The sequence below is a fragment of the Chryseobacterium sp. WG23 genome (genome assembly GCF_024586575.1).
Taxonomy (GTDB): Bacteria; Bacteroidota; Bacteroidia; order Flavobacteriales; family Weeksellaceae; genus Chryseobacterium.
In genome coordinates, this window is the sequence record NZ_JALCZE010000017.1 from 57672 (window position 1) to 115342 (window position 57671).

The window sequence follows — 57671 nt, forward strand, 5'->3', positions numbered from 1 at the left end:
ATTTCGTTTTTTCCGTCTTTGATCTTGATGTCTACATCTTTGTTCAGTTTTTTGATGTCGGACGTTACAGAATCAATTACTTTTTCAGCCTGGTAGTTTGGAACTTTTTTACCATTAATGATTACACTGTCTTTATCATTAGGATCATAGTTTATTGTAGAACCGTTTACTGTAATCTTATTTTTTTCGATTCTTATACCATGCTGGTTCTCATCTCTGTCCTGATCATCATCATTGATGCCGTCACCATCCAGATCCCCATCGAAGTTGATGCTGTCTTTTTTTAATGGAATAACAATTGCTTTTTGAGGAACTACCAGTTCATAATTTACTCTGTAGTCTCTGAATCTGTGTTCATATGGATACTTAACGTAGTTTGGAAGTATCACTTTGTTATCAACAACCTCTACCGGTACCGTTAACTGAATAGGGAAGTTATAGCCGTTTCCTTCTTTTTTAATGATCAGATAAGGGGTTTTGATATCCGGTTTTCTCGTTACGTCTACAGAAATATAATCTTCTTCATAAACGAATCTCTTATCAGAATAAATATCATCATCATAAGCTTTGAAGTTTTGTGGGATGCTTACCTGTTTTACATCTAGATAAACGGTGTCAGAATTGGTATTGATAGCTACATTTTCTGTGTCTTCTTTGCTGCCTCTGTAGATCAGGTTTTTCTTTGCCATACTTAATCCAAAGTAAGTTCCTAATCCGATTAACAGAAGAAATAGTCCACCTATTACCCATCCGATATTTCTCAGCTTAGTTTTTGGAGAGAATATTTTAATGCTTAATAAGCTAAAGATAATAGCCGGGATTAAGCTTCCGATAACCATTATAGCTGCCAATACCTTATCAAGGCCGTTATCATCCATATAGAATCTGATCTGATTGGCACCAGGGAAATCTGTATCCATTCCAAAAAGGCCAAAGACTACAAATACTCCAATAATACTTCCTACAGCCATCAGCACAAAGATTCCGCCCACTATATATTTAAAAATATTCCAGACTCCGCTTCCTGCGTTGTTGATATAAGGTTTGTTTTCGTTATATATTTCTCCGACTCTCTGAGTAGATTCATTAGCAAACTGTACTAATTTATTAGACTCATTCTTAAGATTGTCGAAGTTCATAGGCTTTCCCTGCATTTTCAGGAAATCTGCTGCTGTTTCAGCTTTTGGAAGAACGATCCAAAGGATAACATATAAAAGTCCGATCAATGAGGAAGAAATAGCTGCGGTAAAAATTCCTAAGACGAAAATTCCTAACCAGATGGCTCTCATAGCCGTAATATCCATCCCTACATATTGTGCTAAACCTGCACAAACTCCTGCAACCTTTTGCTTCTCAGGATCACGGAACAATTGCTTTTTATCCGTATAATTGGAACCTGAGTAGTTATTTTTATTTGTTGTTTTTTCAGAAAAATAAGCCTCTTCCTGTTCTTCTATTTTTTCCGGAGTTCCGATCTGTGCGATTACTTTTTCTACATCAATATCATTAATCACTTCACGTTTTCCCAGAGAATCTCTGAAGATCTCTACCATTCTTATTTCTATGTCGTGCATTACCTCATCTACTTCAGAAGCATCCAGTGAGCTTCTAAGAGCGTTCAGGTAATCGCTGAGCTTTATATATGCGTGTTCTTCTATGGTAAAAGAAAAACCTGCGAGTCCTATTGAGAGTGTCTTGTTCATAGCTTTGTTTTTAATGTTGTTGAGTGATTTGGCTTACTGACGCTGTCAGTTCATTCCAGGTGTTTTGAAGTTCATTCAGGAAAAGCTTTCCTTTTTCAGTGATCTGATAATATTTTCTGGGTGGCCCTCCTGTAGATTCTTCCCATCTGTAAGAGAGAAACTCTCCATTTTTAAGCCTTGTCAGAAGTGGGTAGAGGGTTCCTTCCACAACATCCAGTTTTCCTTTTTTCAGTTCATCTATCAGATCAGAAACATACATTTCGCGATGATTGATGAGACTTAGAATACAGAATTCCAGAATTCCTTTTCGCATTTGCGCTTTGGTATTTTCGGTATTCATCTTTGATAAGTTTTTGTTAATTGGTTATATTTTAGAATATTGCTCCTAGCTAGATGAGCTTATTCCGATTTTACATTACAAAGATATGTAATTAAAATGGTAATATGCAATACAAAGTAGTGGAATTTTTAAAATAATACAGTTAAATAATTGATAATCAGAATTATAATTTTTGTTTATCGATTTGTTAAAAAAGGAATGAGACCAGAATAGTCCCGAAAATGGTAAATAATGAAGATAGGCTGAAAAGAAATGGAGGTGTTCTATAGCAAATCTTGAATAAAATTCATTCTTTATCTACGGCCAAGAGATTTTGAAATCGGCGTTATGATTTGTATTTTTGTTGTAATAATTTATAAAAAAACACCTAAATCTATTTGCTATTACTATGAAAATTTTGAATTATTACAGAAGTTTATCTGCATGTATTCTGCTAGGCCCTTTATGTTTTGGACAATATCAGTTTGAAGTTAAAGAAGCATCCAAGAACTATAATAATGCTATTATTACTATTGAAAATTGCTTTGATGAGCAGTGTAAAGACAGGGGAACAATAGAACTCTATGATAATAAGAACACCAAAGTTCAGACTTTTACTTCCGAAGATCTGGTATTTTATTTAAACAAAGGTCAAAAATTGGTACCCGGAAAAATGATTCAGCTGACCCATGAGGAAAGTCCTTTTATTATTGATGATTTTAACTTTGACGGAACGGAAGATATAGCTATTAGAAACGGAAATAAAGGAAATTACAGCAGTGCATCCTATGATGTCTATGTATTTAACAGTACCAGAATGGCATTTGTGAAAAGTGAGGAGCTTACGGAAATTGGCTCCAATTATTTTGGATTATTCGGTGTAGATGCCAAGCGTAAGCGCCTTGTTGCCACAGGAAAATCCGGATGTTGCATGATTTTTACTACAGAATATCAAGTAATTCCTAACAAAGGATTAGAAAAGGTATTGGAGAGGGAAGAAGATATGACCAATGAAGACCGTGTAAAAGTGATTACCAGGGAAAAAATAAATAACAAATGGGTTACCAGAACCAAGGTATATCCGGCAGGGCAATATAATAGATAAATAATACAATGAAAATTCAGAAAGAAATCGATTTTATCCTGGCAGTAGATGCTTTGAAAAACGTACAAAGAAGAAATTATAATGCAGATGATTCAAGAAGGGAAAATACTGCAGAACACTCGTGGCAGATTGTTATTCTTGCACAGATTTTATATCCTTATGCAAAAAACCGTGCTGACATTGACCTCCTGAGAGTTATCAGAATGCTTTCCATTCACGACTTGGTTGAAATTGAGGCTGGCGATACTTTTCTTTTTGATGAAAAAGCGATGGTTGGCAAGTTTGAAAGGGAAAAAGTTTCTGCTCAAAAGATCTTTGGAATTTTAGACGAGCCGTTACGTTCGGAGTTTTTCAATTTATGGCTGGAATTTGAAGAAGAAATAACGCCAGATGCTATTTTTGCGTGTGCTATTGACAGAATTATTCCTTTTATCCTCAATTCACATACCTCAGGAAAAAGCTGGACAGAAGCCGGAGTTACGGAAAAACAAATTAGAAGCATGCTTGAAAATGCCATCTGCAGAGCTTCTGATGAGATGGGGGAAGCTTTTGAATTATTGCTGACCAGAAGTCTGGAAACCGGAAAAGTGATCAAATAAAAGCTTAGTTTTTACTATAAATAGTTTCGGGCGGCCTTTGGCCGCCCGAAACTTTATAATTATAGGATTTGGATTGGCTTTTTGAATTCATCAATGGCTACAAAAGTAAAGTCGCCAATGATTGCTTTTTCTCTTTCGTAAGAATACATCTGTTCCGTGTAGATCTCTACATTGACCTTCATACTGGTTTTTCCAACGTAGGAAACTTTCCCAATCAGTTCAACAATAGTTCCTGCGGGGATAGGTTTTTTAAAATCAATTTTATCACTGCTTACGGTTACCACTCTTTTTCTTGCAAATCGGGTAGCAGTAATGAAGGCTACTTCATCCATCAGCTGCATAGCCGTACCTCCAAAAAGTGTATCATAATGATTCGTTGTATTAGGGAAAACCGCTTTAAATATTCTGGTTTCAGATGCTTCAATTCTTTCTTCTGTAGTCATATTTCATTATTAATTAAAACGAAATGAAATACTATTAAAACAACAGAATAATAACAGGAATCCAAGAAATCCCTGAAAAAATCCATCAGATCAATAAACTTCATATCGCGAAAGTTTTTTGTTTAAGAAAAAGGCAGGTCTCCTGACTTGTAACATCTTTTATCCCCTTCCCATGCCCCGCACAGTGGATCTTAATAAAAGACTTCAGTTACTTACAGTTGCGCGACAGTTCGTGATTTTCACACGATTCCCTTTTTAATCTGCTGTTAGGCAGAACCTATTTCCATGATGAATAAGCGTTAAACTTTTTCGGGGCAAAAATAATGAATTTATTCCGGATTATGGTAAATAATCTGACTGATCACTCTTCCTTTTTTAATGGTCCAAAGACTTGTATATCTGTATTCTCCTGAACCATTGATCATATAAAGAAAGATATTGTCGTTATCTAAAGAGGTTACCGCCACATTATTGAAATCCATGGTGGGCTGAAACATGTTTTTGATAGCTTCCCTTACAAAAACAGAACCTCTTCCAGGCTGCTGAACCCTGATTGATTTAATTTCGGTCATGCCTTCAGGGAGATCATTGCCTATTCCCCATGGCTTTACTTTATCGATAGTAAGGAGTTTTCCATCAGCATCTTTCTCCTTTTTACGGTATCCGGCATTGGATGGGTAAATATCAATAACTACTTTACTCCTTTGAGCTGTGGGGATTTTAGGGTCAGAATTATCGGTGAAAATAAGCGACTTTCCATTCTTGGATTTGGAAGGTGTATACTGGGGAAGCTGGTCAATATAAGCAATACGATCTTTATTTACCATTCCTTCCTTATCAAGAGTTTCATACCTTACAAAAGGCTTTTCCTCGTCCTGTTTTTCAGGATATTTGATCCAGATCCATTCCGTTTCTCCCGGCGCCGGCTTTACATAAACAAAAACATCCCCTTTACGCATACGGATCTTATCTACAATCTTCCTGTAATTATCCTTATGTACGCGTACATTGGCATATCCTTCTTCAGCTTTTACCACTCCAAAAGGAACCTTATTCTGGCCTTTAACCAATGCTAAAGAGAAAATACTAAATGCAGATAGATAGAATGCTTTGTTTACTGAAATCATTATAACAAATTTTTGATCCCCAAATATATAAATTAAATGCTTTTCGGAAGATAATTATACTGTTGCAGTTCTTTTAAATCTTGTATTTTCTTTAAATGAGAGTCTGAAAGAAGATATACATTATCTGAAATATCTAATACATCCACATAATGATGATCTGAAATAATGAAACCTTTATTCTCAGATTGGATCTGGAGAATCATTTTAAGCTTATCAATAGCTTTTGGAGAAAGATTGTGAAACGGTTCATCCAGCAGTACAAAGTCTGCTTTAGAATGGATAATCAATAAAGCTTCAATAAGCCTCAGTTCTCCTCCTGAAAGATTTTTAGGTTTTTCATTGAGAAAGGGACTGATCAATTCTGAAGTAAGAAGATGATCGGTATCTTTCTTGTCACAGAAAAGAGGAATCAAATGTTTAATCTTGTTATTTTTAGGTAAAAATGAATGTTGAGGAAGATAAGAGATTATACTTTTCCTGTCTGACAGTTTTTTTAAAACTTTACCTTGACATCGTATAAACTGGGAGTCGCTGCTGATCACTCCAAAGATGATTTTTAATAACGTTGATTTTCCAGATCCGTTTCTCCCCAAAAGTCCTATAATCTGGCCCTTCTCACATCCAAGATAAATATCCTGTAGGATTTTCTTGTCTTTAAAAGATTTTGTGACACTGTCAATATGAAGCTTATTCATAAGAACTGAGTGATGAATTTTATAATTAAACTTATTAAAACTGTTGTGATCCAAAGAAATGACCTTGAAAACCCAAAATTAGCATAAAAGTAATATTCATTCTTAAACCTTAGTTCATAAATAAAATAATGAAGAACAGGTAAAATTAAAAGAAAACTGAGCCCGAATGCTTTAGAACTGAATGGTAATAGTAAAGACAAGACTAAAGAAAATAATATGGTAGCGGGTATTATTTTTTTGTAAAAAATCCAGAGAACAGATAAACTTTTAGTCATATCTCAAATATATCATTTCTGGTTAAAAAGAAGAAGGAGAAAATTGATAATTATAAATGAACTTTCATTACCCTTCAAAAAGAATTTAAAGATAAAAAGAGTATTTTTAATAACACCCTTTTTATCAGATATGTAATTTAAGAGCTGGAATTATTTTTAGCGGCCCATAAATAGTCTCCGGATTATTTTTCAGGAAAATAAGAAATAAAGTACAAAAAGAAAGAGAGCATCTCATGATGCTCTCCATTAGTTATTTTAGATTAATTTTCAAATTCTCAAATTAACGCATTCTCCAATTGATTAAATTCTTTCAAGTTCCTCCGCATCAATAGTCGTTTTGAAAGTTCCGTAATTGACAATTACTTTGTTTCGGGATATTTTCTCAATCGTCCCTACACTGGTACTTCCTGTGATGCGGACACGTTGTCCTACTTTCATCCAAACAGCACGGTCACTTTTACGTTTTTCCTCCAGTTTTTCATTGGTTTCAGCAATTTTTTCAATCACATCTTCCTTTTTAAGCTGTTGGGTAATCTTCCTCTTAACCACCTGAAGACGTTTTGATTCATCTTTATCAGCGCCTATTTTTCTGAACTTTTCCTGTTCCAGAAGCTTTACAAAATCCTTTACAACATCTTTCCTTGATTTTCCTTTTGTATAGCTGTCTATGAACGCCTCAATTTTGTTTCCAAACTGAAGTTTACGGTGTTCCTCTTCATAGAGTTTCTGGAAATTAAAGAGCTTTTGCTGAAGCTGTTCATTCAGTTTCTGAAGATTATCACGCTTATCTTCTACAGATTCTTTTCTTTCAGCAAGGTCAGATTTCAGCTTTTCAACCTCAAACTTTTCCTGCTGCAGCTTCACAATGGTCTTATCAAGATTCACAATATCATGTTCCACTTTTTTCTTTGCAGAATGAATAATGAATCTTGGAATTCTATTCTTCTCAGCAACTTCGAATGTGAATGAACTTCCCGCTTGTCCCACTTCCAATTTATACATGGGTTCAAGGGTTTCTTCATTAAACAGCATAGCTGCATTTTCAGCATTGGGAAGTTGTTCTATCACCAGCTTAATGTTGGTATAGTGTGTGGTAATGATTGCAAAACTTTTCTTGTCGTAGAAATACTCCATAAAACTTTCTGCCAAAGCACCTCCCAGTTCCGGATCAGAACCTGTTCCGAACTCATCAATCAGTAAAAGAGTATTCGCATCAGCCTCACGGATGATCCCGGACATTTTCTTAAGTCTTGATGAATAGGTGGACAGATGGTTTTCAATAGATTGGTTATCACCGATATCAGTCATCATTTTCTCAAAGAAAAACATTTCAGACTTCGGATGAACAGGAACCAGAATACCACTCTGAATCATCAGCTGTAATAATCCAACTGTTTTTAACGTAATTGATTTTCCACCGGCATTCGGGCCGGAAATACAGATAATTCTGTTGTGTTCCGTTAAAGCCAAGGTTTGAGGATAGATTGTTTTGTTTTCTACCTTATTTCTTAACCATAATAACGGATGGAAGGCATCCCTCAGCTTTAAGGTTTTATGGCGGTTTATTTTCGGTAATACCCCGTTAATTAAATCTGCAAACTTAGCTTTAGCTCTTGTAAGGTCAAGATCAAAAATATAGATCTGATATCTCCACAGCTGAGGCTGAAACTCTGCCAGCTCACCAGTAAGTTTTCTCAGAACCCTGTCTATTTCTTTTTTCTCTTCCTCTTCACTTTCACGAAGCTTGAAGTAATGCTTTACAACACTGTCCGGCTGGATATAAGTAATGGAACCTGTTTTTGAAATCCCTAATGTTCTGCCCGGAATTCTTTTTTTGAAACCCGATTTTACGGCAAGAACCCTTTGGTCATCAATAATAGTCTCCCGGATATCATCCAAAAAATCACTTTGTCCATAGGTGGTAAGCGCACGGTTGAAATTTTCCTGAATGGCTTTCTTAGCATGCTGGATCTCTGTTCTCAACTCTTTTAAAGCGGCAGAAGCCTCACTTTTTACTTCACCAAAACGGTTGAAAACTTTATCTACCTTCTCAATAATCTCTTTCTTAAACTCCAGTACAGAAACATCTTCTATAAGGGTAGGGAAGGTTTCCGGCATGGTAGGGAAGAACTTCTGAAGCCTTCCTATTTGTTCTGTGATGGTTTTGATTTTAATGAAAGCACTGTTTTCAAGACGGTAATTTTCAATCAGCATTAATTTCAGCTCATTTTCAATATCTTCATACTCATCAAACGGAATTGCATTTGAACTTTCAAAACTCGACAGATACTCTGACGTTTTTTTCAATGAAAGCTCTGCCTCGTCTATTTCCATCGGACGAAGTTGAAGAATTTTCTCTCGTGTTTTCGGAGAATACGCAAGGGGGGAAATTTCCGCGAGTAATTGCGGAAACTCTAATTCGTCTAAATCTTCTTTATCTATATACACACTGCAAATTTAGTGAGAAAATGTGAATGTAATACGGTGGTAATTTGAAAATGAGCTAATTTGAGAGATTGACAATAAAGAATGAGAAAGGTTTTTCTGATAAAAGTTTTTAATTGATGATGAGTTTAATACATTTGAAGGATGAAACTGGAAACCGAACGATTCATTTTAAAGGAAATCAATGAAAACCATGTAGAAGATATTTTACGGATCCGGAGCAATGAGCTGATTAATCAATATGTTAGAAGAAACTCACCCAAGACCAACTATGACGCTTTAGAATTTATTTTAAGCATCAGGAAAAGAACTCAGAATAAAGAGATCATTTTCTGGGGAATTTCTTATAAAAACCAAAAGAACCTTATTGGAACTATCTGCCTGTGGAAATTCTCAGAAGACCGGAAAACTGCGGAAGTAGGATATGAGCTGCTTCCCGATTATCATAAAAAAGGAATTATGAGTGAAGCATTGAAATCCGTTTTAAATTTTGGATTTAATGACTTAAATTTACAGGAAATTTTAGCTTTCACCAGTAACCAGAATGAAAATTCCAAGGGATTACTTTTAAAGCATAATTTTGTTTTAAAAGAAAACAAAACAGACGAAAAGAATCCTGAAAATGTTATTTTTAGTCTGAAAAAAGCCCTTTAGTTTACCAAAAGACAGTGTTTTTTGATAAAGCAAGAATAGTAAATAATCAAATGAACTCATTATCAAATTGAATTATGACCTGGACAGAAATTTTAGCCCCGATAAAGAATACAGAATACTTTAAAACCCTATGGGAAAAAGTGAAAAATGAATATGCAACTACTAAAGTTTTCCCTCATAAAGATCAGATTTTCAGAGCGTTAGAATTAACACCGTTTGAAGATATTGAAGTGGTGATCATTGGGCAGGATCCTTATCATAATGACCATCAGGCTAATGGACTGTGTTTTTCTGTTTCCGAACAGGTAACTGCTCCGCCTTCCCTTAAAAATATTTTTATCGAATTAAAAGATGATCTTGGAGTGGTAAGAACTTCTAAAGAATTGGATGACTGGGCAAAACAGGGGGTACTGCTGCTGAATGCAACATTGACCGTTCGTGCCCATACTCCCAATTCTCATAAAGATCTCGGTTGGGAAAAGTTCACTAATTTTATCATAAAAGAAATTTCAGATAAAAAAGAGAATGTAGTTTTTGTACTGTGGGGTGCTTTTGCACAGAAAAAAGCCGAACTTATAGATCCGGCTAAACATTTTATTCTGAAATCGGCACACCCATCACCATTTTCTGTATACAGAGGTTTTTTTGGAAGCAAGCCTTTCTCAAAAATTAATGAATATCTTGTTTCCAAAGGCAAAAAGCCTATTTCGTGGTAGTCCCTGATGGGCTTTCAGTCGTTTTTATGGTAATCCCGATTTTGTATTTTCCAATCGAAGCTTTTAATCCATCACTTGCCGCTTTAGGATAGGGGGTAACTTCCTGTAATGTAATAGTATATCCGTTAAAATCTGCCGATTGATGATAGTTTCTTGCAGGATGATCCATACTGGCAAGGTTTAACAATACAGGCCTTGTTGTGGTACCCATTACTTCTACCTGGGCAAGAGCGACCCCGGCCCAGATGCAGTTCACGCCTTCAGGACAGCGGCTGTCTTCTGAAATACCTTTAAAGGTCACATTCATCTCATATTCTTTAAGGAATTTATTTTCCCCTTCATTGAAGTAGATAATATCTCCTTTTTGATCTGAAGTTTTGGTGCTGGAACTCATTTCAGAAGCTTTTGTTTCTGTTTTTGTTTTCTTTTGGGCATCGCATCCTGTTAATGCGAGTATTCCAAGACTGAAGATAAGGACTTTATGGAACATAGTTTCTTTTTTTATTTAAATAATAGTAAGCATATTGAGTAATACCACCAAAAACATTGCCACACCTACTACAAAACTGAAACCCGTTCCGTAAATGAACCCGATAAAGGCTCCTTTGGTGGATTGCATGGCTTTGTTCATGTCTTTACTGTCATGAAGTAATTCTCCAATAAATACTCCGGCAAACATCCCGATCAGAAAGCCTAACGGAATAGGGATGAAGATTCCTACAATGGTCCCGATGACAGAACCAATGCTTCCCCAGCGTGTTCCTCCGTATTTTCTGTTGGTTTTTGCAGGAATTACATAGCTCAATACCACTGATGCGGCAGTAAGAATTCCAAATGCCCAGATATAAATCATCGAAAGATCTGCATCAGTCCCGAATTTATAAATCAAAAGTCCGCAGATACTTAATAGCAGCCCTGGAAGAACCGGAAGAAAAGTTCCTAGAATTCCGACAAACAGCAAAACAAGGCAGAGAATATTAATAATTGTGGTATCCATTCTTAAAAAAATATAGATGCAAGATAAAAAAAGTGGCCTTATAAAAAGCCACCTTTATATTTTAATTGAAAATTTTATTACAGTGTCCCGTCCTAAAATAAGATGACATATTCCAGGATAAGACCTGCTTTCCCCATACTTCCTGTTGTATTTATTTTGATGAGCTTAGTTTTACCAATTGTGATAAATAATTGATAGTAAAACATTAAAAGTGTAATTGTTCTTAGTATTGTCATTTAAATAATATTATGTATAGTCTATTTTCCTTTTATCATTAAGGATTCTGTAGAGTTATTATTGATGGAGCTTTTTTACCGGATATTTGCTGAAGAATATTTTTTGGGATGAAAATTGATGATGAATAGTAAAAATCGTCATTCTTATTTTATAAATTTGCTGTCAATGAAAGATGACCTACAAGAAACCAAAAACTATTTGCAGGAATTAAGCGAACAGTTGTATAATTATATCACCCAGATTTCTCCCACCGGGTTGGACTGGATTGTTCATATCATCGTAAAACTGGCATTGCTTTGTGCTGTATTTTTGATTGTAGACTTTGTTTTTAAATTTGTCATCAATTTTATCTTCCGTTTATTTCATGACCAGGTAAAATTTCCGATTCTAAAATCTATATATCAGTCTAAAATTACCAATTCAGTAGCTCACTTTGCTGCACTGATTATCGTAGGAGCATTGCAGGGCTCTATATTTCCTGAAGGTGTTCTTCCAAAAACAACAATTTTTATTATAAGAAGTGTTAATTTGGGGCTGGTAATGATACTTGCCGGAATGCTTTACAGATCGCTCACTGCATTCCGGAATTATTTTGCAATCAAGCAGGATTTTTATAAAATAATGGCCTTGAATGCCCTTTCTGAAACCGTGAAGATCCTTGGGATTTTTATATTTACAGTAGTAGGGATCTGTGTGGTTTTTGGAATAAAAGGAACTACCATTGTTGGAAGTTTGGGGGCAATTACAGCTGTTTTGGTACTTGTTTTCAGAGATACCATTCTGGGATTTGTAACGGGACTTCACGTAGCGACTTCCAAAAATTTAAAAGTGGGTGACTGGGTAAGTATCCCAAAATACAATATGGAAGGAAATATTACTGAAATAAGCCTTTTAACAACAAAAATCACCAATTTTGATAAAACGGTTTCTACCATTCCTACCTATGATCTGTTGACCACAGAAATCAAGAACCTTCAGGTAATGTCTGAGTCCAATACAAGAAGAATAAAGAAATCCATTTACTTTAATATCAATTCTTTTAAGTTTCTGACAGAGGAGGATATTGAAAGACTGAAAGAAGTGAACCTTATTTCAGGGTATCTTAAAGAAAAAAGTGCTGAGATCAAAAAGGAAAATTCAAGCCTTGAACATCAGGATAAAGTAGTGAACGGAAGACAGCTTACCAATATCGGGGTTTTCAGATATTATGCCCAAAAATATATAGAAAACGAACCTGATGTGGATAAAGACGGAACGAGAATGGTTCGTCAGCTGGATATAACTCCACAGGGGCTTCCTCTTGAGGTTTATTGCTTTGCCAACGATTCCAAATGGGAACGTTTTGAACAGATTCAGGCTGATATTTTTGACCACTTGCTGGTTGCTTCAAAAGAATTTGACCTCGAGGTAATGCAGGTAAGTAAAGTATAACAATGAGAAACTGGAAAGTAGAGACCAATTAGTCTTTAGAATCTTAATAAAAAATAACATTAAGAGCTAGAATCAGAGGTTAATAGTACAATAATATTAGTCTGACATCTGAAGTCTAGCGTCTAACATCTTACATAAAAATGACAAAATTAAGCGTAAACATTAATAAAATTGCGACGTTAAGAAATGCAAGGGGTGGTGAAACACCTAGTGTTACTGAAGCTGCTGTAAAAATTCAGGAGTTTGGGGGACAGGGTATTACAATCCATCCAAGACCGGATGAAAGGCATATTACAAGAAAAGATGTCTATGATTTGAAACCACTGGTTACCACCGAGTTTAATATTGAAGGAAACCCACATCAGGATTTCATTGATATGGTATTGAAAGTAAAACCGGAACAGGTAACATTGGTTCCCGATGCTGATGATGCTATTACTTCTAATGCAGGATGGGATACAAAAAAACACCTCGATTTTCTTACAGAGATCATTGCAGAATTTAAAAATGCAGGAATCCGTACCTCTGTTTTTCTGGATCCATTACCTGAATTGGTAGAATATGCCGCAAAAACAGGAGCAGACAGAATTGAATTGTATACTGAAGCTTACGCTAAAAATTATGTAACCAATAAAGAGCAGGCCATCAAACCTTATTATGATACAGCGGTTGCAGCTACAGAATTTGGACTGGGAATTAATGCAGGACATGACCTAAGCCTGGATAATCTGAAATATTTTGCAGATCATATCCCGAACCTGCTGGAAGTTTCCATCGGGCATGCTTTAGTTTCTGAAGCACTTTATATGGGATTGGAAAATACAGTTCAGGCTTATTTAAAGAGGCTGGCTAAGTGGTAAAAATAGATACAAGATGCTAGATGTGAGATTTTAGACCAAAGTATTGTGTCTGAGCTGCTCATCTGGAATCTGATATCTGAAATCTATTATCTTAATAAATATGGAAATCTTAAACTCAAAAATATTCGGCGAAAGCTTAACAACTACGCCGCTCCTGGTATTTCACGGATTGTTTGGAATGCTTGACAACTGGGGAAGCTTTGGAAAAGACCTTGGTGAATATCTTCCGGTACATCTGATTGATCTTAGAAATCATGGCAGAAGCTTTCATTCGGAAAGTATGTCCCATGATGATCTGGCAGACGATATTGCCCGTTATATGGATCATTATGGAATTCAGAAAGCGCATGTCTTAGGACATTCTTTAGGGGGGAAAGCTGTAATGCAGTTTGCTTTAAAATATCCTGAAAGAGTAGAAAAACTCATTGTAGTGGATATTTCTCCCAAAGCTTATCCTCCGCACCATCAGGGAATTATAAAAGCACTGGAAACGGTAGATTTCGATACGGTAGGTTCAAGAAATGATGTTGAAGCAGTTCTAAGCCAATATATCCCGGAAAAGTCGACCATTCAGTTTTTAACAAAAAATCTGTATTGGGATGATAATAAGAAGCTAAACTGGAGATTCAACCTGAAGACCTTATCTGAAAAATATAACGAATTTGTCTCTAATGCAGTTAAATTTGGAGTTTTTGAAGGCGATACTTTATTTATTGCCGGTGATAAATCCAATTATATTCTGCCACAGGATGAATATGGTATTAAGCAGCAGTTTCCTAAGGCGACTGTGGTTACGGTAAAAAATGCAGGACATTGGGTGCAAGCAGAAAATCCTGTGGATTTTGCAAAAGTTGTCAAACAATTTCTTGGATTGAATTAAAACTATTCATCGTTTTTGTTATATATGTTAAAATTTTATTAAAATAATTAATTATTTCTCCATGAGTTGAATTTTTTTGTACTTTGGTTTATCAAAAAAATAAAATTTTTAACTTATGGAAAACAAAAATTCAAAGAAGAAGCCATTTTTCGCATCTTTCTTAGAAAAACAGCTTAAAGATCCTGAAACAGTGAAAGGAGGGGCTATTACTTCAGTAAGTCTGGATAATGTTACTTCGGTTATCAAGGATTCTATTACTTCAGCACTTGAAGATAATGTATCTCTTCCGGGGCATGATAACGTAACAATGAAATATCCATCCGACAGCGATGAGTCAGGAGATGAATTATAATTCGGATCCAAACTATCATTATATCAATTCCCAAAAATAAAATTATAACTTATGGAAAACAAAAATTCAAAAAAGAAACCGTTTTTCGCTTCATTTCTAGAAAAACAACTTAAAGATCCTGAAACAGTGAAAGGAGGATTAGAAATCACAATTCCTGAAAGAGATGTGATTACAAAACCGGTTATCGACACTGTAACATCCGCACTGAAGGACATGGAACACACTATGAAATACCCTTCTGATGGTGATGATGATTCTTTAGAAGTATAAGTAATAGAACAGAACAAAACTATAGTAAGGGGAAACTTAAAACATTAAGTTTCCCTTTTTAATAAAAACCGGCTCATGATTCTCTGTATTACCCACTCACAGGATTTCTATAATATCGATCTCTTTTTTGAATATCTTAATTCCAAACATATTCCATATTTCAGGCTGAATTCTGACAAAATGAACCATTTTCAGAAAATCAGTATCAATGAAAATTCATTCGAACTGACGGATGAATTGGGAAATACTCTTCACTCAGATGATGTTAAAGGGGTGTGGCATAGGAAAGCCTGGAAAATAAGCGTTCCGGAAGAGTTGGATGAAGATTATGAAAAAATCTTCCTGAAAGAATACGGAAGCCTCCGATTTAATCTGATGACAATTTTAGAAAATATTCCTTGGATCAACCCTTCTGAAAAGGAAAGGAAAATTGACGGAAATAAAATGTTTCAGCTTAAAATTGCTCAAAAAAATAAGCTGATCATCCCCAAAACGATATTTTCCAACGATGAAGAGAAGATTACTGCTTTTTTTTATGAGCACTGTAACGGAAAAGCGATTGCCAAACTTCACAATGTGGCCGTGAAAGCAATGGGTGGTGAAAGCCAGATTTCTACGACAATCATTGAAGAAGATACCCTTGTCAATATTTCGGATATTGCGTACTGTCCCATGATTTTTCAGCCTTATATCGATAAAGAATATGAGCTGAGAATAGCATATGTGGACGGCGAGTTTTTTACAGGCAAAATTAACAACAGTGAGAATGTCGATTGGCGTGTTGCTCACGAAAGCTATTTTTGGTCCGCCTATGAATTGCCGGAAAATATCAAAAAAAATATAAGTTCGATGATGCAAGAAATGGGACTTTATATGGGAGCTATTGACATGATTAAAGGAAGAGATGGTAGCTACTACTTTCTGGAAGTGAATCCACAGGGAGAATGGGGAATGTTACAGAAAGAACTGAACTTTCCTATAGCACAGAGAATTGCCGACAATCTTATAAAAAGAATCAGTTTCCATGGATAAAATTTTAATTATAACACATACTGCAGATAACTTTTCAATTGAAAAAGTAACAGAATATATCGGGAAAAATGGCTGTGAGGTCATTCGTTTTGATGTAGACTTATATCCTTTACAAAATAAACTGTCCACTGTTTTTCAGGATGGAGAATGGGTAAGTATTCTTGAGACCCAGGAAGTGAAATACCGCTTAGATGATATTTCTGCTATCTGGTACAGAAGAGCTTACAATATAGGAAAAGGCTTGAGAGACGAGCTGGAAGCTAAATTTTACGGAGCTGCAATGGGAGAGATCCGCAATACCATTTTTGGTTTTATTGAATCCGTAGATGTCTATTCATTGGGAAAACCAAGTGTTTACCGAAGACTCGACAGTAAAGAAGAACAGTTGAAAGTGGCAGATAAAATAGGGCTGAAAATTCCTGAAACCTGTCTTACCAATAACCCTGAAGAAGCCAGAAAGTTTATTCTTAAACATCAGAATGTAGTGGCCAAAATGCAGACCGGATTTGCTATTTATGAAGATGGTGTGGAGAATGTGGTTTTTACAAATGTTGTCAGTGAAGACAGGCTGGAAGAGCTGGATTCACTTTTGTATTGTCCAATGCAGTTTCAGAAGATGATTGAGAAGAAAAAAGAACTTAGGGTTACCATCGTAGGAAGAGATGTATATGCTTTTGAGGTAGATTCCCAACAGTTTGAAGATTCCAAAGTAGACTGGAGGAAAGATGGCGTGAATCTGATCGATAAATGGGTAAGAACGGAGCTTCCGGGAGAGGTGGAAGAAAAATTATTAGAACTCCTGGATGTATACAACGTTGATTATGGAGCAATAGATATTATTGTTTCCCCTGAAGACGAATACTTCTTTATTGAAATCAATGCAGCAGGAGAGTTTTTCTGGCTGGATAATCTTACAGAAGAAAATCTTATCTCTAAAAGTATTGCAGATGTCCTCTGCGACAAAGCGCCAAGAAGAAATAATATGGTTACAGCGTAAAAAATAAAAAAAATCTTCAATAACTGTCATTCCTTAGGTATCCAGGCTATCCAATTTTAAAATAGCATATCCGGATTTCTAAGGAATGACAATTTATTTCCGGGGCTTTTACCTCTCTTGTATTTGGAGAATAATTCAGCAGTATTTGCTCATTTTATGATTTACGGAATGATAATATTGGTTAAATTAAGTTGAATTATGCTTTAAAAATCGCAAATTTGCAGAAGCAGTTTTTCAAAATATTTTTGCAGAAGAATGAAGAATTGCCGGATAGAAAATATTGTCATATTTTAGTCAGCAATCAAGTAACATAATTAATGGTTTTTGTAACGGGTGCTACCGGAATTCTGGGAAGAGTACTTGTGTTGGAGCTTCTTAAAAGAGGTAAAAACGTAAGGGCTTCCAAAAGGCCGGGCAGCAATTTAAACGAAGTAAGGCATTCATATCGCTTTTATACTGAAAATCCTGATGATTTTTTTAATAAGATCGAATGGGTAGATGTAGATTTTAATGATCTCTATACTCTTCAGACCGCTTTAAAAGGAGTAGAAGAAGTGTATCACTGTGCCGCAAAAGTAAGCTTTCATCCCAAAGATGAAAAAGAAATGTACCATACCAATATCAAAGGAACAGAAAACCTGTTGTTTGCCTGCGAAGGATCTGATGTGAAAAAATTTCTGCACGTAAGCTCTGTTGCTGTTTTGGATAATTTTAATGAAGACGGGGAGCTGGATGAAGATTCTGATTTTAATCCCAAACTTGAACATTCTTCCTATGCTATTTCCAAACATCTATCAGAAATGGAAGTTTGGAGGGCTTCTGCAGAAGGACTCAATGTAGCCATTCTCAATCCGGGAATGATTGTAGGAAGCGGAAACTGGAACCAAAGCAGTGGTGAGCTTTTCTCTACTTTTGCGGATAATGGTTTTACCTTTGCCGGTGGTTCGGCCTATGTAGATGTAAGAGATGTTGCAAAAATTGCTATAGAACTTCTGGAGCATAACATTTTTGGAGAACGGTTTATTATTGTCTCCGAAAATAAAAGATTTACAGATCTAGCCAAACAAATCCGAACAAGACTGGGACTTAAAGATGCTAAAGTACTTCCCGAATCACTACTGAATCTGGGAAGAGTAGCCAATATGCTTCTCGGATGGCTGATTCCAAAGCTGAAAATGGTGACCAAATCAAATATTGAAGCGATCTCTTCTTTCAACACCATTTCCAACCAAAAAATAAAGGAAAAACTGAAATATCAGTTTATTCCTGTACAAGAAAGTATAGACTTTCACCTGAATAATTATATTAACGACAAAAAGCTGAAGAAATGAATCTGGCAGAGGCAATTATCCTTAAAAATGTAGAAAAACATCCTGTAAAAGCTGCAATAGGCTTTAAAAAGAAAGATGAAGCCTGGAAAGAGCTGAGCTGGCAGAAATTCAGTGAAATTATTTTTAAAACAGCGAATGCCTTGAAAGAGGCAGGAGTTCAGGAAGACGATAAAGTAGCTGTTTATTCAGACAATTCTTCTGAATGGATGATCTGCGATTTGGCAGCAATGTCTATTGGAGCGATTACCGTTCCTGTTTATTCCACAAATAATGCCGAACAGGCTGAATATATCATCAATGATTCCGGTGCTAAGGTTGTCTTAGTTGGAGATCAGGCTCAGTATGATGCTTGTCTGGAGATTTTACATAAAGAAGAAAATAACCTTGGTACCATTATTATTTCTAAGAAATCTGTATGGATCAAGAAAGAATTTAACAGCTTCTACCTTGAGGATTTTATAGCAAAAGCTTCTTCAACACTGGAAATCTGTAAAAGAGAATATGAAGATACAGCAACGCTGATCTATACTTCCGGAACAACCGGAACACCAAAAGGAGTAATGCTTACCCACGGAAATTTTATTAAAGCCTTTGACTCGCACTTTGAGTTTTTTAAGTTTAAAAACTTTGAAGAAGAACTTTCATTGGCATTTTTACCTTTAAGTCATGTTTTTGAAAGAAGCTGGAGCTTACTTTGCCTCTATGGAGGAGCAAGGGTCTACTTCCTTGAAGATCCGAAAAACGTAGCAAAAGCACTGGAAGAGGTAAAGCCTACCACCATGTGTGCGGTGCCGAGATTTTTCCAGAAAGTATATGCCGGAGTATTGGAAAAAGCCGAGGAAGGTTCATCATTTAAGAAAAAAATCTTTGACTGGGCTTTAAAAACAGGGTGGGAAACTGCAGAGTTTAGAAGAAATGAAAAGCCTGTTCCTTTTGGATTGAAATGTAAAGAATTTGTTGCAGATATGCTGGTCTTCAGTAAAATAAAGGAGAAAATGGGAGGCCGGTTATGGTTCCTGCCTTGTGGAGGTGCTTCTTTATCCCCTGAAGTAACCAAATTCTTTGAATCTGTAGGAATCCATGTGACAGTAGGGTATGGGTTGACAGAAACTACAGCTACTTTAACACTTTTCCCTTTGACTCATTTCGAGCATGGTACCAGTGGAAAGCCGCTACCGGGAGTAGAACTTAGGATTGGAGAAAGTGATGAGATCCAGGCTAAAGGAAACGGAATTATGAAAGGATATTACAACAGACCTGAAGAAACTCAGAAAGTTTTTACCAGTGATGGATGGTTCAAAACGGGTGATGCAGGGAAAATTGATGAAAAAGGAAACCTGATCATTACAGACCGAATCAAAGATCTGATGAAAACATCCAACGGAAAATATATTGCTCCACAACAAATTGAAAACCTTCTGACCAATAATAACTTTATACAGCAGATCATGCTGGTTGCAGAGGGAAGACAATTTGTTTCTGCATTAATTGTTCCGAATTTTGAATTCCTGCAGGACTTTATCAAGAATAATAATATTCCGTTTACAAGCTGGGAAGATATAGTAACCAACGAAAAGGTGATCAACTTTTATAAAGATAAAGTGAAAGAATTGCAAAGCCATCTTGCCGATTATGAGAAAGTGAAAAAATTTACCTTAATGCCGGCAGAATTTGACATCAATACTGGAGAAATTACTCCTACACTGAAAGTCAAAAGAAATGTAGTCCTTAAAAAATATGCGGATATTATTGAGAAAATGTACTAATTGTAAAATTTTATAAACATATTATTTTTCAAAAATCCCTGGTTTTTACGAATATCTTGATTGATATAAGAATTCTCCTCTTTCGGAGGAGTAGCAAATCAAAGATTAGTCGGGGTGATTAAAAAAAGTCTTATCATTTAAAATAAACGATGACAACACAAGAATTTATAGGAAATCCAAACTTTACGATTCATACACAGACCGTTTCAGAACGCTGTCCGTCTAATATTGCCCTGATTAAATATTGGGGGAAATATGAGAATCAGATTCCTGCTAATCCGAGTATCAGTTATACTTTAAATCACTGTAAAACTAATACTTCAATGGAATTTGTGGCTGATGAGCCTTTTTCTGTTCATACTTTTCTGGCAGGAAATGAGGAAGTACAATTTGCCGAAAAAATTGAAAAATATTTCAAAAATATTGAACAGTATCTTCCCTGGATTTTAAAAGGAAAATATATCATCAGAACTGAAAATACATTTCCACACAGTTCCGGGATTGCTAGTTCTGCTTCAGGGTTTGGTGCTATCGCCAAATGTCTGATGAGTTTGGACGAAATGTTCACCGGTGCATCTTCAGCCGAAGAATCTTTGAAAAAAGCTTCATTCTTAGCAAGGTTAGGAAGTGGAAGTGCTTGCAGAAGCTTATACAACGGACTTGTGGTGTGGGGGAAAACAGATGAGATTGAGAATAGTTCTGATCTATTTGCTGTCCCTTACCCGGATCATGAAATTCATGAAACTTTCAGAAGCTTTAACGACTGGGTTTTATTAATTCATGAAGGACAGAAAAGTGTTTCTTCAACGGTAGGACATGGTTTGATGAAGACCAATCCATATGCAGCAAGAAGATTTCAGGAAGCAAGGGAGAATTTTGTTCCGATGAAAGAGATCCTGAAAAGTGGAAATATGGAGCAATTTATTAAATTGGTTGAACATGAAGCGCTTACTCTTCATGCAATGATGATGATGAGTGATCCTGCTTTTATTCTGATGAGAACAGGAACGCTGGAAGTGATCAATAAGATCTGGGATTTTAGAAAAGAAACCGGTTTATCTTTATTCTTTACACTGGATGCCGGAGCTAATGTCCACCTTTTATTCCCAAATAACGGAACTGAAGAAAAAATAAAAACATTCATTGAAGAAGAACTGCTGCAGCATACCCAGAAGAATGGAGTAGTGAAGGATGTGATGAGGTTTTAGAAAACAGATAATATTCAATAAAAGTGGGCTTTAGCTCACTTTTTTTATTGCCCAAACTTATTGATATTCCTACCAGTGCTCTGTCATTCCTTAGGAATCTAAACAATGTAATAAACATCGCCGTCAATACGATACTCTTTTTATACTCTAAAATTAAGAGACTGGGATTCCTGCGGAATGACAAACTGAATGCTTTATTTTATGTAAATGATTAAAAAATAAGTTTCAATCAGATTGTAATTATATATTTATCAGTGCTTTTGTTCATTCCGCAGGAATCTAAACAATCTAAATAAACATCGCCGTCAATATGATACTTTTTTATACTTTAAAATTAAGAAGCTGGGATTCCTGCGGAATGACAAACTGAATGCTTTATTTTTATGTAATGATGAAAAAAATAAGTTTCAATCAGATTGTAATTATATATTTATCAGTGCTTTTGTCATTCCTTAGGATTCTAAACAATATAAATAAACATCGCAGTCAATACGATACTCTTTTTATACTTTAAGATTAAGAAGCTGGGGATTCCTGCAGAATGACAAACTGAATGCTTTATTTTTATGTAATGATGAAAAAAAATAAGTTTCAATCAGATTGTAATTATATATTTATCAGTGCTTTTGTCATTCCTTAGGAATCTAAACAATATAAATAAACATCGCAGTCAATACGATACTCTTTTTATACTTTAACATTAAGAGACCAGGATTCCTGCGGAATGACAAAGATTATGTTTAAATTTCTATAACCTGAATTCATCACTTGAAAACATAGCTTAAAACCAATGTTCAAACAGGTAATTCAAAAACTCTAAATTCGGGTTTACTTCTCTTATTAATTCCAGTTTTTTTATTCTTGACCAACTTTTAATCTCCTTTTCTCGTTCAATTGCATGGTGAATCCAGTCGTATTTTTCATAATAAATCAAAAACTCAACATTATATCTTGCTGTAAAACTGCTTGGGCTTTTCTTTATTTTATGTTGATATAATCTTTTATGAAGGTTACCTGTAACTCCTGTATAGAGAACAGATCTGTTTTTATTGGTGAGAATATAGATGTAAAATGTATATATTCCTTCTGAAAATCCTATCATTTGTGTATTTGTTTTGTTGTTGTAATATGATTCTATAGGATCATCTTACAACGGTTTATAAATATAATAAACAATACTGTATTCTTTTATACTTTAACATTAAGAAGCTGGGATTCCTGCGGAATGACAAACTGAATGCTTTATTTTTATGTAATGATGAAAAAAATAAGTTTCAATCAGATTGTAATTATATATTTATCAGTGCTTTTGTTCATTCCGCAGGAATCTAAACAATATAAATAAACATCGCAGTTAATACGATACTCTTTTTATACTTTAAAATTAAGAAGCTGGGATTCCTGCGGAATGACAAACTGAATGCTTTATTTTTATGTAATGATGAAAAAATAAGTTTCAATCAGATTATAATTATATATTTATCAGTGCTTTTGTTCATTCCGTAGGAATCTAAACAATGTAATAAACATCGCAGTTAATACGATACTCTTTTTATACTTTAACATTAAGAAGCTGGGATTCCTGTGGAATGACAAACTGAGTGCTTTATTTTTATGTAATGATGAAAAAATAAGTTTTTGTCAGATTATAATTATAGATATTTTTATCAGTCTCTTCCGTAGGGATCTAAACAATGGAAATAAAGGCAGCGAACAATTTATATTCTTGGATTTTTCTTACTTTTATTCATCCAATTAAATCCATTATCATATGAATAAAATAGTCTTAATTCTTTTGGTATTCAGTACTTTTTGTTTTGGTCAGCAAAATCAGGACATTGAAAAACCTATCCGGAATTTGTTTCTTGCTATGAAGAATGCTGATCCGGAGCTGCTGAAATCTGTGTTTACTGAAAATGCCGTTCTTCAGACTATAACAAAAGACGGAAGTGTAAAAAATGATAGTATTCAGGATTTCATAGCCTCTGTTTCTAAATTTTCAAAAGGGGACTTGGAAGAAAGGATTGTAGTAGATGCCGTGCATACGGATGGGAATCTGGCAAGCGTATTCACTCCTTATTCCTTCTATCTGAAGGGCAAATTCTCTCATTGCGGAGCCAATAGTTTTCAGTTGATAAAGCAAAATAATGACTGGAAAATCCAGTATATTATCGATACAAGAAGAAAAGACAATTGCAGGGAAATAAAATAGTAAAGCCTGGTATACAACGATTAAAAAAATATAAATGAAGATGAAGATCCATCATATTGCCATTATCTGTTCAGATTATGTGGTATCAAAGAAGTTTTATACGGAAATTTTAAACTTACATATAATCAGGGAGGTCTATCGTGAAGAAAGGCAGTCTTACAAACTTGATCTGGCGATTGGAGATCATTACGTTATTGAGCTGTTTTCTTTTCCTGACCCGCCTAAGCGACCTTCACGACCTGAAGCTTGTGGCCTGAGGCATCTTGCTTTCTCTGTTGAAAATGTTGCAGAAAAACGAAATGAATTAGTACATAAAGGTTTGAATTGTGAAGAGATCAGGATTGATGAATTCACAGGAAAAGAATTTTTCTTTACCCAGGATCCCGACCAGCTGCCACTGGAGTTTTATGAAATGTAAAAATGTTAGTGTGCGTACCCCGCGAAAAAGCTTACAGCCATTATGGCCAAAACAATAGAGGAAATGACTACATATACGTAGTCTTTTTCTTTTAAGTAGCCTATTAAAGCGAAGACAATCCTCATTAAGGGAGTGAAGATCAGCAGAAGAATTCCCAGCTGAATAATAGCCATTCCTTCACCTTTACATAGAGAATTCCAGAAATGACTCCACACTTTTTCTGAAGAGTTGCCAATATCCAGTGAGGTGTATTTTTTGGGCATTTCAAAACCTTCGGTAAAAAGCTTGATGAAACCTATCATTGAGGTTATCACAGATAGAATAACGCCTAATCTCAGAAGATTTCCTACGGAACGGTTCAGGTCTATATCTGTAAAATTCTTTTTCATTATCTGAAGCTTTTATTGATACCGTTATACATCATATAAATGGAAAGGATCGTGATTACAATGGCAAAAAAGACTTTTAGTTTTTTAGTTTTTGAGACCATCAGTGTTTTTGAACCTATAAAACTTCCTATAACCACACCTATCAATACGGGTGCTACAATAACAGGGATGATTTCTCCTCTTTGAAAATAAATCAGGGCACTGGCTACTGCCGTTACTCCAATCATAAAATTACTGGTGGTTGTAGAAACCTTGAAAGGCAGTTTCATCATATTGTCCATGGCCAATACTTTCAACGCTCCGGAACCTATTCCTAAAAGCCCGGACATTGCTCCTGCAAACATCATCATCAAAAATCCCGGAACTGTATTTCTTGCAGAATAGCTTTTTAATATTCCTTTATCAGGAAAAGTCCCGTAAAGTTTCAGCTTGTCTTCGAGGCTTCCTTTTACGAGTGGTTCCTGGTGGTCAGGTTTTCCTTTAAGATTTAAAACAACCGTCAGAAGTAGAATACTGGCGAAAATAATTCCGATGGTATTGGGATTAAGCATGCCCGAAACTAAGGCTCCGATAATAGCGCCTGCTGTAGTGGCAATTTCGAGGAACATTCCGATTCTCATGTTGGTAAAACCTTCTTTTACAAAGGCTACTGCTGCACCGGAAGAAGTCCCGATCACCGAAATGAGGGAAGCGCCGATGGCATAATGCATTGGAACGCCAAAACCTAGCGTTAATAAAGGAATGATGATAACTCCCCCTCCTAAACCCGTAAGTGAACCTAAAAGACCAGCGGAAATTGCGCCAAGGAAGAGTATGATGATTTCTGACATACTACAATTAATGTTACAAATATAAAATTATTGTAGTAGTCTGCCAAACATTTGAAAAAGATAAATTTAACGTATTTTTGTATGCATGAAAAATGAAATGAAATTATTTTATGTCATCCTTGGGGCTACTCCTAAAGGAAGGAATATTGAACAGCACGATGTATTTTTCGGGATTGCCGAAAGCCTTAAAGATTTGGTTCCGGATATGAAAGACTTCTGGAAGGAAGCTGAAGGTAAGATACATATTGATTGTTATCAGGAGGTTAAATTTGCGGATGGATATGAAGTGGAGATTGTAGAGAAGGGAGAAAAGATATCTGAAGAACAGCTGTATTTTCTTAATTTGGGAGGATATAAGAGAGGTTTCTTTGAAGAATTTCATGAACAGCATCTTATGGTTGGCCAGTCTATGGGAGAGATTATAAAGAGAGCAAAAGCTACTGAATTTTATCAGACAATGGGATTTGAAGGAGCTGTAAGCCATGTAGATGATAAACACGGGGTAGATATCGATGATATTTTCACTGTGAATGATATTCTTCCTGTAAAAATGAAAGAAAAATATTCTATAGTCCTTAAAAAAACTGAAGCAGAGAATCAGGAAAATCCAATGGAACTTGGGTACTTAAAAATTGATAAACTTCAATAAGAATAAATCTAATAAAAATAAAAAATGAAAATAGGAATTCTGGGAGGCGGACAGCTGGGAAGAATGTTGATACAGAGCGCATTGAAATATGACGATGAGTTTTATACATTGGATCCTGCGTCCGATGCACCTTGTCATAATATCTCATATTTTACACAGGGAAACTTTAATGATTATGAAACAGTTCTGAACTTCGGAAAAGATAAAGATGTTGTTACTATTGAAATAGAACATGTAAATGCTGATGCGTTGGCAGAACTTGAAAATCAGGGAATAAGAGTAGTTCCTAATGCTAATATTATTAAAACCATCCAGCAAAAAATCCTTCAGAAAGAATTTTATAAAGCTCACGATATTCCAAGTCCTGAATTTCAGATTGTCTGGAACGGTGATGAAAAAATCATGATGCCGTTACCGTTTGTTCAGAAAATGAATACGGGAGGCTATGATGGAAAAGGGGTACAGGTGATTAAAACGGAAGATGATTACCAACATCTATGGAAGGATGCCTCTGTGATCGAAAGCCTTGTGGATATTGATAAAGAATTATCTGTAATTGTAGCCAGAAATGAAAAAGGGGAAACCAATATTTTTCCTGTAACGGAAATGGTTGCCGATCCGAAGTTGAATCTGTTAGACTTTAATGTATGCCCGGTTCTTCTTACTGAAGATGTTCAGTCTCAGATTGATTCTATTACTGAGAAGTTTTTAAATGCTGTTAATTCTCCGGGATTGTTTGCTATTGAATTATTCTTGGATAAAGAAGGGAAAATATGGGTTAATGAAACCGCTCCAAGATTACACAACTCAGGACACCAGAGTCAGGAAGGAAATACCAATTCACAGTTTGAGCAAATGTACCGTGTGGTAAAGAACTTACCATTAGCGGATACGGATGCCATTACCTATAGCGGTATGCTGAATTTGGTGGGAGCAGAGGGATATGCCGGAAAAGTAATCTATGAAGGAATGGAAGACGTGCTTCAACTGCCTGAAACTTATATTCATTTATATGGAAAAACAGAAACCAAACCGGGAAGGAAAATGGGTCATATCAATGTGTTGGCAGATTCCAGAGAAGAGCTGATGGAAAAGCTTGTCATGGTGAAGGGAATGGTGAGAGTGATTGCAGAATAATTAAGCCATCAAAAATATAAAAAGGAAGCTGTTTCTGTCTTGAAATAGCTTCCTTTTTTAGTGCTTTATATTTTTCTTGTACAACCTGAGAAATTATCATGTTTTTGCTTGATACATTCAATAGGAGTGGGTTTTAGCAAGGCGGCTGTTAAAAGGAATATTTTTTTGTTTTCAATGTTGTTTTAAAGGTTAAAATTTTGGCTGAAATAACCTGTATTACTTAAAAATATTCTGAATCACATTTCCGATTTCCACAAAGTCACCATGGTTTCCTACGGAGCGTATTTCAGGGCTGTTTTTATCATATTCGGAGAATGGGAAAATCAAAAGATAATTATTGTCACTCAGATTCCTGTTTAAAAGTTCAGGGATTAATCTCATTCTTGGAATATAGGACTTCATGCCCCGTTTTGCCATCAAAATAATCAAAGCTTCATCATCTTTCAGCTGAGCAGCTGTTTTTTCGCCGTCCTGCCATGTACTCATAATAATAAATTCTGCTTCTATGCTGGCTTTCTTCATGATTTTCTGAAGGATATCAATGATATTTTCAGGCGCATAAAAAGCCATTGTTGCCCCGGAATTTCTGGCAATATTCCAGACTCTTAAAAGGGCATGGAAAAATCCTGCATCTTTATGGGCATTTTCAGGAATCATTACAGCGTACCTTTTGATTGTAGAAAGAGGCTGTGCCGCATGGTATACCAATACATTCACATCATCATTCTGAAGGTAACCATTGTATAGATTATAAACAAAAGACGGAGAGAATCCCTTCTCATCCTCCAATCCGATAATAAGATCGGTAATTTTCTGTTCTTTAATGACGTTGTTGACCCCATTGATAACATCATTGTCGTATCTTTTCAAAGCCTGTAATTTTACATCTGCTGCGGCAGCTGCATCGGTAGCCTGATGAAGAAGTTTTTCTGCATTTTTTACAGAAGATTCATTCTTATCTTCATTAATTACATTTAAAGCAAACAGGTCTTCCGTATTGGAGTGGGCTTTTATGAGGATTCCAAGATTAACCATCCTTTCAACAGTTTCTTCATGGTTGATGGCTAATAGTATATTTTCATCTTCATGGCTGTTCCCCGAAACGGTATCCTCATTATCAGATTCTGCAATTTTCTGGGCACTTGCCATAGAAATAAAAGAGGAAATGGTACAGGAAATAAGAATCAGTAAAATACTTCCGTTCAGTACATGTTCATTCAGTAATCTTACAGGTTCTCCTGTTTCGGTTTCAGAGAGGATAATGTTATAACCTACCATCACTGATGCCAGTGTGGCGGCCGCTGAAGCAGAACTTAGTCCGAAGATCAGTTTTCCTTCTTCTTTTGTCAGTCTGAAAGTTTTTTGAGTGGCTACGGCAGAAAGGTATTTTCCTCCAATGGAAGCTGCAAGCATAATTCCGGCTACCTCCAGTGTTTCCCAGCTTTTAAAGAAAACCTTAAAGTCGATCAGCATACCAACACTGATCAGGAAGAACGGAATGAAGATCGCATTTCCTACAAATTCCACTCTGTTCATTAAAGAAGATGTATGGGGAATAAGTCTGTTTAACGCCAATCCGGCAAAAAATGCACCGATAATAGCTTCTACACCGGCCAGCTCAGCAAGCATCGCAGCCAGGTAAATCATGACCAGTACAAAAATATACTGCGAGATTTTATCATCCACTCTTTTGAAAAACCACCGTCCGATAATAGGGAATACAATTAATACGATAAGGGCAAAAACTACAAAAGAAACCGATAGTTTTACCCAAAATTCAGTCCCTACATCTCCCTGAGACATTCCAACGATTACCGCAAGAACCAATAAAGCCAGAATATCGGTGATCATTGTTCCTCCAACTGTAATATTGACGGCCTTATTTTTTGCAATTCCCAGTTTACTTACCAATGGGTAGGCGATAAGGGTATGAGAGGAAAAAAGGCTGGCAAATAATATAGAAGTCAGCATCGAGAAATGAAGGAGGTAATATCCGCCTAAATATCCCAGGACAAAAGGAACAGTAAAGGTATAGATCCCAAAAGTGAGGCTTTTCCACTTATTCTTTTTAAAATCACCCATATCGATCTCCAGCCCGGCCAGAAACATAATATAGAGGAGGCCGGTGGTTCCCGTAACGACAATGCTGCTGTCTCTGGACAGTACATTGAAACCATTAGGTCCTATGATGGCCCCGGCAATGATAAGCCCCAACAGATGTGGAACTTTAATTTTATTCAATAATAATGGGGCTGCAAGAATAATGACCAGCACCAACAGGAACTTTAATACCGGATCTTCTATGGGAAGACTCAGGTTATGTATACTCAGTAACATCATAGGTGTTTATTTTGTGGAACGTACTAACTCAACAGAGAACTTGGCACTGCAGCCATCAGATGTAATGGTTCTGGTTCCCTTGATTTTGTTATCAGAAATATCGTTAAGAAGGACACTCATTTCCACATTCTTTTTGGCCGTAGAATCTGTTTTAAAAGACAATTTAATCTCGTTATTTTCAAACTTACCGGAATAAAGCCTTACCAGGTTATTATTGTTGATGATTTTGGTGATCGGCTGGGTAGAATCATTATCAAATTCCCAGATATCTGTACGCTGATCGCCTACTGCATATTCGCTGCAGCTGGATTCTGTGCATATTACTTTTCCGTTCCATGCTCCCGAAATTTCTGCCGGCCATACTGCTATTTTTACTGAATCTTTTTTTGCAAAAACACTGTCTCTCATTTTAAGAAGTGACTGATATTCGGATTCTTTTGTGGCAAATATTTTCTCTTTTTCGAGTAATTGTTTTTCTCTGTCTGTCAGGTTTTTTTCTTTTTCTTTAAAGTCACAGCTTATTAAAAGTAAAGAGGCTGCCAGAAGGACAAAAAATGTGTTTTTTAGCATATTGTGTAGGTTGAGTATAACAATATAAGGAAAAAATGAAAAAGAGGCAAATTATCAACAGGTAACCTTTTGTTCTGGTGTTGAGTGGCCAGAGATAATCCTGTACCAAATCAAAGATGTTCAAAAACTTAAGTATATTTGAGGAATTAAAAATAACTTTATAAAATCTAACGCTTTTGTGGTAAAATTAAGCCTGTTTTTCCATGATCTCAGACTTTTTCCTTTTAAACATTTCAGGTCTGTAATTGATAATAAAAACACCACAAATAATCAAGGCTGTTGCAATAATAAATTTAAAAGAGATCTTTTCATCCATAATCAGCCATCCTAAGAAAATAGCAATAATTGTATTGATATAGGCAATAATGGAAACCTGTACCGGGGAGATCTTTGTTAATGCATAATGGAATGCAAAAAAGGCAGCTACAGAGCCAAAAATAGAAAGGTATAACATCGCGGAGATACTCTTTAAGGTCCAGTTTTCAAAGTTGTAGTTTTCTGAAAAAATGAAGGCGAAGATGATCTGAACAACGCCAGCGAACAGAAACTGATAAAATAGGTTCAGGGTTATATTTCCGCTTTGGATATTCATTTTTTTAGTAAATATTGTTCCCGAAGCCCATCCTGAAATAGCACAGAAAAGGAAAATCATTCCTGTTCGGTATTGGGGGTCGGCAAGATCCTTAAGCCCATCCCAAAACACAAAAAGGATACCGCTGAAACATATCAAAACACCAGTCATAGCCCGAAAGCTGAACTTTTGCAGGCCAATGGCGAGACTTCCCAGAAATACCAGAATAGGAGCACAGGCACTGATCAGAGAAGCCAGACTGCTTGTTACGCTTTCTTCAGCTACTGTAACCATTCCATTGGCTATAATCAGCATTAGGGAAGCAAAAATAATCTGATAACCCAGGTTTTTCCAGCCAATCCACTTAAATTCTTTTCTTGAAAGGAGGATGACAAGCATAATAATAGAAGCAAAAAGCTGACGGATTCCTGCAACAAACCATGCGGGAATAGTTTCTACTGCAACACGAATGGCTAAAAATGTGGTTCCCCAAACAATAGCAACAGTAAAAATGGCAAAAATGAGTTTATAATCTTTCAAGGTAAATGAAGTGTAATCGGCAAATTTACCGGTTTTCAAATAAACGGCATGGACTCAGTTAATGTAATTTTTACTGATACAGATCTGTGTTTAATGAATTTTTGCCTTTATTTTAAATGTTAAATATGGTGATTAGGGAGTGATTAATTCTTTTTGGTTTACATTTTTTTAGTTTTAAGCTTTTTGACTTAAATTTTAACATGAGGTTTTAATTTTTTATCTTTGAGCCTCTAATAAAATTGAAGATGGTAGGAATTATTATGGGCAGTCAGAGTGATCTGCCAATCATGGAACAAGCTGCAAATTTTCTGAAAAGCCTGGATATTCCATACGAGCTGACCGTTGTTTCAGCACATAGAACACCGGAAAGGATGTTTGATTATGCCAAAACAGCCAAAGAAAGAGGCCTGAAAGTAATTGTTGCCGGAGCAGGAGGCGCCGCCCATCTTCCGGGAATGGTGGCAAGCTGTACTACACTTCCGGTAATTGGAGTTCCGATCTTGTCCAGTAATTCTATAGATGGTTGGGATTCTGTACTGTCTATCCTTCAGATGCCTGGCGGAATTCCGGTAGCAACCGTAGCTTTAAACGGAGCCTTAAATGCAGGGATTTTAGCAGCAAAGATTTTAGGAAGTGCGGATGCTCAGGTAGCTGAAAATCTTCAGAAATATCAGGATTCTTTGAAAGATAAAGTATTGGGAACTGTGGATGATATTAAAGCTCAGCATCCTAATCATTTTGATCAATAGTTTTCACTCACTTACAATATGTAAAAGCCTCACTTTTCAGCGAGGCTTTTTATATTATTCCTGAACCATATTGTCTCTTGTATTTTTCTGGACGGAGATAGCTCCAAAAAGCGCCAGTAGAAATGCAAAAGCATAGAAGCCTTTTTCACTCGGAAGTATGGTGGCATTCCAAAGTCCTACAGCTAGTAATACAATAGATGATAGTGTTGCAAACCAACAGATCCCATAATAAATATCTGTTACCTGGATATTCTCTAACCTGTCGCGGACTGCTTTCTGAAGAGAAACAACCGCAAATAGGCCATAGAGTAGGATTGTAAAATAATATCCTTTTTCGTTCAACAGCATTTCAGCTCTTGCAAGGCCTACAATATAACCAGCCATTCCTGCTCCCAATGCTACCCATGATGCAGCGATAAATGCATTCGAGACTTTTTGTTTTTTCATAGATTAATGTTTTATTTAATGGGCTAAGATATTCATTTTTTATAAATAGAGCTCTGGCAGAGGGAAAATATGGGCAAAATACGGTGAAATATATTTATCGGTTTATGTTTTGGATAAAGCCAGTTGATTTTATTCTATTGTGAAAACGACTAAAGCCTGTTCCTGTTGAATATTTATAAGGATAATATAGCCCTGGATACCACATTCCATAACTCATATCTTATAAAAAAACTCCCCAAATTGGAGAGCTCTTATCTTATTGAGTGATATATTCGTAACTGTACTGAGCGGAAAGACTTCCGTTAGCTTCTTTTGAGATCACCTGAACAGGTAGACCGGCGTTGCTGTATTGTACAGTAGAAGTTCTGGATTGATTTTGTATCCAGACACCATTACTTTTGTAGCTTATTTTTTCTGTCAGATAATTGTTTTTGCTTACTACATAAGCTCCTCCCATCGTAATTTTGAAATATTTGTTGATGTTTGTGTATGGGTTCAGTTTGTCATCATAAGAGTAAACAATTTTAGTACCGTAACTGGATCCCCCGCCCTCTGAAGTTTCTGATGAAATATTGTCTCCATTATAAACATAAGTATTTATAATCGGATTGGTGCAGTTCGGTGACTGGCAAAGTGAGGAAGAGATCACCTGTCCGTTCGTATTATAATGATAGGTAATCGTTCTGTTGTAATCCGGATGAGTGTAGATTGCTTTAACATTTACCAGCTGATCACCATTGTAAGTGTAGGCCGAATAATAGTCTACCGTGCCATCTGGGTTATAATAAGTGGTTTTTGTAGGTTTTCCATTACTGTATTCGAACCTGGAAGTTCCTGATGCTGATAATGTTTTTATAAGTTCACCCTGATTATTGTATTCCAGGGTTTGTATACTGGTCTGTGGCTGAGCCGGATTGTCATAGTAAACTATAGTAATTTTACTCAATAATACCTTTGGTTCAGAAGGTATATTGGTTCCATCATTATCATCATTATTGCTGCAGCTGCTAAAGAATACAACTGAACCTATCAGTCCCAGAAATAAGTAGTTTTTCATGTTATTTTTTTAGTTCGCAAAAATAAGGAATGCTGAGTAGGTATAAATAAAAAAATCCCACTATTTGGAAATAGTGGGATCATATCATATTTTGATGTAAGTCTTAGTATCTGTAGTACTCAGGTTTGAACGGTCCTTTTACGTCCACACCGATGTACTCAGCTTGTTCTGTAGAAAGAGTTTCAAGCTCTACGCTTAATTTTTTAAGGTGTAAAGCAGCTACTTTCTCATCTAAGTGTTTAGGAAGCATGTATACTTCATTGTTGTAAGCCGCAGAGTTAGTCCAAAGCTCAATCTGAGCCAGCGTCTGGTTAGAGAAAGAGTTAGACATTACGAAACTTGGGTGCCCTGTTGCACATCCCAGGTTTACCAGTCTTCCTTCTGCTAAGATAATAACTTCTTTTCCTTCGATAGTATAGATATCAACCTGAGGCTTCACTTCAGATTTAGTCTGACCATAGTTTTTGTTTAACCACGCCATATCGATCTCGTTATCGAAGTGTCCGATGTTACAAACGATAGCTTTATCTTTCATTTTAAGGAAGTGCTCTCCTCTTACAATGTTAAAGTTACCCGTTGTAGTAATGATGATATCTGCGTTATCTACTACAGTATCTAATCTTTTTACTTCATAGCCGTCCATAGCAGCCTGAAGTGCACAGATAGGATCAATTTCAGTAACGGTAACAATAGAGCCGGCTCCTCTGAAAGAAGCAGCAGTACCTTTACCTACATCTCCGTATCCACAAACTACCACTCTTTTTCCAGCTAACATTACGTCAGTAGCTCTTCTTACAGCATCTACTGCAGATTCTTTACATCCGTATTTGTTGTCGAATTTAGATTTAGTTACAGAATCGTTTACGTTGATAGCAGGCATTACTAAAGTTCCGTTCTTCATTCTTTCGTACAATCTGTGTACTCCTGTAGTGGTTTCTTCAGAAAGCCCTTTGATATCTTTTGTGAATTCCGGGTATTTATCAAAAACCATATTGGTTAAATCTCCACCATCATCCAGAATCATATTTAACGGTTTTCTGTCTTCTCCAAAGAATAAAGTCTGCTCAATACACCAGTCAAATTCCTCTTCATTTAATCCTTTCCAAGCATATACCGGAATTCCTGCAGCAGCAATAGCCGCAGCAGCGTGATCCTGAGTAGAGAAAATATTACAAGAAGACCAGGTAACTTCAGCTCCTAAAGCTACTAATGTCTCGATAAGCACAGCTGTTTGGATCGTCATGTGAAGACATCCTGCAATTCTTGCTCCTTTAAGCGGCTGAGACGGTCCGTACTCTTCACGGATAGACATCAGGCCCGGCATTTCTGCTTCTGCAAGAGTAATTTCTTTTCTTCCCCATTCTGCTAGGGAAATGTCCTTAACTTTATAAGGAACGTATTGTGTTGTAGTACTCATATGTAATGAATAGTTTTTAAATTCAATTGATAACGAAATGCAAAATTACAATTAATAATTAAGATAAAAAAACGGCAGCCTGAGTTCAGTTTATGAGATTAAACATTGCTTAAAATTATTTAGTCTTAATATAAATAACTACTTTTATCTCATAAATAATACATTATGGATCATACCAATACCCAAGACGAATCTCAAAGAAAAGCAAAACCCGTTGCTCCAAAAGTAAAAGAGCTGATAGAAAGAAGCAAAAGTGTAGTTCTGGCAACTGTAGATAGAGAAGGAAACCCTAATTCCAGCTATGCCCCTTTTGTACAGGATGGTCATACATTCTATATTCTGGTATCTTTTATGGCGAGACATACCAAAAATCTTGCAGAAGGAAGAAAAGCCTCAGTGATGTTTATTGAAGATGAATCTGCTACCAAACAAATATATGCCAGAGAACGTCTGACTATTGAGGCGGTACCATCTCAGATAGAAAGAGACTCCGAAAAATGGATTCAGGTGATTGCTAACCTTAAAGAAGCTCATGGGAAAGTAGTGGATGTCATTTCCGATATGGGAGATTTTATTTTAATTGCCTTGCAGCCGGTAAAAGGAGCTTATGTTAACGGATTTGGAAGTGCTTATTTTGTGAGCGAAAATCTGGAGATCATAGAGCATAGAAATGATGTGAACCATCAGTCTAAATAAAATTGAAGCAGGAAGAGGGAAGGAGGAGGTTTACAGAGGATAAGTAAACATTAGATCCGTTTTGTATGGATAGGTTCTTTGTCATCTATATTTTGCAGATTACTTTTTGAACAAATTTTAACTTCCATCTTCCTGCTTTCCACTTTCAGTCTTTCATTCATTTTCTCTTTCCACATCTTTTTATTACTTTTATCGAATAAAAAACGATGCCCCTTTACCGAGATTTTTCAGATGATAATGCCACAATCCTTGTTTGGAAGTATGACGAGAGCGAAGAACTTGATATCCGCGAGCTTCTGGAGCCTGAAAATGCCGAAAAAGTAAAGGATTATCACCCCAAAAAACTATTGGAAGTTCTGATGGTACGCAAACTCTTGAAAGGGCTAAAGCCATCTTCCAAAATTTTATATAGAGAAAGAGAGCCTTTTCTTTCCCCTCACGATGCGGAAATTTCCATCACCCATTCTTTCCCTTTTGCAGCTATTGCCATTTCTAAAAATAAAATAGGAATTGACGTTGAGAAATTCAATCCTAAAATTTTAAGGGTGATTGATAAATTCACGTATGAAAATGAAAGAGGATTTATTCCTGAAGATAAAGCAGATACTTTCTATACTATTATATGGAGTGTAAAAGAAAGTATGTATAAAATCCATCATTCAAAATATTGGTCCCTGAAGAAAAACTACGAAGTGAAACCTTTTGAGCTTAAGCATCTTCATAAGATTAGCTGCCGTGTATATGACGAACAGTTTTCAGATGAGTTTAAAGCAAGGGTAGAATTTTTTGATGATTACTGCTTTACGATTGTGGAGGAGTAGCGTGCTTTTCAATTTTGTATTTTTCAATAACCTTTCTTTGTTCCTTGGCTACATCATAGATCAGTTCCAGGATGTCATGGATGTTTTTAAGTTCCGTTAAATGTGAAATTTTATCGGGATCTCTTCTGTCGATAATCTCATTTTCTTCGATCTCCGTTTTCCTTTTCATGAGCAGGTCTTCAATGGAAGAATCTTCCGGCTCAAGACGGCTTTCCATTTTAAGAGCTTCGCTGATATCATCACCGTTGAGCAGGGCAGAGGTCTGCTGCATCTCAGCTTCAATTTTTCTGCTCCAGCTTTCAGCATCTATTTCAGGATACTGCTCATTGCTTTTGGAGTACTGAGAAAGAGAAGCGGTATAGGCTGTAACAAGGTGTGAGGTAGCCACAAACTGATGCACTACTTCCAGTTTTTTCTGTTGGTTTTTAGGATCAGAAATCATTCGCTGGAAATTATCTGAAAGATTAGCCAGCGAAATAATTGCATTTTTTCGCTTTACCTTATAATCTTCAAGATCAAAATTTCCTTCAAGGAATTTAGAAATCACACTCTGGAAATAGATGAGGTTATCTGCAGCAGATTTTTTCATCAGATCCAGGTTCTGGGTATGTTCCCAAACAGGCAATACAATATAAGACACTGCAAAAGCAATAATTCCGGCAATAGCTGTATCCACCACTCTGTCTTTGAAAATAACGTCTACTTTTCCGGGGTTTAAGAAATTAAAACTGAGGAAAACATAGATCGTCATGAATAATACGGCCCAAAAGTACCGTCCTTTCAAAAAGCTGAAACACATGATCATACTTATAAGGAGTATGGCAAATAAAACACCGTTGATGTGTATAAAGTGCAGAATGATATATGCTATGGTAGCACCGGTAACCGTTCCATAAAGACGGAGAAGGTTTCTTTGCTTTGTAATGGAATAAGCCGGTTTTAAGATTGCTGTAATGGTAATTAATATCCAGTAGGTATGTCCCAGTCCCAGAAAATCAAACATAGAGAAAAGATATCCCACCAGCAAAGCGGTGGTAATTCTTATGGCATGGCGAAAATGCGAGGATGATAATGAAATGTTATTCCTTAAAACTTTGGCATTAAGCTTAGGCTCATTCGGCATAAACTTTTTCAGGTCCAGTCCGGTAGATAAACTTTTCGCCAGTTTCACATCCTGGGAAAATACTTTATAAATTTCGTTGATCTCTTTGGTAATTTCGTTAATACGCATCAGAATCTGACGCAGGATCATGAAATTTTCCAGATTTTCAGAGCTTAATTGTTTATTTCTGAGTTCAAAATAATTGTAATTAAGGTTCTTTAATTCAAGTTCCAGATTAAATATAGATTTTGCCCGTGTTCCACTTTGGAGGGCAATTCCGATATTGGTGATTTCTTCGGCCAAAAGATTAAGATAATCATGAATGTTAACCAGAATCATACTGTCCTCGAAACTCTGCTGCAATTTTTGATAGTCACTCTCGGAAGTCATCAGTTTTTCATGAAGGTCCATAGAGTTCAGGAACATCAACATCAGTAAACGACTGGTCGTTGTAGATTCATTAACAATGGTTCTTGTTTTAAAAACAGTTTCCCGGGTGTCCTCCTGAAGGTTTTTTATTTCAATCTGTTTAGCAATGACCTGAGTGGTCAGTTTATCAAAATCAGGATTTTTCTGATAATAATTAGCTTTAATCTTTAAAAATTCTGCCAGCTGAAGATAGTTTTCTCCAATCATCTGGCCAGCCAGTTTATAAGGCCGGATGGTAGTTACAACAAGAAAGATGAGTAAAAACCATATACAGCCACAGGCAAAGATCAGTAAGCTTTTTAAGATATTACTTCCTGTAAGATGCCCGTCAATAAAGATGGCGAGCACAACCAGTGATAGCGAGCCTACAGCAGCTAATCTCTGACCGTAAACTCCGATCAGGGAGAAAAACATTCCAAATACAATGATTTCGAGGAGCACTAATAGTTTAAGGTCCATCACCATGCTTGCAATAAGTGCCACAAAGACAAAACAGCAAATGGCAAAAGTTAAAGCATTTCTTCTTCGGATAAAAGGTCCCGGCTGGTCTGTAAGAGCTACAAAGCTGGTTCCGAGAGGGAAGAGGAAGTATTCTTTTAAAATCCCAAAGTGGGCAAGGACTAAACAAGGCAGAACAGTAGCTAATGTAATTCTGATTGCAGAATATACATATTGACTGGTTACAAATTTTTTTAGCTCCGCCGAATAGTTCATACTACAAAAATAGCTATTGAATTTAAGAAAATAGTTATAATGATAAGACTTTTGTAAACTTAAATGTTATATTTCTTTAATAGTAGGCGAGAAGTGTTGCCGATAGTTAATTTTGCTTCGCCAAGTGAATAGTGAATGGGGTCTGAAGAAATTGACGAGCGAAGCGGATTGACGATTGACAATCAGCCTTTCTCCTGCTTCCAACAAAAAAGCCTCATATTGATGAGGCTTTTGGATGATATTGATGCTGTTGTTAACGGTCGTTATTAGATGTTTCATCTCCAATGTTCCAGGTAAGACCGAAACGAAGAGTGTTATCTAAGGCACTGTTAATTTTAGACATGTTAATCAGATAAGAAAGATCAAGCCCGAAAGAACGGTAATTCAACCCGATACCTGCTGTAGCAAATTGTCTGGCACCCTGTTCTTCACTTTCATGAAAATAACCTCCTCTTACAGAAAAAGCATTGTCATATGAATATTCTACAGCACCACTGTACATGATACTATTTTTATTTTTGAAAGATTTTCCAATACCGGCCATTGGACCTACATTGGGAATTTCATATCTCGGTTGTCTTGTATTGGGATCAATTCCTACATATTCAGATCCCGGAACCAGAAGTTTTGAACCTTCTACACTAATTCCTACTCTGTTCATATCATCCAGGTACATGTCATATCCAATCCCTAATCTTGCCATAGTAGGAAGATAAGATCTCGATTCTTCATTTCCTGTATAATCCAGTTTGGGACCTAGGTTCTGAACCGCAAAACCGGCATTGATTTTACCGTCATTTCCTCCTAAACCTGTAAATTTTGGAGAACTGTAGTATCCTGAAATATCTACTGCAAAGGAATTAGCAGCCTTAAGTGTTGTATCTGTATTGAATCCACCGGCTAAGTCTGAACGGATAAATCTACCTGTTACAGCCATTGAGTAAGAATCGGATAGTTTCAAAGCATAGGCAACGTCCAGAGAGAATTCATTTGGTTTTGATGTACCCATGGAAGCAATTTCAGTACCTACCAATTGAGTAAGGTCTACCTGACCCATATTGAAATAATAAATACTCGCGGAAATAGTAGATCTTTCATCCTGTCCCAAAAACTTATGGAAAGCTCCGTATAGTAAGAATACATCATTGGTAAGTTTTCCCATATACGGTGTATAGTTAAGACCGATGGAAGAACTTGTTCTGCTAAAAGGATATTTTGCAGCATTCCAGAATTGTGAAAATGCATCCGGAGAGGTTACAACCCCTTGGTCTCCCATACCTCCTGATCTGGCATCTGGTGCAATTCTTAGGAAAGGTGCTCCGGTTAATACAGGACCTACTTTACCTAGATCTTGTGAATATCCTAGAAAACCAGCACTTAACCCAAATCCTAAAAGCAGTTTAGTAGTTAAATTCATATGTTGTCTTTTATATATTATCAGTTTTTTATTAATATTATTATCTATGTATTATTTAATTATTTCAAAAGTACCATTTTTTCTACAGCTGTAGCACTTCCTTTGCATTTTTCCTGATTCTGACTTTTTGCAAATATCTTAAAAATATACGTACCTTTTGCAACTGTAGCCCCAAAATCATCTCTTCCGTCCCATTCTATTGCCTGGCGAGGTGTTCTAAAGCCCTGTAGGAACGGTTCTGCAACCACCGGCTGAGATAAAGTTCTTACCAATCTTCCTGTTATCGTATAAATCTGCACATTCACATCCAGAATATCGGAACAGTTATGTTCAAACTGAATATACGTCTTATTGGTAAAAGGATTAGGCCAGTTTAATGGGCGGTTGATTACCAAATGCTGGTCAGACTCATCTTTAACCTCAAAATTTAACGTGGCAGTTGTAGAATTATTGTTTATGTCCCAAACTTTAAATAATAATTGATGCTGGCCTATGGCTAAATTCCTGAAAGGATAAGTTACATTTCCTTTTTGGTATTCTGCAAGGCTGGGATTTAAACATCCGTTTCCTTCTCCTGCGGCATAAAAATCATTTAGAATGATAGTGTTGATAATTTGTCCGTCCAGATATACGGTGATATCGTGGCCTACACCTGAACCTGTAGAATTGATTCCCGTATCATCAGTAAGACAGGCAAGAAGGGTAGGATTTTGATTGGTAATACCGCCATCAGCAAAGTTGGTGTTATTCATATACAGTTTTACTTTCGGAGGCTGGTTATCATTAATTCCGTTAGGATTAATATCTCCCACCTGTACAGCCTGGTTGTTGAAGACATCCATTACCTTATTGTCAGCATAACTTAATATTCTTCCCTGGCCTACAGTATAATTAATATCTTTAGGAACATAGAATTCAGCAGTAAAAACTCCGTTTACGGCTATCCCCGAAGCTTTTACAATAGGGCTTCCTTCTTCTGTATATTCTAATACAGGACTAAGGTGTCCGTCATTATTTAATGTTTTTTTATTGATTCTCTTATCAAAAATATTAATAGTAACCCTTCCGTTAAAGGTATTGTTTAATGTTCCGTTAGAATTATTGATATGTCCTTTTACCTTTACAAAATCCAATCCTCTGATCAGACCGGGAACAGGCGTTTCAATATTATCAATCACCAAAAGTCTTTGAGGTCTGCTCAGTTTCATGGCAGGGTCACCCAAAAGATTTACCTTTAAATGGTTAAGGTCAGCACCTCTTTGTTTCTTCGCCGTTAAATGAGCATTTCCTAATGTTTCGAAATCATCATTAGTCAATTTAAAGATATTTTTGGTGTAGGTATCTGTAAACTGACGTCCGTAGATTACCCCGATAGCACGGCTGGAAGTAATCATAGCTGCAGCACCGCCCTGTTTTAGTTTAATGAACTGTTCTCCCGCAGAATTAGTGGCAGGTTCATCCCATAATGTAAATTCACAGGTAATGGTAGAAACAAACGGGAACCTGCTGTACACATTGGAGAAGTTATTGGAATTTTGGATTTCTGTACTGGTTAACACTCTTTCCTGTGCCCAGCCGTTGATTCCTCCATGTCCGAAATAGAACAGATACATGCTGTTTCCAATAGCATTGGAAATAGCCTGATTGACCTGCGGATATCTTTGTCCTGCTGCTGTACTCTGAGCCGTGAAAGAATCCAGGTATAATTTCTTAACATTATATTCTTTCAGTTCCTGCTGTGCCGGCTGTTCAAATACATTCACCAGCGTAGTGTTCATCACATTGTGGAAAGGTGGCCCATCGTCATTGTCATCATCTACCACAAAATCTAACCTCATACGCCATTCTCCAAACGGACTGGATTGCCCCGGTAGTGCATTATAATAAGCAAGCGTTTTGCTGATCATATCTCCGGCTTCAGAAGCATTGGATGCAGGAATTCTTCCTACCGGTATATCCGGTAGATTGTTTTCAATGATGTTGGCGGTTTGTGGTTTCGTCATTACAATATAATCATCCGTAACAAAGGAGCCTACATAATCTGAAGACTGTTCACTTTGATAGCTGGAAACTACATTGGAATTATTTGAAACTTTATTTTTATAATCATAGGATGTATCCCCCAGAATAAATACATATTTAAGTTTTCCCTGGGTGGTGTTCAGTCTTGTCACGAAATCTCTTATAGCAGTAAGGTCCCTGCTTCCACTTCCAAATTCCTGATATACCTTATTAACATCTACAATTTCTACATTATAATTGTTTTTTGTCTGGTGGTAGCTGGCAAGTCTTTGTGCCTGGCCCATCATTTGAGGAACCGTTAAGATCAGATAATCTATATTTTGTAAGGCAGAAAGATTTTGATTACCGATTCTCTCCACAAACTGTGGCGAAAAAGCAGCATCCGCTCTAAAAGCTACAAACTCATTATTGAAGTTCTGATCAGCAGCCATATAAGCAAAATTGAAACTTCCGGCACCTGCCTTATTTACTCTTCTGTTGGCATTGGTAATATCCGTAACATCCCATACCTGTTCTATATTGGAAGCATTGGAAATGCTGAAACCATAGTTGGTATTGCTGCCGCTTACCAGAGAGAAATCCCTGAAATTCATTTGTGAACCATTGAAAACAAGATTCTCTTTATATTGTACTTCAGTATAATCTATATAGAATGATCCGTTAGGATTGATAGAAATATTGGGATTATACTTAAAGGTAATCTGATTTCCACTCAGGTTGCTTACTGTTCCGTTATATGGAAGGAGGAAATAAAGATTATACTGGAAGTTGGAGGTATCTTCAGGCACTGACCCTGATGAAGGGTTTACATCATTAATCTTATACTCAATTGTATTTTTTTGTGCCCTGTAGCCAGCCACTCTGGTTCTGTATCTTATAACATCTGATGGCTGTATGGGTGATTTGGTGGTAAAGGTTACTGTTTTTTCGGTAGTGAAAGGGGCATCTTCTAACCAAACCCGGCCTACTTTCATAAGGTTTTTCTGGTCATTGTTGATTACCTGATAGTCATCATATCTTGTGATCAGCTGACTAGGAAGATCTCCATCGATGGTCTGAACCCTTTTACCCGGTCCTTTATCAAAGGTAATATAGTAATATGAAAAGTCTTCATATATATTCTTGACATTATCACTTCTGTCATAGCGGGTATCTGTTCTTTTAAAACCGTTACCATTACCCCTGTTATAAAGATTATATCCATCCGGTCCCTGAGCATAGAAAAGAGCAAAATCATTGTCGTTCCATACACCGTCATCTTCACCTACCACCTGAATGGCATTTTCCTGCAGTGCACTGTATCTTGGATCCTGGTTAAATTCCGGGAGCATAAGCCCTCCGTTTCCATATATTCTGAAATTCTTAGGATTCACAGATGCCGGATTGATTCCATTATCTTTTAAAAATTGAGCGGTAATTTTAAATATCCCCGATTTATCTACTTTTATCTTATAAAAGCTTCCATTTGAAAGAGGGTTTGCTGTAGATCCTATTCTGTTTACATTATTTGTAGTGTTCAAAGCTGAGGCTTCAGAAACATTAAATGAAGATAACCTCTGAACCCGTCCTTTTACATTTTTAAATAAAGCAACATTAATACTGGCATAGCTTTCTCCCTCTAAGGTATAATATGAAACATCTGCAATATCATAATCGGGTAGGCTGCCTTTGTCTAATTCAAATAAATCCTTGTTGGAAACATTTTCCCAAATAAGGTCAGAAACTCTGAGCTGTTTTTCCCCTATTTTTTGTTTAGTTATGATAAAAACATTATTTTGGCTAAACGAAAAACCATCATTTTTGAAATTTGGAAGAATTAATTTTGTATCACCAAAGTCCTGAATTTTTGAACCCTCCCATTCTATGGTGTTTCTTTGGGCCCAAAGTACTGATACAAAAGAGAATAGAAATAAAATAGTGATTTTTTGTCTCATGTTTATTATTGAAATTGCTAAATTACAAAATAAATGAAAATTTTATAATTAAATTGCGATACAATAAAATTAATTTGTTAACGTTTTTCAAAAAAATCAAATCTTTACTTGATTTATTGAATAATTTATTTTTTCTTTGTACTCTTGAAAATATTTATATCGACTATGAAAAAACTAAAGTTGTTTTCATTAATAGCATTAAGTTCTACACTTGCATTAACCAGTTGTGGCGGGTCAGGAACCAGCAAAGGTGGTGGTACCAAAAAATTTGTCAGTAAAACAGGTTGGAAGCCAAACGAAAAACAGGGTTGGTTTTTTGCAGGAAAGCAACAGAAGCAGAAGGGGTGGCCTGGAATGGTATATGTAGAAGGTGGAACTTTTACAATGGGATTAGTGAAAGATGATGTTATGCACGATTGGAATAATACGCCTCGCAGAATGCAGGTAAGTTCATTCTTTATCGGAGAAACTGAGATTACAAACTATGAATACCGCGAATACCTTACATGGTTGAAGTATGTATTCCCGCCAAGTGACCCTAGTTTTAAGGAAATCTATAACGGTGCTCTACCGGATACCTTATTATGGGACAACAAACTATCTAGAAACGATTATAATGAAACGTATCTGCGTTCTCCGGAATTCGACTACTATCCTGTAGTAGGAGTTTCCTGGACCCAGGCAAACAGATATTGTGAATGGCTGACAGACAGAGCTAATGAAAAAGCTTTGATGAGCGCTGGTATTATTGCTAAAGATTTGTATATCAACGAATCTAATAACCAGGGAGGAACAGCCTTCAATATGGATAAATTCAAAGCAAATGATCCTGAAATGCAAGGATACATCAATGAGCAGAGAATGCAGCAGAAGACCGGTCTTAAAACTACAAACCAAAGACTTCTTTCTGCCAACAGAGCTCCAAATTCTGCTATGGTACAGAAGTTCAGACTTCCTACCGAGGTAGAATGGGAATATGCTGCTCTTGGTATGGCTAAGAATAGAGAATATAACCAATACTTAGGTAAAAAACCTGAAATCGAAAGATTAAGAGGTACCAAAGGAAAAGATAGAGGAATGTTCCTTGAAAATTTCAAAATGGGTAAAGGTGACTATTCCGGTATTGCAGGATGGAAAAACGACGGATCTGCACAAACTTCAGACGTAAGACAATATCCATCTAATGATCTAGGTGTTTATGGTATGTACGGTAATGTTGCTGAATGGACAGCTGATGTTTACAGACCTATTATAGATGAAGACTACAACGACTTCAATTATTACAGAGGTAACATGCCTCAGGCTATTGTAAGAAACGGTGACGGAACTTATAAAATGATTGACGAAGGAACTATCAAATATGATACTTTATCTGATGGTAGACTGGTTTATAAAGGACTTCCCGGACAGTTTGAAAGACAGACCATTGCTGACTACAGAAACTATAGAGACGGTGACAGACAATCTTCTTTAGAATACAGAAGAGAATCAGACTCAGCTTCATCATTCGATATGTATAATGCACCTCGTCAGAGTTTCATTGTAGATGCGGGAGGTAAAGTGAAAATGGTGAAAGACACTAAAGACAGAACTTCAGGGATCTCTAATGACGTAAGAGTTGTAAAAGGAGGATCTTGGCAGGATACTGCATATTGGCTGGACCCGGGTCAGAGAAGATATAAAAATCAGGGCAGGGCTTATGGTTGGATTGGATTCCGTGTTGCACAGGATGCCAGAACAAACGATAAGAATAGAACTAGAAGATAATATAGTTATCAAAAAATACTTAAAAAAAACCTTCCGGATTTCCGGAAGGTTTTTTTATTTTTGAATCATGAAATCGCTTTGGCTAAAAATCTAAAAATACTTGTATACATTTGGCGATTGCATGTGACTTCTTAAAAAAAAATAGATGAATATAGAACAATTTTATCCTTTAGTTTTACAGGCAGGTAAAGTAACGATAGATAGTAGAAAAATAGCAGAGAATGATATTTTCTTTGCCTTTTCCGGTGAAAATTTCAATGCCGCAACTTTAGCCGAAAAAGCTATAGATAATGGTGCTTTAGCGGTAATTGTAGAGCTGCCGGAATTCGAAAACAGGGATAAGAATATTTTCTATGTTCCATCTACCCTTGAATTTTTGCAGCAATTAGCAATATACCACAGAAATAAGCTTAGCATCCCTTTTATAGGACTTACAGGAAGCAATGGGAAGACCACCACAAAAGAACTGATCCATGCAGTGCTGTCAGAGAAGTTCAGTGTTCAGTATACCTATGGAAACCTGAATAACCACATTGGTGTTCCCCTGACCATTCTTTCCATCAAACCGGAACATGAAATAGCGGTTATAGAAATGGGAGCTAACCATCAAAAAGAAATAGAACTTCTATGTACGATCGCCCAGCCGGATTTCGGGTATATTACCAATTTTGGAAAGGCCCACCTGGAAGGGTTTGGAGGCTTTGAGGGCGTGATCAAAGGAAAGTCCGAACTTTACGATTATCTTAAAACGAACCAACGGACCATTATCGTTAATGAAAATGATCCTATCCAGATAGAAAAAACTCAAAACTATCCGTCTACCATTACTTTTGGAAATGAAGGATCAGATTATAACTTTGAATCTTTCTCAGAGGAACACTTTGTAGGCTTATCTTATCAGAATGTAAAAGCGCTTTCAAAGCTCACCGGAGATTATAACTTCACCAATCTCTGTGTAGCAGCAAGCCTTGGGCTTCATTTCGGAATTAGCTTTGAAAAAATAAAACATGCTGTTGAGCAGTATACCCCAACGAACATGCGTTCCCAGGTGGTAAAAAAAGAGAATAAAACATTGGTGCTGGATACCTATAATGCTAATCCAAGTTCTATGGCAGTTTCACTGAAAAATTTTATCAGTTTTGAAGGGCGCAAAACCATTGTTATCGGAGATATGCTGGAATTAGGTGCCGAAAGTGAAAAGGAACATCAGAACATCTTAAAACTGGCTCAGGATTTGAATTTTGATGAAATCATCACCGTAGGAAAACACTTTAAAGCAGTGAATTCTTCAAACCTTGCTTTTGAAGATACATCCTCATTAATTGATTACCTGAAGCAGACTCCGATTCAGTCTGAAAATATTCTTTTAAAAGGATCCAGAGGAATAGCTTTGGAAAAGGTGATCGACTTTATTTAGGCTAAAAAAAACAGGAAAATATAAAAGGCAGAAAGTTTAAGTTTAATAACTCCCTGCCTTTTTTTATTTCGGACCTACAGGTTTTTTGAGTTCCAGAAATCTTTTATAATCAGTTTAATATTTTTGAAAGTGCTCGGAAACACTTCGTTTTCTATTTGCTGTCTTTTTTTCCATGCCACTTCAGTAATTCCTTCTTCTGCCTGTGGCTTGAATGTAGCTTCTCCATTAAAATTCATCTCAAACCAATGAGTGCATTTTAATATTTTTTCACCGTTTCTTTCCACATAAATATGGTAAGTAGTATTAATGAATTGTACGAGTTCTACATCTTTAAGGCCTGTCTCTTCTTCAATTTCTCTTACTGCAGATTCCTCCTGAGATTCACCCTTCTCCATTTTACCTTTGGGAAGATCCCATTTACCCAGCCTTTTGATGAAAAGAATCTCACCTTCAGGATTGCTCACTATTCCTCCCGCTGCCTCAATGATCCTGAACAGCTTCTGAAATTCCCTCCAGATCTCATCAATATTCTCACCGAAAACATTGAGTTCTTTTACAGAAGTATTCTCTAAAATATCTAATGCAATCTCTAAAGTTGTGAAACTTTCGTACCCAATACTTTTTTCAAGTTCCTCGGGATGCTTAGATACTAATAATTTTTTTTCGTTCACAAAAACTTTATACATTTGTAAGAATTAAGAATTTAAATACAAAAATAAAAAATGAATTTAGAAGGACGAAAGATTATTGTTAATAAATCATCTAAAGAGCTGTCAGAATTACTGAAGTCTCCAGAAAATTATAAAGAATTTATGCCGGATGGTCTTCAGAAATTTGAAACAAGAGACAACGGTTTTAAATTCGGATTACAGGGAATGCCGGAAATTGCATTGAAAATAGATGAAGTTAATGATCAGAAAGCAATCTTGAAATCAGCAAGTTCAAGTTTAGACTTTACATTAACAGCAACTTTAAACCCTATTAATGAAAATCAGACAGAAGTACAGATGCTTTTTGAAGGGAAGTTTAATCCATTCATCAAAATGATGGTAGAAAAACCGCTGCAAAATTTCATCAATACGCTTACAGATAAGATCGAGGCTTATAAATAACAGAGAGTATCAGCTCGTTCAGGATCATAAGTAAAAATACAACCCCTATTTCTCAGAAGTATAAGGGAACTTTATAGAAAAAGCCGTTTTCATGATTTGTAAGACGGTTTTTATTATTTTTTGGCTAAGGGATGATGGAGTAAAGGAAGTTTATGGGAATTTAAATTAAAAATTCCTGTTAAGACTTTATCTTTTACACCAAAGGTTCGGGTTATCATAATCATAGCTAAAACCCAGTTACGAGGTATTTTTATTTCTGCATTTGCAGTAAAATTTGGTCTGTTATGTATTCTGCGGAGAGCAAATACTGAAAGACTGATTGTCCAGTAACAGAAACGGCGTATTCCTGCTTCTGAATCGGGGATTAATAATGTGTACTGCAATGCTTCGCGCAGGTTTTTGTGGGTAATACTTATTAGTTCTTTTTGAGCATTCTTATAACCTTCATTATAATTTTCAGGCTTCAGATCTTTGAGCTCACTTCCATATATATCGCGAGGTAACCAACAGATACCATCTTTACGGTCTTCCCAATGATCGTATAAAATATTTACCGTTTGCAATCCTCTTCCAAATGATATAGCCAGTTTTTTCATGGCGGCATTATGCTTTGCTATCTCATCTGAATAATCACAAAAAAGGTCTGTTAACATTTCTCCTACAACACCTGCGGCATGATAGCAATAATCATTCATTTCATCCAATGTTTCAAGCCCGTTTAAGCTTCTTTGTTTCAGGAATTTTTGCATACCATCCCACATAATACGAATGCATCGTTCTATTGCTTGCTGCTGTACATCATTGAAAGTTTGCTTTATTCCTATCACTAGTGCCAAATTATGCATAAGCTCCCGTTCTGCTTCATGAGTGTGAAGGGATAGCAGCGGCGTTAATTCCATAGCAAACTCTTCTGCATTTTCATTAGTACTAACAATTTCAACAAATCTTTTTCCAAAATCAAATTTTTGTTCCAAGGTTAGAGCGTCGTCGTCTTCAATTGTATCCAATGCACGGGCTAAAAGATAAGCATTCATCACAACACCGCGTAACGGCACAGGAAGTTCAGGAACAGTTAAGGCAAAAGTACGTGAAACACGAGGAAATAAAGCTTTTAAATATGTTTCAGCTTGATCAAATGAAAAATTCTCGTGGGTTTCTGATATGTTTTTTCTTTCCATAATAGTTAATGTAAAATTATCTATTTTTTATGATAATTAACATTAAAAATTCATTATTAATGTATTTATTTAATTTATAATGAATTTTTTTTGAAAAGAATGGTAATGTGTGGTTTGTTATAGAATAATTCCCGAAGAATGATCTTCACGGCTTCCTGTTGCAGAAGCCAAAACATTGATTTCATTTTTAAACCTTAAAACTCCCATAAATGCGAAGATTAAAGCTTCTTTATAGTCTATGATTTCTCTTTCAGGAATAACAATTTCCGCGGTGGTTTTTTCTTTAATTTTTTCAATTAAATAATGATTATAAGTTCCACCTCCGGTAAAAAGTACATTTTTTAATTGATTTTTATTAAATATATCTGAAATCTGTTGAGCAGTATGTTCTGTAAAAGTAGCTAAAGCATCAAGAGCTTCAACATTTTTAAATAGCGGGAAAATATTTTCATTACACCATTCGATTCCAAGAGATTTGGGATGCGATTGACGATAAAAGCTTAAGGAATTTAATTTTAATAATAAATTCTCATCAATTTTTCCTGTTCTGGCTAAATCTCCGTTTTCGTCAAAATTTTTCCTGAACTGCTGAACCAGTGTATTCAAAACAATATTCACAGGAGCGATATCAAAGGCAATTCTTTGACCATTAATTTGTAAGGAAATATTGGAAAACCCACCCAAATTAAGACAGGCATCATATTGAGAAAATAGCAATTCGTCACCAATTGGGACCAGAGGAGCTCCATTTCCGCCCATCAAAACATCCTGAGTCCGGAAATCGTAGATGACGGGTAAATTTATTTCTATTTTAACAGCTCTTCCGTCGCCTATTTGCAGGGTAAATCTTTTTTGAGGCTGATGAAAAACAGTGTGGCCATGAGAAGCAACCAGATCAATATGCTGCAATTGATGTTTTTCAATGAAGTTTTTAACTGATTTTCCTAAATAAAAGCCGTATTCCGAATGTAATTCTAATAACTTTTCTGCAGAAATATGAATTGAATTTCTAAGCTTTTCTTCCCATTCTTTAGAATAGGGAATGGTTTCTGCTTTCAGGATCTTAAAGGTCCATTGGTCTTGCTTTTCAAATTCAGCAAAGCAAATATCCAAACCGTCCAGGCTTGTTCCGGACATAAGGCCAATAGCAAGAGTTTTCATGATGATAAGACTTATTTTTTGTTTTCAGAAATCCTTTTAGAACTAAAGTCTCCCGAGTTGTTATAAAAAGTATATTCAGAAAAATCATCTTTAGCAGTCATTCCATTAGCGCCTACTAATGTGGATCCGTCTTCCATAGTTACATATACCGTATCTTTGGTATAAATTCTTTTTTTTCTCTGATCCCAATAAATACTCTGCATGGCAAACCTTTGGCCTTCATTGGTTGTAATCCTCACATCACCTTTTGCCTCGTAGAATTTTTTGTATTCAAAAATACGGGCATATTTAGCGGTGATCTTTCCGGGGATTTTCGGTTTCTTTTTATCGAAGAACTCTATATTGATTCCTTTTTTTGCTACAACATACGGGCTGTCTATCAGTTCATATTTTTCAATGATAGGCGCTTTGGCTTTTAAAGTGACAAAACCGGAATCACGCTGTACAATATTGGCATTATTGATGATCTGTGAAGGGAAGTTTTTACTCTGGTTGCCTTTATTTTTGGTAAGGTCCTCTTCACATGATGTCAATATAAAAAATATAGCACAACTAAAAAGGCATGCTATATTTTTATATGATATTTTTTTTGAAAAATTCATTCTAGTTATAAAGAGTCTTTCTAAACCATTTATCAGCAAAATTAAAGCCGATTCTAAGATTAATGAAGTTCTGATTGATCAGGTTGTCATTAAGGGTTCCTCTCTTACCAACTTCTACTCCTATTTCAAGTCCGCTCATTCTTGTGATACTGCTGGTCTTGAATGGAAGCATTACTCCGGCAGAAATACCAAATTTATTAATGCTGTTACCTTCTAGTTTAAGGTTTCCTCTTTCATAGAAAGCTCCATATCTGTAGATTACTCTTGAGAAATAATTTCTGAAGTTATTGTAGTTAGGCAAGTACCATCCACCGGCAGAAATTCTATAAGTATCCTGGAAATCAAAAGTTTTTCCGAAATAAGAGATGTCTTCACCTTTCTTATAGTCCACCTGTCCTGAGAAGAACCAATGGTTTTCACTTCCATATCCAACCCCTACAGAGGCCTGTAAAGGAAGAAGGTTCTTGGAACGTATACTTTTTTGCTCTATGATTTTTTCATCAGTTTTAGTTCCTGCTGCATCTGCAAACCTGTAAGTACTGTTGATGTACTCAGTAGTCATATTACTGGTATTCCCAAAAGTAGCAGTAGCTCCGATCGTGAATTTTTTATCAGTACGTGTATTTAAAGTCTGATAGCTGGTACCCAGTGTAAAATTAAAGTTTCTTACTTTGTTTTTAGTTTCATACCCATTCACGAAGCCATTGATAGCATTATTGTATGAAGTGCTAAATTCATTCAGGTCATACAAATCACCAAAATAAAGATTGGCCCTTGCTCCAACAGAAAACTCCTGGTTTATTTTGTAAGATACAGCCACCTGTGCTGTATTTAAAGTTCCGTTTCCTTTAAATTTATTAATGTAAGTATCTCCGTTTTCTAATTTTTGCTCATTTAAAATATCATAGCTTTTAGAGCTATACGGCTGATAAGAAAGTCCCATCTTTACCTTGGAAGATAAAGGAAATGCCAAAGCAATATTGGAGAGATACGTAGAATGCTTTGTAGATTTCATATCGTTATAATTCGATTTGAAATAATTGTTTTCATTGGTAGCCTCCAGTCTGATACTTGTAAGTTCGAAATTGGCGTTGTTTGCAGGGTTTGCAAAGTTGAAACTACTGGTGAAATCACTTATAAAAGCAGTTGATATACCTCCCATTGAAGCAGTTTCGATCGTATTATCATATTTTACATCTCCAATTCCATACGTTGCATAGGGCGAATTACCTATACTCTGTGCATTCAGGAAGTATCCAGCTGATATGAATGATACTACAAAGATTTTTTTCATTCTTTATTTTTAAAACAATGCGCAAATATCTTAAATATTAATGAATTGTAAAAATTATATGTGGTTAAAGTTTGTTAAGGGCCTTCCTTTAAAAGAAAACTATAAATTTTTATTCGTAAAACTGGACATTCTATTATACAAAAAAGACTGTTTATAATAGTATAACAGTCTTTTTTTTAACAAGATAGCCGGTAGAGTTATTTTACCTGAAGCACCGACCGGCTGTGGCTAAAACTTTCAAAGCTGAATTTTCCGTGGTATTTTCCCATCCCCGAAGTTCCAACGCCGCCAAAAGGTAAATAATGGGAACCAACGTGAATAATGGTACTGTTGATTTCTGCATCACCACTTGTTGTACAGTTTAGAACATGATCTGAAAATTCCTGGTCTTCCGAAAAAACATATAAGGCCAGTGGCTTAGGACGGTTATTTATTTCTTCCAGTGCTTCATTAATGTCATGATAGGTCATAATTGGAAGGATAGGACCGAAAATTTCCTGCTGCATTACCTGATCATCCCAGGTTATATAGTCCATTAAAGTAGCCTCAAAATGACGGCTCTCAAGGTCATACTTACCTCCGTAGATTACTTTTTCAGGAGCAGCTTCCAGATATCCGGCAAGATGTTTAATCTGATTCTGGCTTACAATCTTTCCTATTTTCCCTAAAGATTCGTCGTTATAGGTTGTCTTTAAATGAGCTTTAAATTTTTCAATAAACGCATCCTTTACAGACTCATGAATATAAATATAGTCGGGGGCCACGCAGGTTTGTCCACAGTTGATCCATTTTCCGTAAGATATTCTTGCCACTGCCTTATCAAGATCTGCATCTTTGTGAACTATGGTAGGAGATTTTCCTCCAAGCTCCAATGCTAAAGGAATTAACTGCTCTGCCGCGGCTTTCATCACAATTTTTCCAACATTTGGACTTCCTGTAAAGAAAATATAGTCAAAAGGCAGGCTTAATAATAAGGTGTTTTCTTCAATAGCCCCCTGAAATACGGCTACATAAGATTCATCAAAAGATTTCTTTACGATATCTTCAAGAACTTTAGCAACATGGGGTGTATTTTCTGATGGCTTCAAAATGGCAGTGTTTCCTGCTACCAAAGCTCCGATAAGGGGACTGAATGTCAGTTGAACAGGGTAGTTGAAAGGCCCGATAATATAAGTTACTCCATACGGCTCATGCATTATTTTACTTATGACTTCGGCTCCTGTTGGATGTGGTTTGGAGGGAACGGGAGTTGGTTTTGCCCATTCATCAATATTTTCCAGAAAATAATCAAGTTCACTGATGACAATCTGAATTTCTACATATTCAGCTTCCTTCCGGCTTTTCCCCAAATCTGTATGTAAAGCATCGCAAAGAGCATCCGTATGCTGTAAAAATACTTCGCGGAATTTTCTCAGTTGTGCTTTTCTGAATTCAATATCTTTTGTCTGATTGGTTTTGAAAAAAGCTTTCTGCTGTTGAAAGACATTTCTTATTTTCTGTTCTGATTCTTTGTTCATTGTGTATCGATTTTTAAGAATTCAATAAGCTGAAATTCTAATAGTAAATTAAGTTAAATTAGTAATGCAAATATATTGTTGAAAATTATATTGCGCACAATTTAATTTAAAATTAATTCTAATTGAATTATTGATGTTTCCTATAATTACTAGATTTTTGTTTTTAATTAAATATACAGAAAGGTTTTACTGCAGATTAAGCAGACTTAATTTTATAAATTGAGATAAGATTTTTTATCTTTGGAACATGAATTGGGAGAACATAGCCGGTCAGGAAAACCTGAAAAAACTTCTTAGAGAAAGTATTGCTGAAAACAGAGTTAGCCATGCCCAGCTTTTTGTAGGGAAAGAAGGATATGGAACATTACCTATGGTCCTGGCATATGCCCGAGAGATACTGAGTCGGGAAAATGAGCATGCTGCCGTAAAGGTGGAGCATCTGAATCATTTGGATCTGCATTTTAGCTTCCCTGTTTTTACAGATAATAAAAATTCTTTAAGTAAAAATAAGTTTGAAGAATTCCGGGAGATGATCATGGCTTCTCCCTATGCCAGCTATGATGACTGGACTGCCTTTTTAGAATCCGAAAACAAACAGCTTTTTATCTCTGCAGATGAAGTAGATGACCAGAATCAGAAATTTTCCCTGAAAAGTTTTGAAGGAGGAACTAAGATCCTTATTGTCTGGAGGGCTGATAAAATGAATATTGCAGCTTCAAACAAATTTTTAAAATTCCTGGAAGAACCGCCGGCCAAAACTATTATCCTCCTTACCACAGAAAGTACAAATGATATACTTCCTACCATTCTTTCCAGAACCCAGATTGTGGAAATTCCGAGAATTAATGATGAAGATATTAAACACTATCTGGAAAAGAATTTTTCTGTTTCTGAAGAAAAGATCAGAGAGGTTCTCCATGAAGCTCAGGGAGATTTAAACAATGCCATAAAACTTTTAAACTCCGGTGATAAGACTAACGAGTTTGAAAAATTATTTGTACAATGGGTACGGGATGCATTTATGGTAAAAAAGAAACCCGCTTATCTTAAAAGTATTATTTTCTGGGCAAGAGAAATAGCCGGATGGAACAGGGAAAAGCAGAAGAATTTTTTAAACTACTGTTCTGAAATTTTCAGGCTGGCACTCCTTCAGAATTATCAGTCTGAGGATCTTGTTTATAAAAAAATCAATGCTGATGGATTCAACTGGCCCGGATTTTCAAAATTTATCAGTGGTGCCAATATTGAAAATATATTAGAAGAAATCAATACTGCAGATCTCCACCTGACAAGAAACGGGAATCCTAAAATTGTATGGACAGACCTTGGGATAAAGCTATCAAGATATATTCATAAAAACTCATGAAATAAAATTCCGGTCAACAGGCCGGAATTCCTGTTTTAAAATTTTTGTTCTGTTCTTTCTGCACAAACATCCACCCGTTGAACTTTCCCGGAATATCTCTATTACAACAACCAATATCTTTGCTGATTTTAAAGTGTATAAGTAAATGCAGATTTTTCAACAGACTGTTGATTTTTAAGGAGTTTGCAGTAAATATTGCATTAGTCTTTTTTTATTATAGTTTTTTATACTTATTCTTTTAATAGAAGCAATCTTATGTTGCTGATAAATTAAATCTATATTAAAAAATCAATCAATCGTTTGATTTTGTGAAAAACTTATGTAAATTTGCGCCCTGAAAATGGAAGTGATATGATTTCAAAAGAAGAAAATATATTATTTGCTGCTGAAAAACTTTTTGCAGAAAAAGGTTTTGACGGAACTTCTACCAGGGAAATTTCCAAGGCTGCAAATGTGAACATCTCTATGATCTCTTACTATTTTGGCTCTAAAGAAAAGCTTTATGAAAAACTGGTTGAATACAGAATGAACGAAGGGCAGTTTTTCTCAAAAGATATTGTAGAAAGAACGGACCTTAATGAATGGCAGAAGATAGAAAAGATAATAGACCAGTTTTCCAATAGGATAAGAACCCAGAAATGTTTTTACAGGATTATGCAAAGGGAACAGCTTCATACTGATAATCCACAGATTGTAGAGTTTTTAAAACAAACTAAAATGGGATTTCTCTCCATGTATTCTCAGATATTGGAACGCGGACTTGAGAAGGGAATTTTCACGAAAAATCCTCCAATTTATCTGTTTCATTCAACCATCAGCGGAACTTTATTTTATGCATTCAATGCTAAAGATATGTATAAAGAATTCCTTAATGATACAGAAGAAGAGAGTGTTTTTGACGAAAAATACTATACTGAACTTAATAAACATATAAAACATTTACTAAAAGACCTTTTAGGTTATGAAGAGAATAAATAACTCAGTGATTGCATTATCACTATTCTTAGGAGTAGCAAATGCAAATGCTCAGGAGAAAAAAACACTTTCTCTTGACGAAGCTGTGCAGCTGGGAATCCAGAACAGCAAGAATCTCAAGATCGATGCAGCCAAGATCGAGGAGGCTACAGCTGACCTTTTGGAAGCTAAAAACAAGCAGCTTCCTGAATTGAAAGTTTCCGGAAGCTATATGTACCTTCCGATAAAACCGAATGTTGATATCAAACTTCCGGGTCTTTCCGGAGGCGCAGGAGGTCCGGAAATACATCAGGTTCTTTACGGTTCGGCTAATCTTAGCGTTCCTCTTTACAGCGGAGGAAGAATCAAGTATGGGATTCAGTCTGCAAAATATCTGGTGGAAGCTTCTAAATTAAGCACTGAAAACGATAAAATTGCAATTGCTTACAACGTTGCCCAGGCCTACAATAATCTGTTTAAGGCCAACCAGTCTATCAAAGTTTTTGAAGAAAATCTTGCTGCTTCTCAAAAAAGAGATGAAACATTCCTGAAAATGGAGAACAACGGATTGATTGCCAGAAACGACAGATTGAAAGCCAACCTTCAGACCTCAAATATTGAACTTCAGCTATTGGAAGCTAAGAATAATTACAATATTGCCAATATCAATATGGATTTGTTGTTGGGGCTTCCTGAAACTACAGAACTTGAAGTGGATCCAAATTATATAGATGAAGGATCAGAGGTAAAACCCGTTGTTTTTTATGTAAATGAAGCCCGGGAAAACCGTAAAGATTTACAGGCTTTAGCTCAGCAAAGAAAAGCTGCTGAACTAGGATCAAAAGCTGCTAAAGCAGAAAATCTTCCATCATTAGCATTTACCGGAGGTTATGTAGCAGCAGATATTCCCAAATTTCTTACTGTATACAATGCCGTGAATGTAGGAATCGGAATTTCTTACAATTTATCAAACATCTGGAAAGAGAATTCATCTTTAAAGCAGTCACAGGCAAGAGAAAAGCAGTTGGCGGCCACTGATGAGCTATTAAATGACAATATTAAGCTTGATGTCAACAGAGAGTACCAGAACACAGATTACTCAAAAAAGAGAATCGCAGTTTTTGAAAAATCAGCTGAACAGGCTAATGAAAATTACAGAATTACAAAAAACAAATATGACAACGGGCTTGCAACCATGACCGAATTACTGGATGCGGATGCCGCTCAGATTGCCGCAAATGTGGGCGTAATCAATGCAAAAGCAGACGCCGCATTAGCATATAGAAAACTATTACAGACAACAGGAACTTTAACAATTAAATAATCAGATCGAACCCACATGGAAAATAATAATACACAGGCAGTTGAACCTAAAAAGAAAAAAAGTTTAGTCTTTCCCC

55 protein-coding genes and 1 riboswitch (2 of these 56 cut by a window edge) are annotated in these 57671 nt (G+C 36.1%); of the genes, 28 read left to right on the top strand and 27 right to left on the bottom strand.

Translation table 11 applies throughout. The features are described 5' to 3' along the window. Positions 1-1703 carry the 5' portion of a PspC domain-containing protein gene (locus MP477_RS21630; protein WP_257192109.1) on the bottom strand. It extends 19 nt beyond the left edge of the window, so 1703 of the gene's 1722 nt are visible here — the first part of the coding sequence; it begins with the start codon at positions 1701-1703; the stop codon falls past the left edge of the window. A gap of 10 nt (positions 1704-1713) precedes the next feature. Next, positions 1714-2043, bottom strand: a complete 330-nt coding sequence (locus MP477_RS21635) for a PadR family transcriptional regulator (RefSeq protein ID WP_047487297.1) — start codon at positions 2041-2043, stop codon at positions 1714-1716. Positions 2044-2431: 388 nt separating this feature from the next. Here MP477_RS21635 and MP477_RS21640 point away from each other — a divergent pair, with 388 nt between their 5' ends. Further along, positions 2432-3127, top strand: a complete 696-nt coding sequence (locus MP477_RS21640; protein WP_257192110.1) for a hypothetical protein — start codon at positions 2432-2434, stop codon at positions 3125-3127. 8 nt (positions 3128-3135) lie between these two features. Next, positions 3136-3726: an HD family hydrolase gene (locus MP477_RS21645; protein WP_230041004.1), complete on the top strand. Its 591-nt coding sequence runs from the start codon at positions 3136-3138 to the stop codon at positions 3724-3726. A gap of 59 nt (positions 3727-3785) precedes the next feature. Here MP477_RS21645 and MP477_RS21650 read toward each other — a convergent pair whose 3' ends face one another. From MP477_RS21650 to MP477_RS21665, 4 genes are all read right to left on the bottom strand, one after another. Then, positions 3786-4169: an acyl-CoA thioesterase gene (locus MP477_RS21650; protein ID WP_034699813.1), complete on the bottom strand. Its 384-nt coding sequence runs from the start codon at positions 4167-4169 to the stop codon at positions 3786-3788. 114 nt (positions 4170-4283) lie between these two features. Next, positions 4284-4465: riboswitch (cobalamin riboswitch) on the bottom strand. A 33-nt stretch (positions 4466-4498) separates the two neighbouring features. Further along, positions 4499-5296 (bottom strand): hypothetical protein, encoded by a 798-nt coding sequence (locus tag MP477_RS21655; RefSeq protein ID WP_257192115.1) that lies wholly within the window; start codon positions 5294-5296, stop codon positions 4499-4501. 32 nt (positions 5297-5328) lie between these two features. After that, on the bottom strand, positions 5329-5991 hold the full coding sequence (locus MP477_RS21660; RefSeq protein ID WP_257192117.1) for an ATP-binding cassette domain-containing protein: 663 nt from the start codon (positions 5989-5991) through the stop codon (positions 5329-5331). 575 nt (positions 5992-6566) lie between these two features. Next, on the bottom strand, positions 6567-8714 hold the full coding sequence (locus MP477_RS21665; RefSeq protein ID WP_257192118.1) for a DNA mismatch repair protein MutS: 2148 nt from the start codon (positions 8712-8714) through the stop codon (positions 6567-6569). Between the two features lie 141 nt (positions 8715-8855). Between MP477_RS21665 and MP477_RS21670 the strand changes: the two genes are divergently transcribed. After that, on the top strand, positions 8856-9365 hold the full coding sequence (locus tag MP477_RS21670; protein WP_257192119.1) for a GNAT family N-acetyltransferase: 510 nt from the start codon (positions 8856-8858) through the stop codon (positions 9363-9365). A gap of 74 nt (positions 9366-9439) precedes the next feature. Further along, positions 9440-10081 carry a uracil-DNA glycosylase gene (locus MP477_RS21675; RefSeq protein WP_257192120.1) on the top strand — a complete coding sequence of 214 codons (642 nt, stop codon included), beginning with the start codon at positions 9440-9442 and terminating at the stop codon, positions 10079-10081. On the opposite strand, the gene MP477_RS21680 is transcribed toward MP477_RS21675, so the two are convergent. The 3 genes from MP477_RS21680 to MP477_RS21690 form a co-directional block, all read right to left on the bottom strand. Beyond that, entirely contained in the window at positions 10068-10571 is a 504-nt protein-coding gene (locus MP477_RS21680) for a hypothetical protein (protein ID WP_257192121.1), read from the bottom strand. The two genes, MP477_RS21675 and MP477_RS21680, sit on opposite strands and share 14 nt — an antisense overlap. Before the next feature lie 15 nt (positions 10572-10586). Beyond that, positions 10587-11078 carry a DUF456 domain-containing protein gene (locus tag MP477_RS21685; RefSeq protein ID WP_257192122.1) on the bottom strand — a complete coding sequence of 164 codons (492 nt, stop codon included), beginning with the start codon at positions 11076-11078 and terminating at the stop codon, positions 10587-10589. 92 nt (positions 11079-11170) lie between these two features. Further along, a complete protein-coding gene (locus MP477_RS21690) occupies positions 11171-11314 on the bottom strand; it encodes a hypothetical protein (RefSeq protein ID WP_257192124.1) in 144 nt (47 codons plus the stop codon). 166 nt (positions 11315-11480) lie between these two features. Here MP477_RS21690 and MP477_RS21695 point away from each other — a divergent pair, with 166 nt between their 5' ends. From MP477_RS21695 to MP477_RS21740, 10 genes are all read left to right on the top strand, one after another. Continuing rightward, positions 11481-12746, top strand: coding sequence for a mechanosensitive ion channel family protein (locus tag MP477_RS21695; protein WP_230040997.1), 1266 nt, complete (start codon positions 11481-11483; stop codon positions 12744-12746). Between the two features lie 140 nt (positions 12747-12886). Further along, the gene (locus MP477_RS21700; protein WP_257192126.1) at positions 12887-13606 is read left to right on the top strand and encodes a pyridoxine 5'-phosphate synthase; all 720 of its coding nucleotides are present in this window, start codon (positions 12887-12889) and stop codon (positions 13604-13606) included. 100 nt (positions 13607-13706) lie between these two features. Then, positions 13707-14486 (top strand): alpha/beta fold hydrolase, encoded by a 780-nt coding sequence (locus tag MP477_RS21705; protein WP_257192127.1) that lies wholly within the window; start codon positions 13707-13709, stop codon positions 14484-14486. Between the two features lie 115 nt (positions 14487-14601). Further along, positions 14602-14838: a microviridin/marinostatin family tricyclic proteinase inhibitor gene (locus MP477_RS21710; protein ID WP_257192128.1), complete on the top strand. Its 237-nt coding sequence runs from the start codon at positions 14602-14604 to the stop codon at positions 14836-14838. A 51-nt stretch (positions 14839-14889) separates the two neighbouring features. Next, positions 14890-15108 (top strand): microviridin/marinostatin family tricyclic proteinase inhibitor, encoded by a 219-nt coding sequence (locus tag MP477_RS21715; protein WP_257192129.1) that lies wholly within the window; start codon positions 14890-14892, stop codon positions 15106-15108. 75 nt (positions 15109-15183) lie between these two features. After that, the gene (locus MP477_RS21720) at positions 15184-16140 is read left to right on the top strand and encodes an MvdC/MvdD family ATP grasp protein (protein ID WP_257192130.1); all 957 of its coding nucleotides are present in this window, start codon (positions 15184-15186) and stop codon (positions 16138-16140) included. After that, the gene (locus MP477_RS21725) at positions 16133-17137 is read left to right on the top strand and encodes an MvdD family ATP-grasp ribosomal peptide maturase (RefSeq protein WP_257192131.1); all 1005 of its coding nucleotides are present in this window, start codon (positions 16133-16135) and stop codon (positions 17135-17137) included. Before MP477_RS21720 ends, MP477_RS21725 begins: the two co-directional genes overlap by 8 nt. Before the next feature lie 317 nt (positions 17138-17454). After that, positions 17455-18468, top strand: coding sequence for an NAD-dependent epimerase/dehydratase family protein (locus tag MP477_RS21730; protein WP_257192132.1), 1014 nt, complete (start codon positions 17455-17457; stop codon positions 18466-18468). Next, entirely contained in the window at positions 18465-20234 is a 1770-nt protein-coding gene (locus MP477_RS21735; protein WP_257192133.1) for a long-chain fatty acid--CoA ligase, read from the top strand. Before MP477_RS21730 ends, MP477_RS21735 begins: the two co-directional genes overlap by 4 nt. Positions 20235-20383: 149 nt before the next feature. Further along, positions 20384-21442, top strand: coding sequence for a diphosphomevalonate/mevalonate 3,5-bisphosphate decarboxylase family protein (locus MP477_RS21740; RefSeq protein ID WP_257192135.1), 1059 nt, complete (start codon positions 20384-20386; stop codon positions 21440-21442). Positions 21443-22223: 781 nt separating this feature from the next. Here MP477_RS21740 and MP477_RS21745 read toward each other — a convergent pair. After that, positions 22224-22544 (bottom strand): GIY-YIG nuclease family protein, encoded by a 321-nt coding sequence (locus MP477_RS21745; RefSeq protein WP_257192136.1) that lies wholly within the window; start codon positions 22542-22544, stop codon positions 22224-22226. Positions 22545-23213: 669 nt separating this feature from the next. On the opposite strand from MP477_RS21745, the gene MP477_RS21750 reads away from it, so the two are divergent. Both MP477_RS21750 and MP477_RS21755 read left to right on the top strand, forming a co-directional pair. After that, complete coding sequence (locus MP477_RS21750) at positions 23214-23654, top strand: nuclear transport factor 2 family protein (RefSeq protein ID WP_257192137.1); 441 nt, start codon at positions 23214-23216, stop codon at positions 23652-23654. A 40-nt stretch (positions 23655-23694) separates the two neighbouring features. Further along, positions 23695-24072, top strand: a complete 378-nt coding sequence (locus MP477_RS21755; RefSeq protein WP_257192162.1) for a VOC family protein — start codon at positions 23695-23697, stop codon at positions 24070-24072. A 5-nt stretch (positions 24073-24077) separates the two neighbouring features. Here the strand turns inward: MP477_RS21755 and MP477_RS21760 are convergent, their stop codons facing one another. Beyond that, positions 24078-24461 carry a DUF1634 domain-containing protein gene (locus MP477_RS21760; RefSeq protein WP_230037986.1) on the bottom strand — a complete coding sequence of 128 codons (384 nt, stop codon included), beginning with the start codon at positions 24459-24461 and terminating at the stop codon, positions 24078-24080. Further along, the gene (locus MP477_RS21765; protein WP_230037984.1) at positions 24461-25291 is read right to left on the bottom strand and encodes a sulfite exporter TauE/SafE family protein; all 831 of its coding nucleotides are present in this window, start codon (positions 25289-25291) and stop codon (positions 24461-24463) included. Before MP477_RS21765 ends, MP477_RS21760 begins: the two co-directional genes overlap by 1 nt. 97 nt (positions 25292-25388) lie before the next feature. On the opposite strand from MP477_RS21765, the gene MP477_RS21770 reads away from it, so the two are divergent. Next, a complete protein-coding gene (locus MP477_RS21770; protein WP_257192138.1) occupies positions 25389-25940 on the top strand; it encodes a DUF1543 domain-containing protein in 552 nt (183 codons plus the stop codon). Positions 25941-25964: 24 nt separating this feature from the next. Further along, entirely contained in the window at positions 25965-27077 is a 1113-nt protein-coding gene (locus tag MP477_RS21775; protein ID WP_257192139.1) for a 5-(carboxyamino)imidazole ribonucleotide synthase, read from the top strand. A gap of 216 nt (positions 27078-27293) precedes the next feature. Here MP477_RS21775 and MP477_RS21780 read toward each other — a convergent pair whose 3' ends face one another. The 3 genes from MP477_RS21780 to MP477_RS21790 form a co-directional block, all read right to left on the bottom strand. Then, the gene (locus MP477_RS21780; RefSeq protein WP_257192140.1) at positions 27294-29417 is read right to left on the bottom strand and encodes a cation:proton antiporter; all 2124 of its coding nucleotides are present in this window, start codon (positions 29415-29417) and stop codon (positions 27294-27296) included. A 6-nt stretch (positions 29418-29423) separates the two neighbouring features. Then, positions 29424-29987, bottom strand: coding sequence for a hypothetical protein (locus tag MP477_RS21785; protein ID WP_230037976.1), 564 nt, complete (start codon positions 29985-29987; stop codon positions 29424-29426). 187 nt (positions 29988-30174) lie between these two features. Continuing rightward, positions 30175-31098 (bottom strand): DMT family transporter, encoded by a 924-nt coding sequence (locus MP477_RS21790; RefSeq protein WP_257192141.1) that lies wholly within the window; start codon positions 31096-31098, stop codon positions 30175-30177. A gap of 245 nt (positions 31099-31343) precedes the next feature. Here MP477_RS21790 and purE point away from each other — a divergent pair, with 245 nt between their 5' ends. Further along, positions 31344-31847, top strand: a complete 504-nt coding sequence (gene purE, locus MP477_RS21795) for a 5-(carboxyamino)imidazole ribonucleotide mutase (RefSeq protein WP_230037972.1) — start codon at positions 31344-31346, stop codon at positions 31845-31847. 54 nt (positions 31848-31901) lie between these two features. On the opposite strand, the gene yiaA is transcribed toward purE, so the two are convergent. The 3 genes from yiaA to ahcY all read right to left on the bottom strand — a co-directional run bounded on the left by yiaA (position 31902) and on the right by ahcY (position 34768). Continuing rightward, positions 31902-32294, bottom strand: coding sequence for an inner membrane protein YiaA (yiaA, locus tag MP477_RS21800; protein ID WP_257192142.1), 393 nt, complete (start codon positions 32292-32294; stop codon positions 31902-31904). A gap of 256 nt (positions 32295-32550) precedes the next feature. Continuing rightward, a complete protein-coding gene (locus MP477_RS21805) occupies positions 32551-33351 on the bottom strand; it encodes a hypothetical protein (RefSeq protein ID WP_257192143.1) in 801 nt (266 codons plus the stop codon). A gap of 103 nt (positions 33352-33454) precedes the next feature. Then, the gene (gene ahcY / locus MP477_RS21810; protein WP_230037966.1) at positions 33455-34768 is read right to left on the bottom strand and encodes an adenosylhomocysteinase; all 1314 of its coding nucleotides are present in this window, start codon (positions 34766-34768) and stop codon (positions 33455-33457) included. Positions 34769-34933: 165 nt separating this feature from the next. On the opposite strand from ahcY, the gene MP477_RS21815 reads away from it, so the two are divergent. Both MP477_RS21815 and MP477_RS21820 read left to right on the top strand, forming a co-directional pair. Further along, positions 34934-35464 (top strand): pyridoxamine 5'-phosphate oxidase family protein, encoded by a 531-nt coding sequence (locus MP477_RS21815; RefSeq protein WP_257192144.1) that lies wholly within the window; start codon positions 34934-34936, stop codon positions 35462-35464. A 206-nt stretch (positions 35465-35670) separates the two neighbouring features. Beyond that, entirely contained in the window at positions 35671-36285 is a 615-nt protein-coding gene (locus tag MP477_RS21820; RefSeq protein ID WP_230037962.1) for a 4'-phosphopantetheinyl transferase family protein, read from the top strand. On the opposite strand, the gene MP477_RS21825 is transcribed toward MP477_RS21820, so the two are convergent. The 3 genes from MP477_RS21825 to porU form a co-directional block, all read right to left on the bottom strand. Further along, positions 36266-38530: an FUSC family membrane protein gene (locus MP477_RS21825; RefSeq protein WP_230037960.1), complete on the bottom strand. Its 2265-nt coding sequence runs from the start codon at positions 38528-38530 to the stop codon at positions 36266-36268. The two genes, MP477_RS21820 and MP477_RS21825, sit on opposite strands and share 20 nt — an antisense overlap. 253 nt (positions 38531-38783) lie before the next feature. Next, positions 38784-39947: a type IX secretion system outer membrane channel protein PorV gene (porV, locus tag MP477_RS21830; protein WP_230037958.1), complete on the bottom strand. Its 1164-nt coding sequence runs from the start codon at positions 39945-39947 to the stop codon at positions 38784-38786. Positions 39948-40006: 59 nt separating this feature from the next. Next, positions 40007-43903 (bottom strand): type IX secretion system sortase PorU, encoded by a 3897-nt coding sequence (gene porU, locus MP477_RS21835; RefSeq protein ID WP_257192145.1) that lies wholly within the window; start codon positions 43901-43903, stop codon positions 40007-40009. A gap of 165 nt (positions 43904-44068) precedes the next feature. On the opposite strand from porU, the gene gldJ reads away from it, so the two are divergent. Next, positions 44069-45670, top strand: a complete 1602-nt coding sequence (gldJ, locus tag MP477_RS21840) for a gliding motility lipoprotein GldJ (RefSeq protein ID WP_230037954.1) — start codon at positions 44069-44071, stop codon at positions 45668-45670. A 145-nt stretch (positions 45671-45815) separates the two neighbouring features. Continuing rightward, entirely contained in the window at positions 45816-47087 is a 1272-nt protein-coding gene (gene murF, locus MP477_RS21845; protein WP_257192146.1) for a UDP-N-acetylmuramoyl-tripeptide--D-alanyl-D-alanine ligase, read from the top strand. 74 nt (positions 47088-47161) lie between these two features. Here murF and MP477_RS21850 read toward each other — a convergent pair whose 3' ends face one another. Further along, positions 47162-47773, bottom strand: a complete 612-nt coding sequence (locus MP477_RS21850; protein WP_257192147.1) for an NUDIX hydrolase — start codon at positions 47771-47773, stop codon at positions 47162-47164. Positions 47774-47809: 36 nt separating this feature from the next. On the opposite strand from MP477_RS21850, the gene MP477_RS21855 reads away from it, so the two are divergent. Then, on the top strand, positions 47810-48199 hold the full coding sequence (locus MP477_RS21855; RefSeq protein WP_230037950.1) for an SRPBCC family protein: 390 nt from the start codon (positions 47810-47812) through the stop codon (positions 48197-48199). A gap of 113 nt (positions 48200-48312) precedes the next feature. Here the strand turns inward: MP477_RS21855 and MP477_RS21860 are convergent, their stop codons facing one another. From MP477_RS21860 to mdlD, 5 genes are all read right to left on the bottom strand, one after another. Further along, positions 48313-49377, bottom strand: coding sequence for a squalene/phytoene synthase family protein (locus tag MP477_RS21860; RefSeq protein ID WP_257192148.1), 1065 nt, complete (start codon positions 49375-49377; stop codon positions 48313-48315). A gap of 117 nt (positions 49378-49494) precedes the next feature. Next, positions 49495-50538, bottom strand: coding sequence for an anhydro-N-acetylmuramic acid kinase (locus tag MP477_RS21865; RefSeq protein ID WP_257192149.1), 1044 nt, complete (start codon positions 50536-50538; stop codon positions 49495-49497). 11 nt (positions 50539-50549) lie between these two features. Next, positions 50550-51140, bottom strand: a complete 591-nt coding sequence (lptC, locus tag MP477_RS21870) for an LPS export ABC transporter periplasmic protein LptC (RefSeq protein WP_230037944.1) — start codon at positions 51138-51140, stop codon at positions 50550-50552. 1 nt (position 51141) lies between these two features. Next, positions 51142-52434: a hypothetical protein gene (locus MP477_RS21875; RefSeq protein WP_257192150.1), complete on the bottom strand. Its 1293-nt coding sequence runs from the start codon at positions 52432-52434 to the stop codon at positions 51142-51144. A gap of 197 nt (positions 52435-52631) precedes the next feature. Continuing rightward, the gene (mdlD, locus tag MP477_RS21880; RefSeq protein WP_257192151.1) at positions 52632-53951 is read right to left on the bottom strand and encodes an NAD(P)-dependent benzaldehyde dehydrogenase MdlD; all 1320 of its coding nucleotides are present in this window, start codon (positions 53949-53951) and stop codon (positions 52632-52634) included. A 247-nt stretch (positions 53952-54198) separates the two neighbouring features. Between mdlD and MP477_RS21885 the strand changes: the two genes are divergently transcribed. From MP477_RS21885 to MP477_RS21900, 4 genes are all read left to right on the top strand, one after another. Further along, positions 54199-55317 carry a DNA polymerase III subunit delta' gene (locus MP477_RS21885; protein WP_230037939.1) on the top strand — a complete coding sequence of 373 codons (1119 nt, stop codon included), beginning with the start codon at positions 54199-54201 and terminating at the stop codon, positions 55315-55317. Positions 55318-55668: 351 nt separating this feature from the next. Next, positions 55669-56295: a TetR/AcrR family transcriptional regulator gene (locus MP477_RS21890; protein ID WP_257192153.1), complete on the top strand. Its 627-nt coding sequence runs from the start codon at positions 55669-55671 to the stop codon at positions 56293-56295. Beyond that, positions 56279-57595 carry a TolC family protein gene (locus MP477_RS21895; RefSeq protein WP_257192156.1) on the top strand — a complete coding sequence of 439 codons (1317 nt, stop codon included), beginning with the start codon at positions 56279-56281 and terminating at the stop codon, positions 57593-57595. Before MP477_RS21890 ends, MP477_RS21895 begins: the two co-directional genes overlap by 17 nt. 15 nt (positions 57596-57610) lie before the next feature. After that, positions 57611-57671, top strand: partial view of an HlyD family secretion protein gene (locus MP477_RS21900; protein WP_230037933.1) — the beginning only. It continues 1043 nt past the right edge of the window; only the first 61 of its 1104 coding nucleotides appear in the window; its start codon is at positions 57611-57613; its stop codon lies beyond the right edge, outside the window.

Bases quoted from the DNA above. Each gene is read 5' to 3' on its own strand.
- MP477_RS21635 (WP_047487297.1), bottom strand. From the start codon at position 2,043: ATGAATACCGAAAATACCAAAGCGCAAATGCGAAAAGGAATTCTGGAA.
- MP477_RS21640 (WP_257192110.1), top strand. From the start codon at position 2,432: ATGAAAATTTTGAATTATTACAGAAGTTTATCTGCATGTATTCTGCTA.
- MP477_RS21645 (WP_230041004.1), top strand. From the start codon at position 3,136: ATGAAAATTCAGAAAGAAATCGATTTTATCCTGGCAGTAGATGCTTTG.
- MP477_RS21650 (WP_034699813.1), bottom strand. From the start codon at position 4,169: ATGACTACAGAAGAAAGAATTGAAGCATCTGAAACCAGAATATTTAAA.
- MP477_RS21655 (WP_257192115.1), bottom strand. From the start codon at position 5,296: ATGATTTCAGTAAACAAAGCATTCTATCTATCTGCATTTAGTATTTTC.
- MP477_RS21660 (WP_257192117.1), bottom strand. From the start codon at position 5,991: ATGAATAAGCTTCATATTGACAGTGTCACAAAATCTTTTAAAGACAAG.
- MP477_RS21670 (WP_257192119.1), top strand. From the start codon at position 8,856: ATGAAACTGGAAACCGAACGATTCATTTTAAAGGAAATCAATGAAAAC.
- MP477_RS21675 (WP_257192120.1), top strand. From the start codon at position 9,440: ATGACCTGGACAGAAATTTTAGCCCCGATAAAGAATACAGAATACTTT.
- MP477_RS21680 (WP_257192121.1), bottom strand. From the start codon at position 10,571: ATGTTCCATAAAGTCCTTATCTTCAGTCTTGGAATACTCGCATTAACA.
- MP477_RS21685 (WP_257192122.1), bottom strand. From the start codon at position 11,078: ATGGATACCACAATTATTAATATTCTCTGCCTTGTTTTGCTGTTTGTC.
- MP477_RS21690 (WP_257192124.1), bottom strand. From the start codon at position 11,314: ATGACAATACTAAGAACAATTACACTTTTAATGTTTTACTATCAATTA.
- MP477_RS21695 (WP_230040997.1), top strand. From the start codon at position 11,481: ATGAAAGATGACCTACAAGAAACCAAAAACTATTTGCAGGAATTAAGC.
- MP477_RS21700 (WP_257192126.1), top strand. From the start codon at position 12,887: ATGACAAAATTAAGCGTAAACATTAATAAAATTGCGACGTTAAGAAAT.
- MP477_RS21705 (WP_257192127.1), top strand. From the start codon at position 13,707: ATGGAAATCTTAAACTCAAAAATATTCGGCGAAAGCTTAACAACTACG.
- MP477_RS21710 (WP_257192128.1), top strand. From the start codon at position 14,602: ATGGAAAACAAAAATTCAAAGAAGAAGCCATTTTTCGCATCTTTCTTA.
- MP477_RS21715 (WP_257192129.1), top strand. From the start codon at position 14,890: ATGGAAAACAAAAATTCAAAAAAGAAACCGTTTTTCGCTTCATTTCTA.
- MP477_RS21720 (WP_257192130.1), top strand. From the start codon at position 15,184: ATGATTCTCTGTATTACCCACTCACAGGATTTCTATAATATCGATCTC.
- MP477_RS21725 (WP_257192131.1), top strand. From the start codon at position 16,133: ATGGATAAAATTTTAATTATAACACATACTGCAGATAACTTTTCAATT.
- MP477_RS21730 (WP_257192132.1), top strand. From the start codon at position 17,455: ATGGTTTTTGTAACGGGTGCTACCGGAATTCTGGGAAGAGTACTTGTG.
- MP477_RS21735 (WP_257192133.1), top strand. From the start codon at position 18,465: ATGAATCTGGCAGAGGCAATTATCCTTAAAAATGTAGAAAAACATCCT.
- MP477_RS21740 (WP_257192135.1), top strand. From the start codon at position 20,384: ATGACAACACAAGAATTTATAGGAAATCCAAACTTTACGATTCATACA.
- MP477_RS21745 (WP_257192136.1), bottom strand. From the start codon at position 22,544: ATGATAGGATTTTCAGAAGGAATATATACATTTTACATCTATATTCTC.
- MP477_RS21750 (WP_257192137.1), top strand. From the start codon at position 23,214: ATGAATAAAATAGTCTTAATTCTTTTGGTATTCAGTACTTTTTGTTTT.
- MP477_RS21755 (WP_257192162.1), top strand. From the start codon at position 23,695: ATGAAGATCCATCATATTGCCATTATCTGTTCAGATTATGTGGTATCA.
- MP477_RS21760 (WP_230037986.1), bottom strand. From the start codon at position 24,461: ATGAAAAAGAATTTTACAGATATAGACCTGAACCGTTCCGTAGGAAAT.
- MP477_RS21765 (WP_230037984.1), bottom strand. From the start codon at position 25,291: ATGTCAGAAATCATCATACTCTTCCTTGGCGCAATTTCCGCTGGTCTT.
- MP477_RS21770 (WP_257192138.1), top strand. From the start codon at position 25,389: ATGAAATTATTTTATGTCATCCTTGGGGCTACTCCTAAAGGAAGGAAT.
- MP477_RS21775 (WP_257192139.1), top strand. From the start codon at position 25,965: ATGAAAATAGGAATTCTGGGAGGCGGACAGCTGGGAAGAATGTTGATA.
- MP477_RS21780 (WP_257192140.1), bottom strand. From the start codon at position 29,417: ATGATGTTACTGAGTATACATAACCTGAGTCTTCCCATAGAAGATCCG.
- MP477_RS21785 (WP_230037976.1), bottom strand. From the start codon at position 29,987: ATGCTAAAAAACACATTTTTTGTCCTTCTGGCAGCCTCTTTACTTTTA.
- purE (WP_230037972.1), top strand. From the start codon at position 31,344: ATGGTAGGAATTATTATGGGCAGTCAGAGTGATCTGCCAATCATGGAA.
- yiaA (WP_257192142.1), bottom strand. From the start codon at position 32,294: ATGAAAAAACAAAAAGTCTCGAATGCATTTATCGCTGCATCATGGGTA.
- MP477_RS21805 (WP_257192143.1), bottom strand. From the start codon at position 33,351: ATGAAAAACTACTTATTTCTGGGACTGATAGGTTCAGTTGTATTCTTT.
- ahcY (WP_230037966.1), bottom strand. From the start codon at position 34,768: ATGAGTACTACAACACAATACGTTCCTTATAAAGTTAAGGACATTTCC.
- MP477_RS21815 (WP_257192144.1), top strand. From the start codon at position 34,934: ATGGATCATACCAATACCCAAGACGAATCTCAAAGAAAAGCAAAACCC.
- MP477_RS21820 (WP_230037962.1), top strand. From the start codon at position 35,671: ATGCCCCTTTACCGAGATTTTTCAGATGATAATGCCACAATCCTTGTT.
- MP477_RS21825 (WP_230037960.1), bottom strand. From the start codon at position 38,530: ATGAACTATTCGGCGGAGCTAAAAAAATTTGTAACCAGTCAATATGTA.
- porV (WP_230037958.1), bottom strand. From the start codon at position 39,947: ATGAATTTAACTACTAAACTGCTTTTAGGATTTGGGTTAAGTGCTGGT.
- porU (WP_257192145.1), bottom strand. From the start codon at position 43,903: ATGAGACAAAAAATCACTATTTTATTTCTATTCTCTTTTGTATCAGTA.
- gldJ (WP_230037954.1), top strand. From the start codon at position 44,069: ATGAAAAAACTAAAGTTGTTTTCATTAATAGCATTAAGTTCTACACTT.
- murF (WP_257192146.1), top strand. From the start codon at position 45,816: ATGAATATAGAACAATTTTATCCTTTAGTTTTACAGGCAGGTAAAGTA.
- MP477_RS21850 (WP_257192147.1), bottom strand. From the start codon at position 47,773: ATGTATAAAGTTTTTGTGAACGAAAAAAAATTATTAGTATCTAAGCAT.
- MP477_RS21855 (WP_230037950.1), top strand. From the start codon at position 47,810: ATGAATTTAGAAGGACGAAAGATTATTGTTAATAAATCATCTAAAGAG.
- MP477_RS21860 (WP_257192148.1), bottom strand. From the start codon at position 49,377: ATGGAAAGAAAAAACATATCAGAAACCCACGAGAATTTTTCATTTGAT.
- MP477_RS21865 (WP_257192149.1), bottom strand. From the start codon at position 50,538: ATGAAAACTCTTGCTATTGGCCTTATGTCCGGAACAAGCCTGGACGGT.
- lptC (WP_230037944.1), bottom strand. From the start codon at position 51,140: ATGAATTTTTCAAAAAAAATATCATATAAAAATATAGCATGCCTTTTT.
- MP477_RS21875 (WP_257192150.1), bottom strand. From the start codon at position 52,434: ATGAAAAAAATCTTTGTAGTATCATTCATATCAGCTGGATACTTCCTG.
- mdlD (WP_257192151.1), bottom strand. From the start codon at position 53,951: ATGAACAAAGAATCAGAACAGAAAATAAGAAATGTCTTTCAACAGCAG.
- MP477_RS21885 (WP_230037939.1), top strand. From the start codon at position 54,199: ATGAATTGGGAGAACATAGCCGGTCAGGAAAACCTGAAAAAACTTCTT.
- MP477_RS21890 (WP_257192153.1), top strand. From the start codon at position 55,669: ATGATTTCAAAAGAAGAAAATATATTATTTGCTGCTGAAAAACTTTTT.
- MP477_RS21895 (WP_257192156.1), top strand. From the start codon at position 56,279: ATGAAGAGAATAAATAACTCAGTGATTGCATTATCACTATTCTTAGGA.